The organism is Burkholderia sp. SR8 (assembly GCF_052851275.1).
The window spans coordinates 169,549-225,024 of the sequence record NZ_JAULUC010000010.1; the positions used below are offsets into that span (position 1 = coordinate 169,549).

Annotated in this window: 48 protein-coding genes and 3 pseudogenes (1 of these 51 only partly in view); 21 read left to right on the plus strand and 30 right to left on the minus strand. The window is 67.7% G+C overall.

All coding sequences use genetic code 11. From position 1 onward, the window contains the following. The 8 genes from sctJ to Q3A80_RS15685 all read right to left on the minus strand — a co-directional run. Positions 1 to 582, minus strand: the 5' portion of a protein-coding gene (gene sctJ / locus Q3A80_RS15650) for a type III secretion system inner membrane ring lipoprotein SctJ (protein ID WP_446329866.1). The gene continues 309 nt to the left of window position 1, outside the view; only the first 582 of its 891 coding nucleotides appear in the window; its start codon is at positions 580 to 582; its stop codon lies off the left edge, out of view. A gap of 53 nt (positions 583 to 635) precedes the next feature. After that, the gene (locus tag Q3A80_RS15655; RefSeq protein ID WP_446329867.1) at positions 636 to 1,124 is read right to left on the minus strand and encodes a hypothetical protein; all 489 of its coding nucleotides are present in this window, start codon (positions 1,122 to 1,124) and stop codon (positions 636 to 638) included. A 125-nt stretch (positions 1,125 to 1,249) separates the two neighbouring features. Beyond that, complete coding sequence (locus Q3A80_RS15660) at positions 1,250 to 1,462, minus strand: hypothetical protein (protein WP_006480857.1); 213 nt, start codon at positions 1,460 to 1,462, stop codon at positions 1,250 to 1,252. Positions 1,463 to 1,604: 142 nt separating this feature from the next. Further along, the gene (gene sctD / locus Q3A80_RS15665; RefSeq protein ID WP_446329868.1) at positions 1,605 to 2,963 is read right to left on the minus strand and encodes a type III secretion system inner membrane ring subunit SctD; all 1,359 of its coding nucleotides are present in this window, start codon (positions 2,961 to 2,963) and stop codon (positions 1,605 to 1,607) included. Then, positions 2,944 to 4,983, minus strand: coding sequence for a type III secretion system outer membrane ring subunit SctC (gene sctC / locus Q3A80_RS15670; protein ID WP_446329869.1), 2,040 nt, complete (start codon positions 4,981 to 4,983; stop codon positions 2,944 to 2,946). The genes sctD and sctC overlap by 20 nt, the downstream gene beginning before the upstream one ends. Beyond that, positions 4,983 to 5,186, minus strand: a complete 204-nt coding sequence (locus Q3A80_RS15675; RefSeq protein WP_446329870.1) for a flagellar biosynthetic protein FliQ — start codon at positions 5,184 to 5,186, stop codon at positions 4,983 to 4,985. Before Q3A80_RS15675 ends, sctC begins: the two co-directional genes overlap by 1 nt. Continuing rightward, on the minus strand, positions 5,183 to 7,396 hold the full coding sequence (gene sctV / locus Q3A80_RS15680; RefSeq protein WP_446329871.1) for a type III secretion system export apparatus subunit SctV: 2,214 nt from the start codon (positions 7,394 to 7,396) through the stop codon (positions 5,183 to 5,185). Before sctV ends, Q3A80_RS15675 begins: the two co-directional genes overlap by 4 nt. A gap of 238 nt (positions 7,397 to 7,634) precedes the next feature. Next, on the minus strand, positions 7,635 to 8,468 hold the full coding sequence (locus Q3A80_RS15685; RefSeq protein ID WP_446329872.1) for a helix-turn-helix transcriptional regulator: 834 nt from the start codon (positions 8,466 to 8,468) through the stop codon (positions 7,635 to 7,637). A gap of 277 nt (positions 8,469 to 8,745) precedes the next feature. On the opposite strand from Q3A80_RS15685, the gene Q3A80_RS15690 reads away from it, so the two are divergent. After that, positions 8,746 to 9,654, plus strand: coding sequence for a helix-turn-helix transcriptional regulator (locus Q3A80_RS15690; protein WP_446329921.1), 909 nt, complete (start codon positions 8,746 to 8,748; stop codon positions 9,652 to 9,654). 81 nt (positions 9,655 to 9,735) lie between these two features. Here Q3A80_RS15690 and Q3A80_RS15695 read toward each other — a convergent pair whose 3' ends face one another. The 3 genes from Q3A80_RS15695 to treA form a co-directional block, all read right to left on the minus strand. Further along, a complete protein-coding gene (locus Q3A80_RS15695; RefSeq protein ID WP_446329873.1) occupies positions 9,736 to 11,382 on the minus strand; it encodes an NRAMP family divalent metal transporter in 1,647 nt (548 codons plus the stop codon). Positions 11,383 to 11,488: 106 nt separating this feature from the next. Continuing rightward, positions 11,489 to 11,626, minus strand: a complete 138-nt coding sequence (locus Q3A80_RS15700) for a hypothetical protein (RefSeq protein WP_446329874.1) — start codon at positions 11,624 to 11,626, stop codon at positions 11,489 to 11,491. Positions 11,627 to 12,454: 828 nt separating this feature from the next. Next, positions 12,455 to 14,170 (minus strand): alpha,alpha-trehalase TreA, encoded by a 1,716-nt coding sequence (gene treA / locus Q3A80_RS15705; protein ID WP_446329875.1) that lies wholly within the window; start codon positions 14,168 to 14,170, stop codon positions 12,455 to 12,457. Positions 14,171 to 14,500: 330 nt separating this feature from the next. Here treA and Q3A80_RS15710 point away from each other — a divergent pair, with 330 nt between their 5' ends. Both Q3A80_RS15710 and Q3A80_RS15715 read left to right on the plus strand, forming a co-directional pair. Then, positions 14,501 to 15,889, plus strand: coding sequence for an MFS transporter (locus Q3A80_RS15710; RefSeq protein ID WP_446329876.1), 1,389 nt, complete (start codon positions 14,501 to 14,503; stop codon positions 15,887 to 15,889). 340 nt (positions 15,890 to 16,229) lie between these two features. Next, positions 16,230 to 17,441, plus strand: a complete 1,212-nt coding sequence (locus Q3A80_RS15715; RefSeq protein WP_446329877.1) for a winged helix-turn-helix domain-containing protein — start codon at positions 16,230 to 16,232, stop codon at positions 17,439 to 17,441. A 74-nt stretch (positions 17,442 to 17,515) separates the two neighbouring features. Here Q3A80_RS15715 and Q3A80_RS15720 read toward each other — a convergent pair whose 3' ends face one another. Then, positions 17,516 to 17,734, minus strand: a complete 219-nt coding sequence (locus Q3A80_RS15720; protein ID WP_006751720.1) for a DUF1653 domain-containing protein — start codon at positions 17,732 to 17,734, stop codon at positions 17,516 to 17,518. 56 nt (positions 17,735 to 17,790) lie between these two features. Continuing rightward, complete coding sequence (locus Q3A80_RS15725) at positions 17,791 to 18,234, minus strand: GNAT family N-acetyltransferase (RefSeq protein WP_446329878.1); 444 nt, start codon at positions 18,232 to 18,234, stop codon at positions 17,791 to 17,793. A 128-nt stretch (positions 18,235 to 18,362) separates the two neighbouring features. Between Q3A80_RS15725 and Q3A80_RS15730 the strand changes: the two are divergent. From Q3A80_RS15730 to Q3A80_RS15745, 4 genes and pseudogenes are all read left to right on the plus strand, one after another. Then, a pseudogene (locus Q3A80_RS15730) lies at positions 18,363 to 18,620 on the plus strand (type II toxin-antitoxin system Phd/YefM family antitoxin); the annotation flags it as partial. A gap of 14 nt (positions 18,621 to 18,634) precedes the next feature. Further along, on the plus strand, positions 18,635 to 18,886 hold the full coding sequence (locus tag Q3A80_RS15735) for a Txe/YoeB family addiction module toxin (protein WP_446329879.1): 252 nt from the start codon (positions 18,635 to 18,637) through the stop codon (positions 18,884 to 18,886). 28 nt (positions 18,887 to 18,914) lie between these two features. Continuing rightward, on the plus strand, positions 18,915 to 19,538 hold the full coding sequence (locus Q3A80_RS15740) for an HAD hydrolase-like protein (RefSeq protein ID WP_446329880.1): 624 nt from the start codon (positions 18,915 to 18,917) through the stop codon (positions 19,536 to 19,538). A gap of 411 nt (positions 19,539 to 19,949) precedes the next feature. Then, on the plus strand, positions 19,950 to 20,522 hold the full coding sequence (locus tag Q3A80_RS15745; RefSeq protein WP_446329881.1) for a DUF4142 domain-containing protein: 573 nt from the start codon (positions 19,950 to 19,952) through the stop codon (positions 20,520 to 20,522). Positions 20,523 to 20,634: 112 nt separating this feature from the next. Here Q3A80_RS15745 and Q3A80_RS15750 read toward each other — a convergent pair whose 3' ends face one another. Both Q3A80_RS15750 and Q3A80_RS15755 read right to left on the minus strand, forming a co-directional pair. Next, positions 20,635 to 21,234 (minus strand): GNAT family N-acetyltransferase, encoded by a 600-nt coding sequence (locus Q3A80_RS15750; RefSeq protein ID WP_446329882.1) that lies wholly within the window; start codon positions 21,232 to 21,234, stop codon positions 20,635 to 20,637. Between the two features lie 56 nt (positions 21,235 to 21,290). Next, on the minus strand, positions 21,291 to 22,205 hold the full coding sequence (locus Q3A80_RS15755) for a LysR family transcriptional regulator (RefSeq protein WP_446329883.1): 915 nt from the start codon (positions 22,203 to 22,205) through the stop codon (positions 21,291 to 21,293). 112 nt (positions 22,206 to 22,317) lie between these two features. On the opposite strand from Q3A80_RS15755, the gene lysA reads away from it, so the two are divergent. The 6 genes from lysA to Q3A80_RS15785 all read left to right on the plus strand — a co-directional run bounded on the left by lysA (position 22,318) and on the right by Q3A80_RS15785 (position 28,124). Then, positions 22,318 to 23,556, plus strand: coding sequence for a diaminopimelate decarboxylase (lysA, locus tag Q3A80_RS15760; RefSeq protein ID WP_446329884.1), 1,239 nt, complete (start codon positions 22,318 to 22,320; stop codon positions 23,554 to 23,556). A 587-nt stretch (positions 23,557 to 24,143) separates the two neighbouring features. Next, entirely contained in the window at positions 24,144 to 24,944 is an 801-nt protein-coding gene (locus Q3A80_RS15765; RefSeq protein WP_446329885.1) for a transporter substrate-binding domain-containing protein, read from the plus strand. 93 nt (positions 24,945 to 25,037) lie between these two features. Then, entirely contained in the window at positions 25,038 to 25,697 is a 660-nt protein-coding gene (locus tag Q3A80_RS15770; RefSeq protein ID WP_446329886.1) for an amino acid ABC transporter permease, read from the plus strand. A gap of 44 nt (positions 25,698 to 25,741) precedes the next feature. Beyond that, a complete protein-coding gene (locus tag Q3A80_RS15775; protein WP_446329887.1) occupies positions 25,742 to 26,467 on the plus strand; it encodes an amino acid ABC transporter ATP-binding protein in 726 nt (241 codons plus the stop codon). Positions 26,468 to 26,514: 47 nt separating this feature from the next. Then, positions 26,515 to 27,702, plus strand: a complete 1,188-nt coding sequence (gene metC, locus Q3A80_RS15780) for a cystathionine beta-lyase (protein ID WP_446329888.1) — start codon at positions 26,515 to 26,517, stop codon at positions 27,700 to 27,702. A gap of 77 nt (positions 27,703 to 27,779) precedes the next feature. After that, a complete protein-coding gene (locus Q3A80_RS15785) occupies positions 27,780 to 28,124 on the plus strand; it encodes a DUF3088 domain-containing protein (protein ID WP_446329889.1) in 345 nt (114 codons plus the stop codon). Positions 28,125 to 28,213: 89 nt separating this feature from the next. Here the strand turns inward: Q3A80_RS15785 and Q3A80_RS15790 are convergent, their stop codons facing one another. Next, a complete protein-coding gene (locus Q3A80_RS15790; protein WP_446329890.1) occupies positions 28,214 to 29,101 on the minus strand; it encodes a DMT family transporter in 888 nt (295 codons plus the stop codon). A gap of 125 nt (positions 29,102 to 29,226) precedes the next feature. On the opposite strand from Q3A80_RS15790, the gene Q3A80_RS15795 reads away from it, so the two are divergent. Further along, the gene (locus tag Q3A80_RS15795; RefSeq protein ID WP_446329891.1) at positions 29,227 to 30,684 is read left to right on the plus strand and encodes an aminotransferase-like domain-containing protein; all 1,458 of its coding nucleotides are present in this window, start codon (positions 29,227 to 29,229) and stop codon (positions 30,682 to 30,684) included. Between the two features lie 43 nt (positions 30,685 to 30,727). Here Q3A80_RS15795 and Q3A80_RS15800 read toward each other — a convergent pair whose 3' ends face one another. Continuing rightward, on the minus strand, positions 30,728 to 32,161 hold the full coding sequence (locus tag Q3A80_RS15800; RefSeq protein ID WP_446329892.1) for a nicotinate phosphoribosyltransferase: 1,434 nt from the start codon (positions 32,159 to 32,161) through the stop codon (positions 30,728 to 30,730). 74 nt (positions 32,162 to 32,235) lie between these two features. Then, positions 32,236 to 33,276 carry a bifunctional nicotinamide-nucleotide adenylyltransferase/Nudix hydroxylase gene (locus tag Q3A80_RS15805; RefSeq protein WP_446329893.1) on the minus strand — a complete coding sequence of 347 codons (1,041 nt, stop codon included), beginning with the start codon at positions 33,274 to 33,276 and terminating at the stop codon, positions 32,236 to 32,238. A 186-nt stretch (positions 33,277 to 33,462) separates the two neighbouring features. Here Q3A80_RS15805 and Q3A80_RS15810 point away from each other — a divergent pair, with 186 nt between their 5' ends. Next, positions 33,463 to 33,915 (plus strand): SRPBCC family protein, encoded by a 453-nt coding sequence (locus Q3A80_RS15810; RefSeq protein ID WP_446329894.1) that lies wholly within the window; start codon positions 33,463 to 33,465, stop codon positions 33,913 to 33,915. 7 nt (positions 33,916 to 33,922) lie between these two features. On the opposite strand, the pseudogene Q3A80_RS15815 reads toward Q3A80_RS15810, so the two are convergent. After that, positions 33,923 to 34,051, minus strand: a pseudogene (locus Q3A80_RS15815) (adenosylmethionine decarboxylase); the annotation flags it as partial. 114 nt (positions 34,052 to 34,165) lie between these two features. Here Q3A80_RS15815 and Q3A80_RS15820 point away from each other — a divergent pair. Continuing rightward, entirely contained in the window at positions 34,166 to 34,927 is a 762-nt protein-coding gene (locus Q3A80_RS15820) for an N-acetylmuramoyl-L-alanine amidase family protein (RefSeq protein ID WP_446329895.1), read from the plus strand. Positions 34,928 to 34,977: 50 nt separating this feature from the next. Continuing rightward, positions 34,978 to 35,367, plus strand: a complete 390-nt coding sequence (locus Q3A80_RS15825; RefSeq protein WP_446329896.1) for a lysozyme inhibitor LprI family protein — start codon at positions 34,978 to 34,980, stop codon at positions 35,365 to 35,367. A 56-nt stretch (positions 35,368 to 35,423) separates the two neighbouring features. Here the strand turns inward: Q3A80_RS15825 and Q3A80_RS15830 are convergent, their stop codons facing one another. From Q3A80_RS15830 to Q3A80_RS15860, 7 genes and pseudogenes are all read right to left on the minus strand, one after another. Next, the gene (locus tag Q3A80_RS15830) at positions 35,424 to 36,770 is read right to left on the minus strand and encodes a glutamine synthetase family protein (RefSeq protein ID WP_446329897.1); all 1,347 of its coding nucleotides are present in this window, start codon (positions 36,768 to 36,770) and stop codon (positions 35,424 to 35,426) included. 148 nt (positions 36,771 to 36,918) lie between these two features. Continuing rightward, a complete protein-coding gene (locus Q3A80_RS15835; RefSeq protein ID WP_446329898.1) occupies positions 36,919 to 37,476 on the minus strand; it encodes a helix-turn-helix domain-containing protein in 558 nt (185 codons plus the stop codon). Positions 37,477 to 37,492: 16 nt separating this feature from the next. Then, positions 37,493 to 38,782 (minus strand): NAD(P)/FAD-dependent oxidoreductase, encoded by a 1,290-nt coding sequence (locus Q3A80_RS15840; RefSeq protein WP_446329899.1) that lies wholly within the window; start codon positions 38,780 to 38,782, stop codon positions 37,493 to 37,495. Positions 38,783 to 38,918: 136 nt separating this feature from the next. Continuing rightward, positions 38,919 to 39,218 (minus strand): annotated as a pseudogene (locus Q3A80_RS15845) (transposase domain-containing protein); the annotation flags it as partial. 74 nt (positions 39,219 to 39,292) lie between these two features. Continuing rightward, positions 39,293 to 40,759: an efflux transporter outer membrane subunit gene (locus Q3A80_RS15850; protein WP_446329900.1), complete on the minus strand. Its 1,467-nt coding sequence runs from the start codon at positions 40,757 to 40,759 to the stop codon at positions 39,293 to 39,295. Beyond that, positions 40,756 to 43,965 (minus strand): efflux RND transporter permease subunit, encoded by a 3,210-nt coding sequence (locus Q3A80_RS15855; RefSeq protein WP_446329901.1) that lies wholly within the window; start codon positions 43,963 to 43,965, stop codon positions 40,756 to 40,758. The genes Q3A80_RS15850 and Q3A80_RS15855 overlap by 4 nt, the downstream gene beginning before the upstream one ends. A gap of 9 nt (positions 43,966 to 43,974) precedes the next feature. Beyond that, positions 43,975 to 45,114 carry an efflux RND transporter periplasmic adaptor subunit gene (locus tag Q3A80_RS15860; RefSeq protein ID WP_446329902.1) on the minus strand — a complete coding sequence of 380 codons (1,140 nt, stop codon included), beginning with the start codon at positions 45,112 to 45,114 and terminating at the stop codon, positions 43,975 to 43,977. A gap of 279 nt (positions 45,115 to 45,393) precedes the next feature. Here Q3A80_RS15860 and Q3A80_RS15865 point away from each other — a divergent pair, with 279 nt between their 5' ends. From Q3A80_RS15865 to Q3A80_RS15880, 4 genes are all read left to right on the plus strand, one after another. Then, positions 45,394 to 46,113 carry a response regulator gene (locus tag Q3A80_RS15865; protein WP_446329903.1) on the plus strand — a complete coding sequence of 240 codons (720 nt, stop codon included), beginning with the start codon at positions 45,394 to 45,396 and terminating at the stop codon, positions 46,111 to 46,113. Next, a complete protein-coding gene (locus Q3A80_RS15870; protein WP_446329904.1) occupies positions 46,113 to 47,420 on the plus strand; it encodes an ATP-binding protein in 1,308 nt (435 codons plus the stop codon). The genes Q3A80_RS15865 and Q3A80_RS15870 overlap by 1 nt, the downstream gene beginning before the upstream one ends. Positions 47,421 to 47,761: 341 nt before the next feature. Beyond that, entirely contained in the window at positions 47,762 to 47,989 is a 228-nt protein-coding gene (locus tag Q3A80_RS15875) for a DUF2945 domain-containing protein (protein WP_446329905.1), read from the plus strand. Next, positions 47,986 to 48,546, plus strand: a complete 561-nt coding sequence (locus Q3A80_RS15880) for a DUF488 domain-containing protein (RefSeq protein ID WP_446329906.1) — start codon at positions 47,986 to 47,988, stop codon at positions 48,544 to 48,546. Before Q3A80_RS15875 ends, Q3A80_RS15880 begins: the two co-directional genes overlap by 4 nt. 24 nt (positions 48,547 to 48,570) lie before the next feature. Here Q3A80_RS15880 and Q3A80_RS15885 read toward each other — a convergent pair whose 3' ends face one another. The 4 genes from Q3A80_RS15885 to Q3A80_RS15900 all read right to left on the minus strand — a co-directional run. Further along, on the minus strand, positions 48,571 to 49,743 hold the full coding sequence (locus Q3A80_RS15885) for an HlyD family efflux transporter periplasmic adaptor subunit (protein WP_446329907.1): 1,173 nt from the start codon (positions 49,741 to 49,743) through the stop codon (positions 48,571 to 48,573). Next, entirely contained in the window at positions 49,740 to 51,959 is a 2,220-nt protein-coding gene (locus tag Q3A80_RS15890) for a type I secretion system permease/ATPase (RefSeq protein ID WP_446329908.1), read from the minus strand. The genes Q3A80_RS15885 and Q3A80_RS15890 overlap by 4 nt, the downstream gene beginning before the upstream one ends. Beyond that, positions 51,952 to 53,676 carry a TolC family protein gene (locus Q3A80_RS15895; RefSeq protein ID WP_446329909.1) on the minus strand — a complete coding sequence of 575 codons (1,725 nt, stop codon included), beginning with the start codon at positions 53,674 to 53,676 and terminating at the stop codon, positions 51,952 to 51,954. The genes Q3A80_RS15890 and Q3A80_RS15895 overlap by 8 nt, the downstream gene beginning before the upstream one ends. A gap of 224 nt (positions 53,677 to 53,900) precedes the next feature. Beyond that, positions 53,901 to 55,476 (minus strand): Ig-like domain-containing protein (locus tag Q3A80_RS15900; RefSeq protein ID WP_446329910.1); only part of this gene is annotated, 1,576 nt, incomplete at its 5' end.

Sequence of the window (55,476 nt, forward strand, 5' to 3'; positions counted from 1 at the left end):
CCCTTCGATGCTGTGCGCGACGAGATCCTTGACCATCGGCGCCATCGCGCGCAGGTCCACGCCGGGCCGGTAGCGGATGTACACGGCCGCCGACGACGGCTTGATCTTGTCCGCGAGCGGATCGTTCTCCGGAATCACGACCTGCACGCGCGCGACCACCACGCCTTCGATGTCCTGCAGCGTGCGCGACAGGTCCTGCGACACGCCGTACAGGTAGCGCACGCGCTCCTCGGCCGGCGTCGACACGAGCCCCTGCTTCTGGAACAGCTCGCCGAGGCTCGCATAGCTCGGCTTCGGCAGCCCGTTCGCCTGCAGCACGGTCAGCGCCGACTGCATGTCGCCGTCCGCGACGCTGACCTGCCACGCGTTGCGATCCGACGTGTCGCGCGCATCGTTGTCCTTCGACGCGCTGATGCCCGCATCGCCGAGCACGGCGACCATCTGGTTCGCGTCGCGCTCCGACAGGCCCGAGTAAAGCTCCTTCTGGCAGCCGGCCAGCAGCGCGAGCAGCCCCGCGAGCAGCGCACGCGCCGCCCGGCTGCGCCACGCATGCATGCGCGGCGTCGAATCGATCGTCGTCATCGTTTGTCCGCTTCAGGGCGCGCGGCCGTTTCGGGCACACGCACCGCCTTTCGTCACTCCTGCGTCTTCAGCACGGTGTGCGTGAAGCCGTTCGCCGCCTGCGCGACCGACAGGCTCAACTGGTATTCGGAAATCGTGGTGGTCGCCGTCCACTGGAAATCCATCGCCTGCACCATCGTCATCAGCGGATCGCTGCGGCTGTCCGCCATCGACGTCAGCATCTCGGTGCGATGCTTGTCGATGTTCGCGTACCGCGTGTCGAGATCGTTGCCGTACGTGCGCAACCGCTCGACGAGCGACGACTGGTTGGCCTGCGCGGGTGTCGCGGGCGTCATCTGCACCGCCGGCGCCGCATCGGCCGGCGCGCGCGACATCGCGACGCCGGATGCCGACGGCGACGTCGCGGCCGGTGACGCACCCGGCTGCATCAGCGCATCGAACTGGCGCACCTGCGCCGGATCGGACGCCGTGCCCGCCTGCTGCGCGGCGCCCGCGAGCGCGGCTGCGCCCGGCGGCGCCGCGCCTACGCCTGTTACCGACATGATCGTGTCCTCCTTGACCGGCTAAGCCGGGAACGAGCCGGCCGTCACGCGCGCACGCCCGGCCGGGCGCCCGTCGGGCGCAGCCCCCGGCATCCGGCGTCGCGCGGCGCGGCCGGCGACCGGCGTCATGCGCGGCCGGCGGAACTCAGGTGTTGCGCAACCTGGGCATTCGCCGTCCCCTCCTGCGCGGTCACTGCGTTGCTGGTTTCGAACGTCGCGGTCGACTGCTGGACCTGGAAGTTGATCTTCGTCAGTTCGAGCTGCGTCTTGGTCAGGTCGTCCGCCTGCTTCTGCACGTCGCCCGTGTTCGTCACACCACCTGCTGCCGAGGTACCCATGCTTCGCTCCTTTACGTGAACAACACTCCATATTCCGGCGGCGGCCCCATGCCCCGCCGGCGACGTGACGCGCCGCATGCGCGCGGCGTGTCGCGTAATGCGCGCACCGCGCGATCCGCGATGCGCAGGTCCTGTCGCGGCGCTAGTGCGCCGTGCCCTTCGATGCGGCGGCCGCCGCGACGGCCGGCGTCGCCGGCGCGTCGGGTACCAGCGTCGGCCCCGGCACCGGCTGCGCGACGCCTGCCGCCGCGCCGCTCGCGAGCGGCGCCACGGGCGGCGCCGGCGCCTGCTCCGGTGCGTGCGCGGACGGGCCGCCGAGCGGCATCGTGATGCGCTGGCCGTTGCGTTCGAACACGACTTCGTCCGGCCCGATCGACACGACGGTCGGCCCTTCCTTCAGCCGCGCGCCTTCGAAATAGCGGCTGCCGTCGACCGTCTCGATGTAGCGCTGGTCGCCGTCGCCGGCGAAGACGGTCGTGATCTCCGGAATTCCCGCGACACCGCCGAGCGTCGTCGTGGTCCGCGGCGCGGCCGCATCGGCGTCGCGCACGTGATCGACCACTTCGAGCGCGGGACGCGCGTCCTTCATGTAGTTGCGGATGCGCGGCTCGATCTGCGCGCGCGCGGCCGCGCCGGTCAGCTCGATCCGGCCGCGGCCGAGATAGGTGACCGTCAGCGCCGTGTCGCTGAAATACGTCTGCGCGGTCGCGACGAGATCGCTGACCACGTAGATGTTGCCGAGCGCCGCGTTGTCGACGCCCGCGACGATCTGCGCGACGCGTTCGCGCGCGGCCGGATCGCTCACGTAGCCCGACACGATCACGCCGTCGTCGCGCGGCGCGACCGCGAGTTCCGGATACGCATGCAGCAGCTGCTGCAGCCGGTGCGTGCGCGCGAGCACCGATTCGTGCTGCCACGGCAGCCGTCCCGACCACGCGACGAAGCCGTACCCGAGCGCGCCGAGCAGCACGCCGATCCACAGCGCGACCAGCGCGATCACGAGCCGCCGGCTGCCGAGCCGGCGCAGGCCGCCGGTGAGCCAGCCGAGCCACGCGGCCTCGCGCGCGGCGTCCGGCGCATCGGCTTCGTCGGGCACCGCGACGCTCGCCTGCGCATGCCGCGCGATGCCGAGCTTGATCGAGCCGACCGTCACGACGTCCTGCGGCGTCATCGAGCGGCGGCCCGCGCCGAGCGGCTCGTCGTTGAACAGCACCGGCGCACCGCCGTCGCCGCCGTGGTTCTGTACCGTCACCGCGAGCGCGCCGACCTGCAGACACACCTGTTTCGCGCCGATCTCGCGATCGGGCAGGATTACTTCACAATCGGCCGCGGTGCCGACCCAGTTCGCGCCGCGCGCGAGCGACATCGTGCGGCCGTACATCGGGCCGCTGAGGAAACACAGGTTCCACGGCGACGCGAGCGCGGCCGAGCCGGCCCCCGCGCCCGCCGCGCCGCCGGGCAGTGCGCCGTCGCCGTGCGGCTCAATGATGCTCGTCGACATGGGTTGGCGCTCCTGCGGTCGTCGCCACCGGCTGCGATGCCGCATTCGGCGGCGGCGGCAGCGCGGGCGGGCCGAACTTCGTGCCGGGCAGCGGCTTCGGCGTCAGCGGTACCGCGATGTCGTTGTCCGGCGGCCGATACATCGACATCGCGTTCGGATCGGCCGGCGCGTCCGCGCCCGGATTCACGGGCGAGCCGTCCGGCGCGTACATCGACGCGGTCGTCACCACGCGCGGCGTCAGCAGGTAGAACCGCTCCATGTGGTTGCCCGACTTGTCGGTGTACTTGAACAGGTTGCCGATCAGCGGAATGTCGGACAGCCACGGCACGCCGCTCTTGTTCAGCCGCACCTCGTCGTCGTTGAAGCCGGCGATCAGCAGGCTCTTGCCTTCGTCGATCATCGTCTTCGTGACGATGTTGCGCTGCTGGATCACCGGCACGTTCGACACGGCCTGCCCCGGCACGATGTTGCCGTCCTGGATGTCGATCGACATCATCACGCTCTGCGAATTGCCCGACACCGCCGCCGCGTTGCGGATCGCCTCGTCGACGATCATCGGCGTCACCTTGATGCTGGTGCCCGTCGTCACGCTGTACAGCGACGAATCCTGGTAGCCCTGCACCTGCACGTAGAACTGCGTGAGGTTCTCGAGGATCGCCTCGGTATTGTCGAGCGCGAGCACCTTCGGCTTCGAGCGCAGCTGCGCCTGCCCTTTCTGCGCCAGCGCGTTCACGCGCGTGAGCAGATAGTTGCGCAGCGAACCGCCGATCGACGCAGTCAGCGCGATGCCGGTCGGCATGAAGCTGCCGGTCTGACCGGTTTCCGACGTGCCGATGCCGAACGTGAGCGGCGGATTGCCGGCGCCGTTGTACTGCGTGTTGCCGTTCAGCGGATTCTGGCCGTTGCCGATCTGCACGTCGCCGTGCGTCGTGTGCAGGCGCCAGTCGATCCCGAGGCTGTCGAGCGAATCCTCGTTGATGTCGATGATCGTCACGTTGATCTCGACGATGCGCGGCCGCTCGTCGAGCTGGTTGATCAGCGACTGGTAGCGGTACATGTTCTCCGGCAGGTCGCGCACGATCACCGCGTTGATCGCAGGATCGGCGACGATCTGCGGCAGCGCGTCGCCGCCGGCTGCGTTCGAGAACGGCGAGAAGCCGCCGGCCGCGCTGTCCGCGCCGCCATAGCCGCCCTGCCGCGGGCCGCCGGAAATGTCCGGGAAATCGAGCCGCGGCACCGCGATCGTCAGGCCCGAGCCGAGCTTCACCTGGCGCGCGGCCTGGCCGAGCGGCGTGCTCGACGGCAACGCGCTGGTGCCGCCGCCCTTGCCGAACAGCCGGCGCAGGATCGACGCGACGCCCGGCACCGTCACTTCCTTGCCCGAGCGATTGATCGTGAAGTCGGACGCCCAGCCGTACCTGAGCCGGAACGCGCGGATGTCCGCATGCGCGCCGTTCGCCGACGGATCGCCGACCGAGCCGACCGCCTGCCGCACGAGTTCGACGTAGCGGCGCGGGCCGGCGACGTACACGCTGTTCGCGCGATCGTTGATCACGAGCGTGTAGCGCTTGTCGGGAATCTGCATCGCCTGCAGCGCGCGGCCGATCTCGCCGGCCGCGTTCGGCGGGATCGGGATCATCTGCGTCTGCGACTGGTCGGCCGGATCGACGTACAGGAACGAGCCGTCGTAGTACCACGTGAGCCCGTAGGTCGAGCAGATCGTGTCGAGCGTCTGCTGCGGCGTGCCGGAGAAGCGGCCGCTGATCACGCCGTCGACCTTCGGGTCGACCACGGCCGTCACGCCTTGCGACGACGCGAGCTCGCGAATGAAGTCGCCGATCTTCTTGCCGTTCGCGACGATCGTGAACGGCTTGTTGCGCCAGCGCAGGTCCGCCGCGCGGGCCGGCTGCGCGGCCGTCATGCACAGCGACGCCGTGAGCAGCGCGGTCGCGCACATGGCGAGCGCGACCCGTTGCAGGCGGCGCGGTTGAAACCGGATCGGGGCGACGCGTCGACGCATCAAAAGACTCCTGTGGAAGAAACGAACATGCGTTCCAGCGCCTGCTGCGCGAACCGCAGCACCTCGCTGCCGAGCCAGCCGGACAGCAGCACGAGCGCGACGACGAGGCCGGTGACGGTCGCGATCAGCACGATCGGCAGCGACAGCAGCAGCACCAGCATCAGCGCCTGACGCGTCAGGTCGAGGATCGTCGAGCTCGTCATTGCACGACTCCCGGCGTGCGCACGCCGGCGCCCGCGCCGAGCGTGCCGTCGTCGGGCGGGTTCTTCACCCAGCCGATCGTATGCAGCTGCACGTCCTCCTCGACTTCCTGGTACGACAGCACCGCGAGATCGGGCAGCACCGGCTGCAGGATCGTCTTCACGTAGCGGCGCGCGCCGAGCGCGACCATCACCGCGAGCCGCGGCGTGCCTGGCGGATTGCCGTGGCCGCCGGCGCCGGCTGCGTGCGCGGCCGTCGCGGCCTGCACGATCGCGCGCACCTGCTCGCCGATGTCCTGCTTGATCGCGCTCGACAGCGCGAGGAAATTGCCCTGCTTCGTGCGCATCACCGCGTTCTCGATCCGCTCCTGCAGGTTCTGCTCGAACAGCACGACGCGCAGTTGCCGCGTCGCGCCCGCATGGCGATCGGTGATCATCCGCCGCAGGTCGACGCGCACCAGCTCGACCAGCGCGATCACGTCGTCCGGCTCGTTCGGCGCCCACGTGATCAGGCTTTCGAAGATCACGCGCAGGTTGCGGATCGGCACCTGTTCGGCGAGCAGCCGGCGCAGCACCTCGGTCACGCGCTGCAGCGGCACGAGCCGCGTCAGCTCGCCGACGAGTTCGGGATGCTCGCGGCGCACCAGGTGCACGAGCGCCTGCGTTTCCTGGATGCCGAGCAGCTCGTCCGCGTGCTGGCGCACGATCTGCTCGACGTGCGCGGCGAGCGCGCCTTCGCTCGTCAGCCACTTGCCGTCCGGCGCCGCGCCGTCGGGCTTGATCCACAGCGCGGTCGCGAACGGGCCGAACGCTTCGGCCGGCTGGCGCTCCGCGCGCTCCGGCAGCGGCGCGACGCCGTCCCACAGCAGCCAGCCCGGCTTCAGCGCGCCGTGCGCGGCGAGCACGTCCTGCAGATAGATCCGGTAGGTGCCGGCCGGCGCGCCTTCGTCGTCGTTCAGCGTGATGCGCGGAAACACCGTGCCGATGTCCGCATCGACGCGCGCCTTCGCGCTCGACAGCGCGCTCTGCAGCTGCGCGAGGTTCAGCGTCGTGCGCAGGTCGTCCGACAGCGACACCGCGATCAGCGACGTGACGCCCGCCGCATGCGACACCTTCGCGGGCTGGCCGTCGTCGGTCGCGCCGATGCGGCCGGCGATATGAATCAGGTTGAAGCTCGGCGCGGCCGTCTTGCGCTTGAGCTGCGTGAACGCGAACGCGCCGAGGCCGAGCGCGATCAGCGCGAACGACCACTTCGGAAAGCCGGGCACGACGAGGAAGCCGGCCAGCACCAGCGCCGCGATCAGCAGCGCGCGCGGATGCGCGCCGAGCTGCTCGCCCAGTTGTTCGCCGAGCTGGCGCTGCCGCGTGTCGCGCGTCGCGACACGCGTCGTCACGATGCCGGCCGCGATCGATACCAGCAGCGACGGAATCTGCGACGCCATCCCGTCGCCGACGGTCAGGATCGCGTAGCGCTGCAGCGCGTCGCCGATGTCCATCCCGTGCATCAGCGTGCCGACCGCGATGCCCGCGACGATGTTGATGAATGCGATCACGAGCCCCGCGATCGCGTCGCCCTTCACGAACTTCATCGCGCCGTCCATCGCGCCGTGCATCTGCGATTCCTGCTCGAGCTTCTCGCGGCGCTCGCGCGCTTCGTCGGCGCTGATGATGCCGGCGCGCAGGTCTGCATCGATGCTCATCTGCTTGCCCGGCATCGCGTCGAGCGAGAAACGCGCGCCGACTTCGGCGACCCGCTCCGACCCTTTCGCGATCACGATGAACTGCACGACGGCGATCACGAGGAACACCACGCCGCCCACCACGACGTTGTTGCCGACCACGAGCCGGCCGAACGCGTCGATCACGTGGCCTGCGTTCGCGTGCAGCAGGATCAGCTTGCACGACGCGATGTTCAGTGCGAGCCGGAACAGCGTGGTGAACAGCAGCAGCGCCGGAAACGACGAGAAGCTGACCGCCGACGGCACGTACGTCGACACCGTCAGCAACACGACGCTCGCCGCGAGGTTCAGCGAAATCATCCCGTCGAGCGCGGCCTGCGGCAGCGGCAGGATGAACAGCGCGACCACCGACACGATGAACGCGGCGAGAAACAGATCCGCGCGCGGCGACGCCCCGAGACGCCGCCCGGACACGCTGCGGCCGGCGGAAAAGATCCGCTGCCAGTCGCGAGGGAGCGCCTTCGGTTCAGCCATCGTGCCGTCGTCCTGTCGTTGTCGCCGGCGGGCGCGGGCGATCCTGCCCCGCGTCGCGCGGACCGTTGAATGGGACGAGTGTAGCGACGCGAAACCGCGCAAGAACGGGCGCGCCTCGTAGCGCCGCGGCGGTTTTCGTATGACGATCGGATTGGACTACGAAACCCGGCGGCGCCTGCGCGCGCCCTTCGCCGGAACCGCTTCCATCGCGCGGCGGCCGCCGCGCGGGCGGCCGGAATCAGGACTCCAGACGGCGTGCGGCGAGATACGCGAGCTGCGCGCGGTTCCGTACGTTGAAGAGTTTTTCGAGCGAGCGGATATGGTGGCCGACCTTGTGCAGCGACGTGCGCAGCGCGCTCGCGATCTCCTGGTCGGACAACCCGTGCACCAGACGATCGAGCACCTGCTGCTGCTCGTCGCCGAGCGCGAAGCCGCGCATGCGCGCGATGCGCGCTTCGAGAAACGGCAGCGCGACGCGATGCACGGCGAGGCTCACCGACAGCGCGCCGCCGATCACGCGATCGTCGATCCATTCGGTGCCGTGGGCTTCCGACGTCACGTTCACCGCGACGCGCAGGTCGAGCCGCGGCGCCGACAGGCTGAAGATCACGCCGCTGTTCATTGCGTGCGCACGCAAGTGGCCGGCCAGCGCGAGCACCTTGCGATCGCCGCTGCCGTGCCCGACGCCCTCGATCTCGTCCAGCCGCCACGCGACCGGGAAGCCGCTCTGCCGCACCTGCGCGAAGCGCGGGTCGTTCTCGTAGAGCATCCCCTCGATATACGGCTGCATGAACGTCGCGGGCGCGAGGTCGCGCAGCAGATGCGCGCACAGGATGCGCCGCCCGATCATCTCGTATGCGCCATAACCGAGCGTGCTGAAACCGATTTGCCGCAATCGCGCGTGGCATTGCGCGAAATCGACGGGAGCGAGGTCGGATTTACCGGGCGCGATTTGAATGCCGGTAAAAACGTCACGCTCGATCGCGTGTATTTCTTTCGAATAAGCGGCATTGGCCGCGATATCCGCTTGCGAGAACCACTCGACGCGTGGCGCGTCGTCAGCATATGTCATGAGCAGCCCACCTTTCCCAATATGTGAACTTGCCCCGTCACGACCTGGTCTTTTCTTTATGATTTTCTGGTTGTCTCTATTCGACCGCGAGCATGAACCTTTCGCCGCGATTAGTATTACGGCATATTACGCGCACACCGGCATTTTTGTACAATGCCCCCGCGTTTCGTCAGGATGACGATCGGCGCATATCATAAAGATGCTCGATCGCACCGTTGCGGGCACCGTGCACGACACGGCCGCCGCCGCGCTGCGCGTCGATTCCGAGGGATGGCTCATGTCCGACATTGCATTGCATGAAGAAGCGGTCGCCCCAACCATGTTGTCCCGTCCGTCGCAGCGGACAGCCGGCTGCACCGACGCGTCGAGAGCGCGGCCGGTCCAGGTCGTCTGGTGCGACGACGTCAAGCGCGGCGACATCGCGCAGCCGCACGCGCCGAAGCTCGGCGTCGCCGATACGCTCGCAAACGCGCAGAGCACCGCCGAGCGCAACCGGATCGTCGCGAGCCTGCTGCATCTGACGGGCTTCTCGACGTTCGCGTACTTCGCGCTCGAATTCTCGCGCGAGCGCGTCGAGAGTCTCTACCTGCACGAGGCGTTCACGCCCGCCACCTACCGCGGCGACTACGTGCGCCACCACCATCACGACATCGATCCGCGCACGCTCGGCGCGCGCGTGTGCAACATGCCGATCGTGTGGGATCTGCAGCAGCTGCGCCGCGAACACCGCGAGCGCGACGATGCGCCGTACGTGACGCCGGCCGCGCTCGACGGCTTCCTGCAGACGATGCAGGACGACGGCATGTGCAGCGGCATCATGTATTCGATGGCCGTGCCCGGCACGCGGCTGCATGCGTTCATGAGCTTCACCGCGCCGCGCCGCACGCGCGAGTGGATCACGCCGGCGACGATCGAGCAGGCGCTGTCGATCGGGCTGTCGGTGCACAAGTTCGCATCGCCGCAGTTGATCGCGACGTCGCGCGAACGTGCGGTCAACGGGCTCACGCCGTTCGAGCAGGAACTGCTGCTGGGCATCGCCGAAGGCGCGTCGGACAAGGAGATCGGCCGCCGCCTCGATACCAGCGCGCACAACGTCGACTATCACCTGCGCAAGCTGCGCAAGCGCTTCGGCGTCGCGAACCGGATCCAGCTCACGTACCTGACGTCGAAGCTCGAGCTGATCTGACGCGCGCGTCGGCGGCCCGCGTAAATGCAGATGCCGGCCTCGCGGGCCGGCATCTGCGCACGTCCGACGAAGACGGCGGCGTTACTTCAGCAGCGTCATCTGCACGACCTTGACGATCACGAGCCCGACCGCGACCACCAGATAGCCGCGCAGCACGGCCATCCACACGCGCGTCGCGACCGTCATCTTCTGCGGTGCGAGCGTGTCGAGCGGCGGCATGCGCCACGTGTCGCGCAGCGAGCGATCGATGCCCGGCTCGACGACGCGCTTGTTGCGGCGGATCAGCACCGTCGCGAGATAGCCGGCGATCGCGAGCACCGTGCCGCCGACCAGCACGTCGATGATCGCTTCGCCGCTGATGTCCGGATACATCACCGATGCCGTCAGGATGATCGACAGCAGCACGAGTACCCACACCACCGCGCCGGTGAACACGTTGAGCTTCGTCGAATTGACCCACGGACCGAGCACCTGGCGATCGTTGCAGAGCACGAGCAGGAACACCGTCGCGCTCGGCAGCAGCACGCCGGCGAGCGTCTGCACCGCTTCAGTCAGCAGCCCGAGCGGGCTGCCGGGAATCAGCACGAGCGCGGCGGCGGCCGCGACGATCCCGAAGTAGACGAGATAGAAGCCCTTCGCATCGGACACGCCGCGATGCAGCGAATGGCGGATCTTGAACACGTCGCCGATCGCGTACGCGGTCGACAGCGACACGGCCGCCGCGCCGATGATGCACGCATCGAGCAGCGCGACCGCGAACAGCGTCGCGCTCGTGCGGCCCGCGTACTTCTCGAGCCCTGCGATCACGCCCCCCGCGTCGGTGAAGTTGCCGGCTTCCGGATGGCCGCCGAACAGTGCGGCGCTGAAGCCGATCATCGCGACCGAGCCCAGCAGCACGAACGCGATGCCGATCCACAGGTCGACCTTCTCGTACTTCATGAAGCGCGGCGTGATGCGCTTGTCGATCACGTAGCTCTGCTGGAAGAACAGCTGCCACGGCGCGACCGTCGTGCCGACGATGCCGATCACGAGCAGCATCACGTCGGACAGCTTTGCATGGGCCGGCCAGTTCGGCACGAAGAAGTCGCGCGACATCTGCGACACCGGCGGGTGGATCGACACGAGCACCGGCACGAGCAGCAGGCTCAGCACGCACAGCACGATCGCGAACCGCTCGAAACGCCTGAAGTCGCCGGTACTCACCGCCGCCATCGTCAGCGCGGCCGCGACGCACACGCCCGCGACCTTCGGGAGCCCGAAGAAAGCGAGCACGAACGTGATGCCGATGAACTCGGTGACGATCGTCAACGCGTTGAGCAGGAACAGGTCGATCACGCTGAACGCGCCCCAGAACTTGCCGAAGCGCTCGAAGATCAACCGTGCATGGCCGACGCCGGTGACCGCGCCGAGGCGCAGCACCATTTCCTGGTTCACGTACAGCACCGGCACGAGCAGCAGCAGCGTCCACAGCAGCGTCGTGCCGTAGTTCTGGCCGGCCTGCGTGTAGGTACCGAACGCGCCGGCATCGTTGTCGCCGACCATCACGATGAGGCCGGGGCCGATGATCGCGAGCAGCGTACGCAGGCGCGCCCACCACGTGCCGCGCGCGGCGGTGTCGTGATGCGAGATCGTGCCGAGCGCGCCGCGGATGTCGCCCAGGTGGGCTTCGTCGAGCACGGCGCTGCGTTCGACGACGATCGGGGAAGAGACGTTGGATGGCGTGGACATGATGAATTCCGTACGGCTGGTTCTTTTATCCGGCGAGCGTGTGGCCTTGGCATGCGCGCGCGGCAGCTCCGCGTGCGCATGCCGAGACGCGCTCGGCGTGTCGAGTTCAGGAAAGCAGCGATTTCAACCGCGTGAACAGACGGGAGAACACCCGCGGACGGGCGTCGAGCATCAGCATCGCGTCGTAGTGCGGGCGCGATTCCGTGACGTGCGGAAGGTTCGACAGCAGAAGGCCGAAGTTCATGGTCTGGCTCCTGGCGGCGGGCATGCGTGCCGGCCGCGTGGTGGGCGCGGGGCCAGTCCGGGGCCTGAACGGCGTGTCAGGCTAGTCGGCCGGAATGTCCCTGCGACCCGGGTTCATGAGGGTCTGTTGATGCAACGGGCATAAGGGACAACTGTCACTGTCGTTCATGGCGGCTCCTGTGCGGTGTTCCGGGGAACACGGTTGGCCGTCGCCCGACACGCGGGCCGCCGTCCGGATGCATGCGGGACGCATGCGCGAACGCGGCCGCGCGTCGAGCGGCGGCGAAACCGGATTGCGCATGCGCTGACGCATCACGCTAACCGGCGCGAATCAGGGTGCACGTAGGGAGATACTGCGGAATACTGCTGCGCGCACCGTTTGCCTGGGGACAAACGGCGGCTTCGATGAGGCGCGGACGTCGGTCGCTCAGGCGGAAATTTCGTTCGAAGATCGACTACTGCAGGCGTCCAAGGCGGCGGCCCCAAGAGTGAAGATGCCGGATTCTATGGACCGGCCGAAACGGAAGTCAACCCTTTGACCGGCGTTCCGTGGAATATTTTTCCCGCGTCCACGCGCTGAAAGATTCGCGCCCGAAATGACGCGCCGCAACCTTTCAACGCGTCAGGGTCGCACCGCCGCGCGGCGATGCGTTTCAGCAACAGTGGCCGCGGCCAGCCGGGCGGCGCCGTAACGTCCCCCGAACCGACGCGCGCTCATGCAAGGCGGGCCGCACCGCCGCTCGAGCGGCGATCCGGCCCGGTCCGTCGGCGTGCGCGCGGGACTTACGCCCCCGTCACATGCGTGCGGCGCGCACGTCAGCGTCGTCCATCACTCGCCATACAGCCCGAGCAATTTCAGCGTGACGCCGTTGGTCCAGCCGAAGCCGTCCTGCAGCGGATACTCGCCGCCCCCGCCGCCGCCCTCGCCCGCGCCTTCGACCACGTACTTCTCGACGAGCTTGCCTTCGGTCGCATACACATGCTTCACGTCGGCCAGAAAGCGCGTGCCGATGTCCTTCGCGAGCGCCGGTTCGCCATAGCGGCGCAGCCCTTCGATCGCGATCCACTGCAACGGCGCCCAGCCGTTCGGCGCATCCCACTGCTGGCCCGTGTTCACCGTCGTCGTCGCGAGGCCGCCCGGCTGCAGCAGCGTCTTGCGCACCTCGCGCGCGGTCGCCTTCGCGCGCTCGGGCCAGGCGACGCCCGCGAACAGCGGATACAGCGCGGCCGCCGTCACCGCGTCGCGCGGCTTGCGCAACTGCCAGTCGTAGTCGCCGTAATAGCCGCGACGGTTCCACAGGTAGTGATTGATCGCCGCCGCACGGCGTGCCGCGCGTCCGGAGAAGTCCGCCACGCATGACACGTCGCGCGCGATCGCGCAGCCCTTCACGATCGTCGTCTCCAGATGGAACATCAGGCTGTTCAGGTCGACCGGCACGATCGACGTCGTGCGGATCGTCGCGAGCGTCCTGCCGTCGCCGAACCAGCGCGAGCTGTAGTCCCAGCCGCTCTCGGCGCCCGCGCGCAGGTCGCGGTACACCTCGTTCGCCGGACGGCTCGGCACGGCCTTTGCGGTCGTCACGTCCTCGAGATACGACTCGTCGCGCGGCGTGTCGCTCGCGTCCCAGTAACGGTTCAGCACCGCGCCGTCCGGCATCGCGACCACGTGGCGCGCGGCCTGCCCGCGCGGCGTCGTGGTCTCGCCCTGCATCCAGTACGCATACTCCTTGCGCAGCGCGGGCAGGTATTTCTGGTAGACCTTGTCGCCTTCGGCCTGCGCGGCGAGCGTGACCATGTACGCGAAGAACGGCGGCTGCGAGCGGGTCGCATAGTACGTGCGATTGCCGTTCGGGATGTGGCCGACCGTGTCGATCAGATGCGCGAAGTTGTCGAGCATGTCGTCGACGAGATCCTCGCGACCCGACACCTGCAGCCCGAGCATCGTGAAATAGGTGTCCCAGTAGTAGCCTTCGCGGAAGCGCCCACCGGGCACCACGTACGGTTTCGGCATCGGGATCAGCGAACTGTACGGCGGCACCGTCGTGCTCGTGCGCGTCAGTTGCGGCCACAACCAGTCGATGTGCTGGCGCAGCGTCTGGTTCGGCGGCGGCGTGACCCCGCCTTCCGGCGGCGGCGTGAAGTGCTGGTCGACGAACGCCTTCAGCGAAAAGCCCGTCTGCGACTTCTGTTGCTGATACAACTGCACGATCGTCGCCGGATCGGTATCGGGTGTCGCGTCGACGAAGGTTTTCTGGTCGGGATACAGCTGCGCGGTCTGCACGGCGACGAACAGGTCGCCGTAGAGCTGGCTCGGCGGCGGCAGCAGCGTGCTCGCGTTCTGGTTCGTGAGTGCGGCCGACGCCGGCACGGCGGCCTGGCCGGCCGCCTGCGCGACTGCGTGGTTCGCGCTGTCGGCCTGCGCGGCGCAGCCGGCGACGGCCAGGTACGCGACGGCCATGACGGCGGCCCAGCGCAGACGCGGCGCGGGCGGCGACGGATACGGCGCGGAATGCGATGCGGTCGATGCGGCACGACGTGACGTCATGGCGTGTCCCCTCCTTTCGATGGTGAATGGATCGGCAGGGGTCTCGTTCGCGCGTGCGCTCGTCTCGATGGCCGTCGATCGATGCGCTTCGTTGTATTCCACAGACGAGTTTGGACTGTCGCACGAAACGCGCATCGCGCGCAAGTTGCAGCTCCTCGCCTGCTCGCCGGTGTCGTGTGGCTCGTCACTCGATGCGTCGCCGCCGCAGTCGTCTCTTTTTGCGCGCGCCCAGGCAGGAACGACTGTTGCAACATGCGGAACAAGCGTTGTCTCGCGTGACGCAACGACCACATTGTGGGCATAATGGCGTCTTTACCGCGCGCCCTGCCCATGTCGCCCGTCTTTCTAGCACCGCTCATCGTTGCCTGTGCGTTGTTCATGGAAAGCGTCGACGCGAACATCATCGTCACAGCCCTCCCCGCGATGGCGAGGGACTTCGGGCACAATCCCGTCACACTGAACATCGCGATCACGGCCTACGTGGTCGGCCTCGGCGTCTTCATCCCGATCTGCGGATGGCTCGCCGACCGCTTCAGCGCGCGCGCCGTGTTCCGTACCGCAATCGGCATCTTCGTCGCCGGCTCGCTGATGTGCGCGGCGTCCAACTCGCTCGGCGTGCTCACGTTCGCGCGCTTCGTGCAGGGCGTCGGCGGCGCGATGATGGTGCCGGTCGGCCGGATCATCATCTTCCGCGCGGTGCCGCGCTCCGATCTCGTGCGCGCGATGAACTACCTCGCGATACCCGCGCTGTTCGGGCCCACGGTCGGGCCGCTCGTCGGCGGCTTCATCACGACCTACCTGCACTGGCGGATGATCTTCTTCATCAACGTGCCGATCGGCATCTACGGGATCTACCTCGCGAGCAAGCACATCGCGAACACGCACGAGCCCGATCCCGGCCCGCTCGACTGGTTCGGCTTCCTGCTGTCGGCGAGCGGCGCCGCGCTGCTGCTGATGGGGCTCACGCTGATCGACGGCTCGCTGACGTCGCGCAGCAACGCGATCATGATGTGCGCGGTCGGCCTCGCGATGCTCGCGCTGTACGTGCCGTACGCGCGCCGCAAGGAGCGGCCGGTGCTCGACCTCAGCTTCCTGAAGATTCCGACGTACCACGCGAGCGTGGTCGGCGGGTCGCTGTTCCGCATCGGCCTCGGCGCGGTGCCGTTCCTGCTGCCGCTGGCATTGCAGGAAGGCCTCGGGATGAGCGCGTTCCACTCGGGGCTGATCACCTGCGCGTCCGCGCTCGGCGGCGCGGTGAGCCGCTCGACGGCCACCCATACGTTGCGCCGCTTCGGCTTTCGCACGGTGCTGATCTACAACGCCGCGTTCGCGGGCCTCGCGATCGCCGCGTACGGCGTGTTCCATCCGGGCATGCCGACGTGGGCGATCTGGACGATCGTGCTGGTCGGCGGCATCTTCCCCGCACTGCAGTTCACGAGCCTGAATTCGATGATCTACGCGGATATTTCGCAGGCCGATGCGGGCCGCGCGACGAGCCTCGGCAGTGTCGTGCAGCAGATGTCGCTCGGCCTCGGCGTGACGGTCGCCGGCCTCGTGCTGCACGTGTCGCACTGGGCGCAGGGGCATCAGACGATGGTGTGGTCGGATTTCTGGCCCGCGTTCGTCGTGGTCGGGCTGTGCTCGTTCGCATCGATTCCGATCACGCGGCGGCTGCCGCCCGGCGCCGGCGACGAAGTCGCGCGCGGCAAGCGGCAATAGACGGCGAACGTGCGGGAAGCGGCAGGAAGACCGGAAAAACAAAAAAAATCAGCGGACATCCACACGGGGCCGGTGCACAGCCGCATGGATGTCCGCTCAGGGCTCCGGGTCTCTCGTTGGGGGTTGAGAATCCCGGATCTGCTTCCTGCGTGCCATGGACATATGTGCGTCGGAAGCCGAATCGTTGCGCGCACATTTCGTCGCGCCATGTCCGAACTATAGGGAAACTCGCGCCGCGCATCTGTCAAGCATTGTCAGACGCGCGCCCGGCACGCGCCGCACGCGTGCGCCGCTTTCGCGCTACAGTGGTGCCCGACCGTCACCCTCAGCCTCCGTTCCGATGCTTACGCTCTCGCCCGCCGCCGCCCGCGCGCTGCATCTCGCCGCGCAGGGGCTGCTGACCCCGCCCCGCCGCAAGGCCACCAAGGCCGACGTGCTCGACACGATCCGCCGGATGGCGCAGTTGCAGATCGATACCATCCACGTCGTCGCGCGCAGCCCGTATCTGGTGCTGTTCAGCCGGCTCGGCGAGTTCGCGCCGCAGTGGCTCGACGAACATCTCGCCGAGGCGCGCCTGTTCGAATACTGGTCGCACGAGGCGTGTTTCCTGCCCGTCGAGCAATTCGGGCTGATGCGCTACAAGATGCTCGATCCTTCAGGAATGGGCTGGAAATACGCGGCCGACTGGCACGCGCAGAACCGTGCGGAGATCGATCGGCTGCTGGCCCGGATTCGCGCGGAAGGACCGGTGCGGTCGGCCGACTTCATCCGCGAGGACGGCGCGAAAGGCAACGGATGGTGGGACCGCAAGCCCGAGAAGAAGCACCTGGAAGTGCTGTTCACGCTCGGCGAGCTGATGGTGTCCGAGCGCCGCAATTTCCAGCGCATCTACGACGTGCGCGAGCGCGTGCTGCCGGACTGGGACGATGCGCGCGACCTGCCGCCGCGCGATGCGGTGCTGCCCGCGCTGCTCGATTACACGTGCCGCGCGCTCGGCGTCGTGCGCGCGGACTGGGTCGCGGACTATTACCGGCTGCCGCGCCGTTCGTACCGCGCGGAACTCGAGCAGCTGGCCGACGCCGGCGAGCTGATTCCGGTGGCGATCGCCGACTGGAAGGAGCCGGCCTACGTGCATCGTTCGCTCGACGCGCTGCTGCCTGCGGCGGCCGACGACACGCTGCGCTCGACGGTCACGACCTTGCTGTCGCCGTTCGATCCGGTGGTGTGGGACCGCCGCCGCGCGTCGACGCTGTTCGGATTCGATTACACGATCGAGTGCTATACGCCCGCGCACAAGCGGCGCTACGGCTATTTCTGCCTGCCGGTGCTGCATCGCGGCCGGCTGGTCGCGCGCGTCGACGCGAAAGCGCATCGCGCGCTCGGCACGTTCGAATTGAAGGCCGTGCATGTGGAGCCCGGCGTGCGATTCGGCGCGGGGCTCGCGGCCGACGTCGCGAAAGCCGTGAAGCGGCTGGCGGCGTGGCATGGCACGCCGGAAGTAACGGTCGTGCACGGGCCGGCCGAGTTGACGAACGCGCTGGCGGGCGCGTAAGGCCGGCGCGGCCGGATGGGCGGCGACGTGGGTGCCGCTTCCTGTACCAACGCGCCCGCCGAGTGTCGATGCGCTCAGTCGCGCAGCTTGCGAAAGCGCGGCGTACCGTCCGGCAGGTTCTCGTTGAACATCGCTTCCGGCCGCACCCACAGGCCGCGCGCGTGCGGCCACAGATGCTCGTACACGACCACCGACTCCTCGGTTTCGGAATGACGGGCGACACCGATGTAGCGATACAGCCCGCCCTTGTAGTGACGATGCGTGGCGAGCTGTTCGGCTTCCTGTTCGGTCATGATGGGCTTCCCCTTCGGCAAAAACGAAAGCGCGTATTGTATGCGTTCGCCGCGCGTCAGCGTTTCGCGTAGATGTCGGACCGGCGGATCTCCATCAGCAGCTCGGGCTTCGCCGGCGGCGCGAAACCGACCGGGCGATACAACGCGTGCGCGTCGGACGTCGACAGCATGATGCACCGCAGGCCCTGCAGCATCGGCTGCGCGAATATGTGGTCGACCAGCGCGCGGCCGTAGCCGTTGCCGCGTTCGGCCGGCAACACGAATACGTCGCACAGGTAGGCAAACGTCGCGTGGTCGGTCACGAGCCGCGCGAACCCGACGAGCCGGTTGCCGACATACGCGCCGAAGCACAGCGATCCGTCGATCGCCCGCTCGACCACGTCGCGCGGAATGCCGCGCGACCAGTACGCGTCGCGATGCAGGAACTCGAAGATGGTGTCGATGTCGAGCTCGCGCTTGTCGGTGGAAAATCTCAGCGCGGCGGATGGGGTTGCGGGCACGTCGGCTCTCCGGAGGATCGGGGTGAAGCAGCAACGATAGCTCGGTGTGGGGTGCCGAACAAGCGAGGCCCGATGCAACATGTACAGCAACCGGTACAATGCATCGACCCATGCCATACTTGCAAGTCATGCGCACGATTCACTTTTCCGATGGCCGCAGCAGTTTGAAGACCGTCATCGATCGGGTCGTCGACGATGCAGACGTGACGCTCGTCACGCGCCGCGACGCGCCGAACGCCGTCATCCTGTCGCAGGAATACCCTGACAGCCTGAGGAAGACCGTTCAGCTGCTCCGCTCGCCGGCCGACGTCGCCCGTCTGGAATGCTCGATCGCGCAATTGCGCAACGGCAAGCTCAAGGAGCACAAGCTCACGGGGGACGATGAACGAGCGCTCGCCGCGTGCTCATTACTTCCGACGCGCGGGACGATCACGTTTCCTCGCAGGGGCAAGACCGCAAAACGCGCAAGCGCATCAACCCGCTCATTCGCGCAGCCCGACGGACGCCGTTCGAAGGTATCGGCAAACCTGAACCGCTGAAGGCCAATCTGTCCGGATTCCGGTCGCGCCGCATCGACGACACGAACGGTCTCGTCTACGAGGCGGACGATCTCCAGATCAGCATCGTGTCTTGCCGCTACCACTACGAATAACAACAACCCGCTCCCGCCCCACCACTCCATGCCTTATCGACTCGTCGCGTTCGACTTCGACGGCACCCTCGCCGATTCGCTCGACTGCTTTCTGTCGGCGTTGACCGATGCGTCGCGCCTGCACGGTTTCCGCGACGCCACGCCCGAGCTGCGGCCGATGCTGCGCGGCATGTCGGCACGCGACATCATCCGCGCGCTCGAAGTGCCGATGTGGAAAGTGCCGCGCGTAACGCTCGACATGCGGCGGCTGATGCGGCCGCGCATCGCACACGTGAAGCTGTTCCCGGGCGTCGACGCGACGTTCGACGCGCTCGCCGCGCGCGGCATCCGCATCGCGATCGCCACGTCGAACAGCGAGGACGTCGTGCGCGACCGGCTCGGCCCGCATGCGAGCCGCTGCGTCGACACGTTCGCGTGCGGCATTCCGCTGTTCGGCAAGGCGCGCCGGCTGCGCGCGCTCGTGCGTGAAAGCGGCATGCAGCCCGACGACGTGCTGTACGTCGGCGATGAAATCCGCGATGCCGAAGCGGCGCGCCGCGCGCGCATCGCATTCCAGGGCGTCGCATGGGGCTACACGGCGCCCGACGCGTTGCAGGCGCATTGCGCGACGCCGCTGCTGCCGCATCTCGACGCGCTGCTCGATCGCGTATGACGATGGCGCGCGAATCGCGCGTTCACTTCGACGCGCCGTGACGCGCAGTGACTCGTCGCGACACGCGCGCTCTACCCGCACGACGATGAAACGCCGATGACAACCGCGCACATCGCATTCGTCGCATACGCATCGCGCACGCAAAAATTGCCGCCACGCCAGACGCGACAGGTACGCACTACCTGTCCGCACGCGCACGCCTCGATTCGTCTTACCAACCGTTACACAAACCACAGCGCGGTTGCACCTGCTACCCGGGCGCTCTCCTAGAATCAGTCGGGCCGGCACACACGCCGAACGCCACCGCGGCAGAGCGGCGCTCGGATCCGGCCCGGGCGCGCCCGGTCTCTCGCACAGCCGCGGATCACGCGATCCGCCCGTTAATCAGAGCCCCGATCGAAAGGAGGTCCCATGAACCGCTTTCCCCACATCTCGCGCCTTGCACTGTCTGCCGCTGGCCTGCTTCTCGTCGCCGTGACGGCGAACGCGCAAACCGCGCAACCGGCTGCATCCGCACCGGCCGCCGCCACGCAAACGCGCATCCACGAAGCCGACCAGACCTTCATCACGGACGGCACGAAAACCGTCTCGACCCAGCACGATGCCGCGCGCATCGCCGATTCGCGCACGTCGGACAGCCAGGTGAAGGCATTCGCGCAACGCGTGTCGACCGACGACGAGAAGATCATCCAGGCGATGCGCGCAGCGAGCCCGCGCGGCGTCGACGTGCCGGCCAACGATCCGGACAAGACCGTGCTGGACAGCATCAAGAGCCTGCGCGGTGCGGAATTCGACAAGGCGTACATCGAGCAGGTCGCGCTGGCCGGCCAGCAGAAGACGATCTCGGCATTCCAGGCCGAAATCGCGTCGGGCCGCGACACGAAGCTGAAGGAAGTCGCACGCCAGGCGCTGCCGATCCTGCAGGCGCACTACGCGGACGCGCAGAAGCTCGCGCAGCGTCATCACCTCGCATCGGCGCAGTAACGCGATGCCCCGCCGCGCGTCGTGCGCGGCGGCACGCCGTTTCCCCGCCCGTCGCGTCGCCGCCTCCCCCCGGCGGCGCGACGCACGTCACCTGGGGGCGACGCGGCACGCGTCACGTCGCGAGCTTCGCTTTCAACCGGTCGCGGATTGCCGGCCACTCGTCGTCGATGATGCTGAAACGCACCGAGTTGCGCTTGCGCCCGTCGGGCATGATCCGCTCATGACGCACGATCCCTTCCTGCTTCGCACCGAGCCGCAGTATCGCGGCGCGTGACTTCTCGTTCAGCTCGTCGGTCGTGAACTGCACGCGCACGCACTCCAGCGTATCGAACGCGTAGGTGAGCAACAGCCATTTCGCTTCGGTATTCGCGCGCGTGCGCTGCGCCGATTCGCTCAGCCACGTATGACCGATCTCGAGCTTGCGATGCTTGCGGTCGATCTTCCAGAAACGCGTGCTACCGAGCGCGCGGCCCGATGCCCGGTCGACGATCACGAACGGCATCACGGTGCCGGCCGCGCGGCCTTGCAGCGCGGTGTCGATATACGCGTCGATCGTGTGTTCGTCCGGCACGACCGTGACCTTCAGGTTCCACAACTCGCCGTCCGCCGCCGCAGCGAGCAGCGCCTGCCGGTCGGACGCCGCGAGCGGCCGCAATGCGATGCGCTCGCCGGTGAGCGTCGGCTGTTCGGGCAAGGACGAAGTGTCGGTCATGACGGATTCCATCGAAGTGAGGATGCACGCAGCGAAACGTCATCATACGGCCGGCGCTAGCCGGGCAATGCGGCAAGCCGGCGGCGGATCGCCTTTGCCTCGCCGCGCAGCGCATCGGTGAATGCATCGACCAGCAGGTTCTTCGGCCGGTGCTCGGGCACGATCACGCTGACGCGATACGGGAACGAGCGCATGAGCGGCCGCACATGCAAATCGCGCCCGACGAAATCGAGCGCGGTCAGCGGATTGACGATCGCCGCGCCGAGCCCCTGCCGCACGAACGCGCACACCGACACGGCCGACGGCGTCTCGACCACCGAACGCGGCGCGACGCCGAGCTGCGCGAACGCCTCGTCGATCAGGATCCGGTACGGATCGTTCAGCGACAGGCTCACGAACGGGCGATCGGCGAGATCCGCGAGATCGATCGCCTGCTTGCCGAGCAGCGGATGACCGTCGGGCAGCACGCACACTTCGTCGACCTCGAGCAGCGGCGTGAGCACGGTGCCGGCCGGCGCGACGTCGTGTTCGGTCAGCCCGAGATCGTAGCGCTGCGCGGTCAGCCACTCCTCGAGCACCGGCGACTCCTGCGTCGCGATCGATACGCTGACGCCCGCATGCGCGTCGTGAAAGCGCCGGCACGCGCCGGGCAGGATCGCATGCGAAAACGCGGGCAGCGCGATCACCGACAGCTGCCCGTCGCGGAATTCGCGCAGCCGCGCGGCCGTCGCGGCGACACGCTCGAGCCCCACATACGCGAGCCGCACGTCGTCGAACAGCGTGAGCGCCGCCATCGTCGGCCGCAGCCGCCCGTGCGAGCGCTCGAACAACGCGAAGCCGACCACCTGCTCCATCCTCGCCAGCTCGCGGCTGATCGTCGGCTGCGACGTGTAGAGCATCTCGGCCGCGCGCGTCGTGCTGCCGGTCACCATCAGCGCGCGGAAGACTTCGATGTGCCGGTGTGTAAGCATGGCCGCCCGTCTATATCAGAAATGAATCGAATACCGATAAACAGGCATTTTACTGTATAGCCGTTCTGGCGCATGATTCACGCTATCCGTTCATTCGACCGATCCATCCGCCATGTCCCTCGATTCCCGCCAGCTCGCGGCGCTCGCGCAGCAATACGGCACCCCGCTGTGGGTGTACGACGCCGACGTCATTCGCGACCGCATCGCCCAACTGCGCCAGTTCGACGTGATCCGCTATGCGCAGAAGGCGAACTCGAACCTGCATATCCTGAAGCTGATGCGCGAAGAAGGCGCATGCGTCGACGCCGTGTCGCTCGGCGAGATCGAGCGCAGCCTCGCTGCCGGGTTCAGTCCCGCAGGCGAGCCGGAAGGCGTCGTGTTCACGGCCGATCTCATCGATCGCCCGACGCTCGCAGCCGTGCTGAAGCATGGCGTGACCGTGAACGCGGGCTCGCTCGACATGCTTGCACGCGTCGGCGAGCATGCGCCCGGCCATCGCGTGTGGCTGCGCGTGAATCCCGGCTTCGGCCACGGCCACAGCAACAAGACCAACACCGGCGGCCCGCAGAGCAAGCACGGCATCTGGATCGACGACGTGCCGCGCGCGATCGAGATCGTGCGCCAGTACGGGCTGAAGCTGGTCGGCATCCACATGCATATCGGCTCGGGCGTCGACTACGGCCACCTGTCGCAGGTGTGCGACGCGATGGTCGACCTCGTCACGTCGCTCGGCCACGACATCGATGCGATCTCCGCCGGCGGCGGCCTGTCGATTCCGTATCGCGACGGCGAACCGCGCGTCGACGTCGGTCACTACTTCAGCCAGTGGGATGCCGCGCGCAAGCGGATCGAACGCCACCTCGGCCATGCGGTGCGCATCGAGATCGAACCGGGCCGCTTCCTCGTCGCCGAAGCCGGCACGCTCGTCACCGAAGTGCAGGCCGTGAACCATCGGCCGAAGCACGACTTCGTGCTGATCGACGCGGGCTTCAACGATCTGATGCGGCCGTCGATGTACGGCAGCTACCACGCGGTGTCCGTGCACGCGCAGGACGGCGCGCTGCCGGCCGGCCGGCCGCTCGTCGACATCGCGATCGCCGGGCCGCTGTGCGAATCCGGCGACGTGTTCACGCAGGATGCAGGCGGCGTGGTCACGCACCGCAAGCTCGCGCAGCCGCAGATCGGCGATCTGCTGTTCCTGCACGATGCGGGCGCGTACGGTGCGTCGATGTCCTCGAACTACAACAGCCGGCCGCTCGCGCCGGAAGTGCTCGTCGATCGCGGCACGCCGCGGCTGATCCGCCGCCGGCAGACGATCGGCGAACTGCTCGCGCTCGAGACGTTCGAGTAACGCGCACCCGCGCAGTCCACCCGCACGTACGCGCCGCGTTCGACGAGTCGGACGCCGACGGCCACGCTTGCCTCGACCGGCATGCGTGGCCGTTTCGCTTTTCGGCGGTTGTCCTCGGGGCAACCGCCCGGCCCCGCCGTAGCACCCGATGCTGCGCGCCCCGTGCAACCGCAGCAGATCGCTTGCATCGCGCCCGACGCGCAGAGAAAAACTTTCCACGCCACGTGAAAAGTCCGCGCGTTTTTGGAAGCACTTTCCTTTTTGACAAAACTAAGATTGCCGTCAGTCGTTCAGCATTTGCGTCACCGGACATGCATCGACGATGCAGCCGGTCTACTTCACTCGCAAGCCGCACGGGCACTCATGAACACGACGCTTGAACTCTTCGCCGCGCACCGTTACGCCACCGTGCGCGAACGCATGCCGTAACGCATCGCGGCACACGGCTCGCGCCGTCTCCCGCCGCACTTTCCTCGCCGCATCCACCGCGGCCCGCTTCCCGCCCACGGCGACGCTGCCCGTCGCCGCGGACGCGCTCACTCCGAATTTTCGACATCGACGTTTCGACAACAACCCAGGAGACAACCATGAAGCCCTTCGCCCCGACGCTCAAGCAAGGCCTCGCCGCCGTCCTTCTTTGCGTGGCAGCCACCGTCTCGCACGCGGCCGACCTGCTCGACACGGTCAAGCAGGCCGGCGTGCTGAAGATCGCGCTCGAAGGCACGTACCCGCCGTTCGACTATCGCAATGCCGAAGGCCAGCTCGAAGGATTCGACGTCGACGTCGCGAAGGCGGTTGCCGCGAAGCTCGGCGTGAAGCCGCAGTTCGTGACGACCGAATGGAGCGGGATCCTCGCCGGGCTGCAAGCCGGCAAGTTCGACGTGATCGTCAACCAGGTCGCGATCACGCCGTCGCGCCAGCAGGCGCTCGACTTCAGCACGCCGTACGTGTACTCGTCCGCGCAGCTGCTGCAACGCCAGAACGACACGCGCACGTTCAAGTCGCTCGACGAACTGAAGGGCAAGAAGGTCGGCGTGACGATGGGCAGCAACTACGTCGATCTCGTGAAGACGGTGCCCGCGATCGATCTGCAGGTCTATCCGGGCACGCCGGAGAACCTGCGCGATCTCGCGGCGGGCCGCATCGACGCGGCGGTCAACGATCGCCTGATGCTCGCGTACCTGATCAAGAACTCGCACCTGCCGCTGCGCCCCGGCTCCGTGCTCGCCGGCGGCGAGGACAAGATGGGCATTCCGTTCCGCAAGGGCAATCCGAAGTTCGCGAAGGCGATCGACGACGCGGTCGCGGCGTTGCAACAGGACGGCACGCTGAAGAAGATCTCGATGCAGTGGTTCGGCTCGGACACGACGCGGCCCGTCGCGCAATAACGACGCCGGCGCGCCCGCGCGTACGCACGCGCGGGCCGGCCTGCAACCAGCCGACACGCGAGCGGCACACGGCACATACTCAGGAGACACGCGATGGAAGCATTCGATCTCGTCATTCATACGCTGCCCGTCATGGTGAAGGGCGCGCTGTTCACGCTGAAGTTCGCGGTGGCGTCGATGGCGCTCGGCCTCGTCGTCGGGCTCGTGGCCGCGATCATGCGGATCGGCAGCAACCGGTTCGCATCCGGCCTCGCGCAGGGCTACGTGAGCCTGATGCGCGGCACGCCGCTGCTCGTGCAGATGTTCGTCGTCTACTACGGGCTGCCCGATCTCGGCATCACGCTCGATCCGACGACGGCCGGCATCTTCACGCTGACGCTCAACGCCGGCGCGTATCTGTCCGAAAGCATGCGCGGCGCGATCCTCGGCATCGGCCGCGGGCAATGGGCGGCCGCGCACAGCCTCGGCCTCACGCACGTGCAGACGCTGCGCTACATCGTGTGCCCGCAGGCGTTGCGCCTTGCGGTGCCGAGCCTCGGCAACACGCTGGTCAGCCTGATCAAGGACACGTCGCTCGTGTCCGTGATCACCGTCACCGAGCTGCTGCGCTCGACGCAGGAAGTGATCGCCGCGACGTTCCAGCCGCTGCCGCTGTACCTCGCGGCTGCCGCGATCTACTGGGTGCTGAGCACGCTGCTCACGCGCCTGCAGGGCCGTGTCGAGACGCGCCTGTCGCTGCCGTCCGCGCATTGAGCATGCTCGCGCCCGTCACTCCGAACCTCCATCAGGGACACACGATGATTACGCTCGACAACGTTTCCAAGTGGTATGGCAAGCATCAGGTCCTTTCCGCATGCAGCGCGGCGGTCTCGAAAGGCGAAGTGGTCGTCGTCTGCGGGCCGTCGGGCTCCGGCAAGTCGACGCTGATCAAGACGATCAACGGCCTCGAACCGTTCCAGAAAGGCAGCATCGTCGTCGACGGCATGCGGCTCGGCGATCCGGCCGCGAAGCTCGCGCAGCTGCGCGCACGCGTCGGCATGGTGTTCCAGCATTTCGAGCTGTTCCCGCACCTGTCGATCACCGACAACCTGACGCTCGCGCAGGTGAAGGTACTCGGCCGCCGCAAGGACGAAGCGACCGACAACGCGATGGCGCTGCTCGATCGCGTCGGCCTGAAGGCCCATGCGCACAAGTATCCGGCGCAGCTGTCCGGCGGCCAGCAGCAACGCGTCGCGATTGCACGCGCGCTGTCGATGAACCCGGTCGCGATGCTGTTCGACGAGCCGACGTCCGCGCTCGACCCCGAGATGATCAACGAAGTGCTCGACGTGATGGTCGAACTCGCGCGCGACGGGATGACGATGGTGTGCGTCACGCACGAAATGGGTTTCGCGAGGAAGGTCGCGCATCGCGTGATCTTCATGGACCAGGGCACGGTGGTCGAGGATGCGGCGAGCGACGCGTTCTTCGCCGCGCCGCGCTCCGAACGCGCGCGCGATTTCCTCGACAAGATCCTGCACTGACCGCAACGGCTTCGCTACGCTTCGACCGACTTTCCAAGGACGCCATCTTGAACCACCTGCATTCGACCGACACCCTGCTCGCTCACGAAGGCCGCTCGCACGGCCAGCCCGGCTCGCCGGTGAATCCGCCCGTCTATCGCCAGTCGACGCTGCTCTTTCACGACACCGACGCGCTCGACGCGGTGCGCGGTACGCCGCTCGCATACGGGCGTCACGGGAGCCCGACCACGCGCGCGCTCGAAAAGGCGCTCGCCCGCGTCGAGGGCGCGCACGCCGCGCTGCTGACGCCGAGCGGCCTCAGTGCGATCACGACTGCGCTGCTCGCGGTGCTGACCCCGGGCGATCACCTGCTGATGGCCGACTCGGTGTACGACCCGACCCGCTCGTTCTGCGACGAGACGCTCGCGCGCCTCGGCATCGAGACGACCTACTACGATCCGTCGCTCGGCGCCGGCATCGCGTCGCTGATGCGACCCAACACGCGCGCGGTCTTTACCGAATCGCCGGGCTCGCTGACCTTCGAAGTGCAGGACATTCCCGCGATCTGCCGCGTCGCGCACGAGCACGACGCGGTCGTGCTGCTCGACAACACGTGGGGCACGCCGCTGAATTTCCGCTCGTTCGCGCACGGCGTCGACGTGTCGATTCACGCGGCGACCAAATACATCGCCGGCCACTCCGACGTGCTGATGGGAGCGATCCTGACGAACGAAGCGCTCGCGCAGAAGGTCACGCGCTGCTATCGGCAGCTCGGCATGACCGTCAGCGGCGACGACGCGTATCTCGCCCTGCGCGGGCTGCGCACGCTGTCGGTGCGGCTCGAACGGCATCAGCGCAATGCGCACGTGCTGACCGACTGGCTCGCGCAGCAACCGGAAGTCGCGCAGATCCTGTACCCGGCGCGACCCGGCGATGCGGGTCACGCTTTGTGGCAGCGCGACTTCACCGGCGCGTGCGGCCTGTTCGGCCTCGTGCTGCATCCGCAGCCCGACGATGCGGTGCGCGCGCTGCTCGACGGCATGACGTGCTTCGGGATGGGCTACAGCTGGGGCGGCTTCGAAAGCCTGATCATCCCGTCCAACCCGTCGCGCCATCGGACCGCGACGCCATGGACCGCAGCCGGCCCGCTGCTGCGCATTCATGCCGGGCTCGAGCATCCGGACGACATGATCGCCGATCTCGCCGCGGGTTTCGCGAGAATGCGCGCTGTCGCGGCCGCGCTCGCGGAAGCCTGAGGCCGCGCAACGCGGCGCACGCCGCTCCACACCACGATTTTCCTCAACGTACGACCATTACCGATAGCGAGACCATCATGAAAGACACGCTGTTCATTCTGCGCCCCGGCTTCTTCAAGGACTCCGAAGGTCCGTTCTACTGCGGCGACTCGGTCGCCGTCGAAGGGCTGCTGAGCTTCTATCCGCAGTTGCGCGACGCGGTCGCGGTCGAGTACGTCGACGCGCCGCGGCCGCGCAAACCGATCGTCGCGCTGATCGGCGAGGACAACCAGTCGGCGCCGGTGCTCGTGCTCGCCGACGGCCACGCGCCGAACGACGACACGGTCGCGATCCGCGAACACAACGGCCGCCGCTTCATCGATTCGCCGGCCGATATCCGCCGCTATCTGTCGTCGCAGTACGGCGTCGCGCACGTCGCGTAAGGCCGCAGCGCCTTCGTTCGATCGGCGCAGCCGGACGGGGCGCGCGGCATGCGCGTGTCTCGCCCGCCGCGAACGCGTGCGAACGTGCATCAGCTCGCGCGCGTCGCGGGCGCCATCTTCGAGAAGTACTTCGCACCAGCCACGCAGCCGACCACGATCAACGTGACGACGAGCATCGACGGCGGCACCGCCTCGTGCAGCAGCCCGGCCGCGAGCAGGAAGCCGAAGAACGGCTGCAGCAGCTGCAGCTGCCCGACGCCCGCGATCCCGCCGAGCGCGAGGCCGCGATACCAGAACACGAAGCCGATCAGCATGCTGAACAGCGACACGTACGCGAGCCCCCACAGCGCGGCCGCGTCGACGCCGTCGAACGTCGCGGGCCACGTGAACCACGTGAGCGGCAGCATCACCGGCAGCGACAACACGAGCGCCCACGAGATCACCTGCCAGCCGCCGAGCTGGCGCGACAGGCGTGCGCCTTCCGCATAGCCGAGCCCGCACGCGACGATCGCGGCGAGCATCAGCGCATCGCCGACCACCGACGCGCTGCCACCGTTGCGCAGTGCAAATGCAGCCACCGCGCCGCTGCCGACCAGCGAGAAGATCCAGAACGGCAGCCGCGGCCGCTCGCCGCCGCGCCAGACGCCGAACAGCGCGGTCGCGAGCGGCAGCAGCCCGACGAACACGATCGCGTGCGCGGACGTCACGTGCTTCAGCGCGAGCGCCGTCAGCAGCGGAAAACCGACCACGACGCCGAGCGCGACGACGACAAGCGACACAGTCTCGGCGCGCGTCGGCCGCTTCTGCTTCAACGCGACGAGCAGCATCAGGCCGAGCACGCCGGCGATCGTCGCGCGCGCGAACGTGAGGAACAGCGGGTCGAGCCCCTGCACCGCGACGCGCGTCGCGGGCAGCGAGCCACTGAAGATGATCACGCCCAGCAGGCCGCTGAGCCATCCGTCGGTCGTCTTTTGCACGGGAGATCCTGGTCGAAAAAAGTGGATGACCGATGATGCGCCGCGCACGAAAGGCGCGTAAGCTACGGCCCAATACAATTCAGACAAACTGTACTGGACAACCGGCCGTACAGTTCCTTTCAGCCATGAGCCGTTCCGTGCAGGTTCCTGCCCCGCCCGCGCCGTCGCGCACGCGCGTGGAAACCGTGATGGACACGCTGCGCGCGCGGATCGCGAGCCGCGCGCTGATGCCCGGTGCGCGCGTGCCGTCGATCCGGATGATGGCCGACGCGCTGCACGTGTCGAAGTCGACCGTCGTCGACGCGTACGAACGGCTCGCGAGCGAGGGCGTGCTCGTCGCGCGGCGCGGCTCCGGCTTCTACGTGTCGGGCCATGCGCCGCCGCTCGCGCTCGCGGAGCTCGGCCCGCGTCTCGATCGCGCGCTCGATCCGCTGTGGCTGTCGCGCCAGGCGCTCGAAGCCGCGCCCGGCTCGGTGAAGCCCGGCTGCGGCTGGCTGCCGCCGTCGTGGCTGCCGGACGAGAGCCTGCGCCGCGCGCTGCGCGCGGTGTCGCGCGACGAACCCGATGCGCTGACCGACTACGCGACGCCGCTCGGGCTGCCCGCGCTGCGCCAGCAGCTCGCATGGCGCCTCGCGCAGCATGGCATCCACGCGGAGCCCGCGCAGATCATGCTGACCGACGGCGGCACGCACGCGCTCGATCTCGTGTGCCGGCTGCTGCTCGAGCCGGGCGACACCGTCGTGCTCGACGATCCGTGCTACTTCAACTTCCAGGCGTTGCTGCGTGCGCATCGCGCGCGGATCGTCAGCGTGCCGTACACGCCGAACGGTCCCGATCTTGCGCGCTTCGAGCAGGTACTCGCCGAACACCGGCCGCGGCTGTATATCACCAACGCAGCGCTGCACAACCCGACCGGCGCGACGCTCGCGCCGCCCGTTGCGCATCGGCTGCTGACGCTCGCAGCGGAGCACGGACTGCTGATCGTCGAGGACGACATCTTCGCCGATTTCGAGAGCACGCCCGCGCCGCGCCTCGCGGCGTTCGACGGGTTGTCGCGCGTGGTATCGATCGGCAGCTTTTCGAAGACGCTGTCGGCTGCGATCCGATGCGGCTATGTGGCCGCGCGACCGGAGTGGATCGACGCGCTCGTCGACCTGAAGCTCGCGACGTCGTTCGGCAATGCGCAAATCAGCGCGAACGTCGTGCACCGGCTGCTGGTCGACGGCACGTACCGGCGTCATCTCGACGGCTTGCGCGCGCAACTGGCCGACGCGATGGGCGAAACGATCCGGCGGCTCGTGCGGGCGGGGCTCGGGATCTGGACGGAGCCGCGCGGCGGGTTGTTCGTGTGGGCCGAACTGCCGGACGGACTCGATGCGGCGCGGGTCGCGCGCCTTGCACTCGACGACGACGTGGTGCTCGCGCCTGGCGATGTGTTCAGTGCATCGCGCAGCGCGACGTCGTTCATGCGCTTCAACGTGTCGCGCTGCAAGGGGCCGGCGGTGTTCGATGCGCTGGCGCGAGCGATGGAGGCGGCGCGAGCCGCGGAACGCCGCGGACCCACGCTGGCCGGCGAACGATGACGCTCGGAGGCGTCGGGGCGAATGGCCGCCCCGACGCCAGCCGTTACACCTCCGCCGCGTGCGCCCTCGCCCGCACCTCGGCGAACGTCGCATCGACGAGCATCCGCCCGGTATCGAACACCGTCTCGAGCGCATCTTCCCATTCGCCTTCGAGCGCGCGATCGTCCCATGCAACCGGCAGCGCCACCGTCCGATACTCGCCCGTGCGCCGATTGCGCAGCAACGTCAGCCGCCCCTTCTTCGAGCGCTTGCCCCGATCGGTGACCGGATCCTTGCTGACGTCGTGCCATACGTCGCCGCGCCGGATCGCCGAGCATTTCATTGCAAAGCGCTGCGTATCGCGATTGACCCGCTGCAGCAGCGCGCCGCCCATTCCGAACACGACGTTGCCGGCCGCATAACCCGCGTCGTCGAGTGCGACGAGAATCGCCTCGATCGAATGCTCGTCGACGCCGTCGCCCTGGATCACGCGCACGTGGTTCAGCACGCGCCGCCCCCTGCCGTTCACGGTCGAGCCGAACGACGCATCGAGCGCACGCACGGTCTGCAGCACGATCGTCACCGGGTCGCCCGAATCGGGACGCACGACGAGTGTCGCGCCGGAATCGATCACCGCCTGACGCAGCGGGCCGCCCCACATGTCGAGTGCGGCGAACAGGTCGTAGGAGTCCGACACGACCGACACGATTGCGCCGGGCAGACCGAAGCGGCCGATCATGTTCCGGTACGCATCGGCTTCGTGCTCACGCCCCCACGACGTGATCGTGCTGTGCTCGGCCGCCGGCACCGAGTACGCGGCCATCGGCTCGCGATAGAAGCGGTTCGCGGCGAGCACGCCGAGCACCGTATCCGAACCCATGAAGCTCACGAGGTGCGCCGCGCCGCCGATCGCGGCCGACTCGGCACTCGACACGCCGCGCGCGCCGAAGTCGTGCAGCTTGAACGGCAACTGCGCGAGATCGTCGTCGGTCTTCTCGAGGAAGCGGCGGATCGTCTGCCGCAGGTGCCAGCTGCGCGTCGCGACCGTCACCGGGTACCACACGCGCAGCAGCATCGTCTCCAGATACGACGCGAGCCAGAACACCTTCGGATCGTCGCATTCGACGGTCATCAGCACGTTGTGCACGGGCACGATCGACCCTTCCGGCACCGCGCGAATCTTCACGGGCAGGCAGCCGTCGTAGCGGTCGACGATATGGCGCCAGCCGTCCTCGTTGAACGGCTCGCCGTGCACCGCGAAGAAATCGCGCGCGTCGTCGATCATCGCGTGCGTGATGGGGCGGCACAGATACTCTTTCAGCAGCATCTGCAAGCCGAAGAACAGCGTGCGGTCGTAGCGGCCGCCACGCGATTCGACGTACGAGAACATTGCCTGCGCGTCGGGCGAATACTGAAGGAAGTGGGATGCCTTGTACGAATCCGTGTTGAGGATCGGATTGGCGAGAACCGCGGCAAAGCCGCCGGGATCGTTTTGCATGGCTAGAGCTCCTCTAGGCCGTTGAAGTGCCGCCGCGTCTGTCGCGGCGGACCTGAATCCGGGGAATCAGCGGATCACAGTTTCCCCAGGAAGTGGTACGCGATCTCGAAGTGATCCTCGAACATCACGTTGCGCATCTGCGCGAATTCGTTGAGCGGCACCCAGCGCGCCTTGTCGGCATCGTCGCTGCCCTTCACGCGCGGCAATTCGCCGGTCGGAAAGTTGAACAGGCACGCGTGCGTGATCGTGCGGCCGCGCAGCGAGCGGCTCGGGTGGTCGAACACCTGGCGATCCCTGATCGAGCCGCGCAGCACGGGCTCGGGCAACTTGAGGCCGGTTTCCTCGCGCAGTTCGCGGATGCACGCCGCGTCGAGCCGTTCGTCCTGGTTCACGAACCCGCCTGGCAGCGCCCATAACCCGCGGCCGGGCTCGCTGCGCCGGCGCACCAGCAGGATATGGCCCGAGTGCACGACCACCGCGTCGACCGTCACGAACGTGACCGGATACGGCGCGGCCGCCCATGCCTTGCGATAGCCGGCGATGAATTCGGCCTCGGCCTTCAGCTGCGCGAATTCCGGTTGCGTGCGGAAGCGCTCGAGCCAGCCGAACACGGGTTCCGGCACCGCCCACTGCACGAAGCTGTTCGTGCGTTCGGCGAAATACTGGTCGCGTATTTCGGTGGCGGAGATGTCTTCGGTTGCATCGACGTCGACGAGCTCCCATTGCGGAAACATCCGCAGGTAGTACGACGTCGCGTCCTTCTCGTGGCCGATCAGCCCGACCTTGCGCTGCGCGACGTCGCCGAGCGCGGCGGCCACCGCATCCTGCACCCAGCGCACCCAGTCGCCGTCGTTGTACGTCGAATCCTGCACGGGTGCGACCGTCACGCGTTCGCGCTCGGACGGATCGAGCAGCGAAGCCAGCATCTGGCGGCGCTCGTCGAACGAGAACGGATCCTTGATGGTGCGGGGCTTGTCGGTCGAGCCGATCAGCACGCACACGCGCTCGGCCCGGCTCAGTGCGGACTTCAGCACGTTCAGGTGACCACGATGCGGAGGCTGGAAACGACCGATGAAAACGAGCGCGTCGAAGCGCCGGTTCTGTTGCGTACTCATGAGGCTCCCTCAAGAGGTGGAAACGCTTCGGGTCTTTCCCGAAGGCATGGAATCGATCGTAGGGGAATTCCCGGAGAAGGTCAATCGAGCATGCATTCGACTTGACGAAGTCTGACGAAGCGCCCGGCTTTGGCGGGTTACACTGGATTTCATCCCACTCCGAGCCCGTTGCGCCCGCCATCCATCATGAGGATCTCAGTCAGCCGGATCGTCGGCGTCGATCGCAGACGCCTCTTCACGTGGTCGCAGGACTACGCGCGGCGGCTCGTGTGGGACAACTTCCTCACCGACGCCTATCTGCTCGACGGAATGACGGCCGACGTCGGCGTCGATGCGTTCTGTCGCAGCCAGTCGGGCGCGACGATGGTATCGCGCTACATCTCGTATCGCCCGCCGCAGGTCGCGGCCGTCGAGATGGTCGACGGGCCGAAGGTGCTCGAACGCTTCAGCGGCTGCTGGAATTTCACCGAACGCGCGCCGGGCACGACCGAAGTCAAGTTCACCTACCAGTTCCGCGCGCAGCCGGCATGGCTGCGCTGGCTGCTCGAGCCGCTGATCGGCGGGTTCTATCTCGTGCACACGCGCCGGCGTCTCGACTCGTTCAAGCGCTGGGCCGAAGCGGAAGCGCTGCCGCACTGAGCGCCGCTCACGCGACGCCGCGTGCGACCTGTTGCCGGCCCTGCGCGTGCGTGCCGCGCGCGGCGGCAATCGCGTCGACCGCATCGGCTGCGTGCGCGGTACCGCAGATGAACGCGTCCACTGCCGCGATACCGTGCGCTCATTGCCGCGCCGCCGGCAACGGCTATAATCGCGCGACATTCCGACTGCATTGAGCAGGCCGATGGCGCCGCGCCATGCGACGCGCCGTATGCCCTCCTCGACAACAACAATGACAAACCGAACCGCCCGACGCCTTCGCCCGTTCGCGCGCGCCGCCGTGCGCATACTCGCATGCGCGCCGTTGCTCGGCGCCGCGCCGGCGCTGCCCGCGGCCGATGCCGCAAGTCCCGATGCGCAATCGGCGTCGGGCCGCTACATCGTCGTCGACACCGGCCATACGCCGGCTCATCCCGGTGCAACCGGCGCAAGTGGCCGTGTCGAGTACCGGTACAACCTCGACCTGTCCACCGCCGTTGCCGACAAGCTCGTCGCGCACGGCGATCGCGTGCTGCGCACGTCCGCCGACGGCCGCGAGATCGCGCTCGACCAGCGTTCGACGCAGGCGCCCGATGCGAACCTGTTCGTGTCGATCCATCACGATTCGATGCAGCAGCAGTTCATCGACGCCGGCCGGCAACGCGAATTCCGCGGCTTCGCGGTGTTCGTGTCGGAACGCAATCCGCATTACGCGGCAAGCCTGCGCTGCGCGAAGTCGATCGCCGAGCGGCTGGTCGCGGCCGGCGAACGGCCGTCGCTGTATCACGCGCAGCCGATCAAGGGCGAGAACCGCCCGCTGATCGATCCGCAACTCGGCATCCACCGCTTCGACGATCTCGTCGTGCTGCGTACCGCGCCGATTCCGGCCGTGCTGGTCGAAGCGGGCGTGATCGTCAATCCCGACGAGGAAAGGCGTCTCGCACAACGCGACACGATCCAGCGCCTGGCCGCCGCGATCGCGGGCGGGATCGATGCGTGTACGGCGCCCCGGTAAAGACGGGGCCGTCCGGTTTCAACGGTTTTCACCCAGTGAGGAGCACCGCCATGAAGAAGAAGAATCTGCTTGCATCCTGTGCACTGCTCGCGCTTGTCGCGCCGTTCGCCGCGCAGGCGGCCGGTTGCGGGAAACCGCGCAGTGCGTTCGATCAGGTGTACTGCAGCAGCAATGAATTTTCGCAGATCGACCGCGAACTGAACGACGAATACGGCCGCGTGCGCAAGCAGCTGAGCGGCGACCAGCAGGCGAAACTGAAGACGGGCCAGCTCGCGTGGATGAAGCAGCGCGACGACCGCTGCAGCGAAACGCGCGACGACGGCTATCTCGTGAACCTGCAGTGCGCGATCGACCTCACGCAATCGCGTTTGTCGTTCCTGCGCGAACGCGAGCGCGAATGTGCGAGCACCGGCTGCGTGACGGCGAAGCTCGGCGAGTAAGCGCGCCCCGGGTGCCGTGCCGCGAATCGAATCCAGTCGCTTCGCGGCGCGGCACGTCACAGAAACCACCGATACTCCCGCGCCGCGATCTCGTTGCGGAAATCCAGCTCCTCCTGGCGCTTGTTCTCGCAATAGACCATCACGAACTCGCTGCCGAGCCCGTCGCGCACGGCCGCGTGATCCTGCATCGCCGCGACGGCCGACAGCATCTCCGTCGGGAAATCGATCCCGCTGCCGCGATCGTCGTTCAACGGTGCAGTCGGCTCGAGCCGCGCAGCGAGCCCGTGCTCCATCCCGGCGAGAATCGCCGCCAGCACCAGATACGGATTCGCGTCCGCGCTCGCGAGCCGATGTTCGATCCGCAGGTCGCGCGCATCCGACTCCGGAATCCGGATACACGCATCGCGGTCCTCGAAACCCCAGCTTGCGCGGCTCGCCGCGTTCACCATCGAGCCGTAGCGGCGGAACGCATTGTGATTCGGCGCGAATACCGGCATGCAGTGCGGCAGCAGCGCGAGGCAGCCGGCCACCGCATGCCGCAGCGGCCGCTGGCCGTCCGCCGCGAGCAGGTTGCGGCCCGCGTCGTCGTACAGGCTCACGTGCACGTGCATCCCGCTGCCCGGCGCGTGCAGATACGGCTTGCCCATGAAGCTCGCGCGGTAGCCGTGCTGCAACGCGACGCCGCGCGTGCTGCGGCAGAACAGCGCCGACCAGTCGGCTGCGCGCAACGCGTCGTCGGTATGGCCGAAGTTGATCTCGAACTGGCCGGGCCCGAGTTCGGCCGTGATCGCCGTCGCATCGACACCCTGCTCGCGTGCGGCGTCGACCATCTCGTGCAGCACGTCGGAAAACCGCGACAGGCGTTCGATATGCATGTTCGGCTGGTCGTCGCGGTCGTCGCTCAGGCGATCGCGCGGATATTGCGGCATCCCGTCCGCGAGCTGCGCGGCGAACAGGTAGAACTCCAGCTCGAACGCGACGACCGGCCGGACTCCGCGGGCCGCGAACCGCCGCAACACGCGTGCGAGCACCTCGCGCGGCTCGAACTCGATCGGCGCCGCCGTGCCGTCGGAACTGACCAGCATCTGCGCGAGCGGCTGCCGCTCCCAGCGCACCGGCTTCAGCGTGCCCGGGACCAGACGACGCGGCACATCCGGATCACCGTCGTTGAAGCAGTAGTCGCCGATCCTGTAGAGACCGCCCTGCGTGCCGAGCAGCACGCAGTTCTGCGGCAGCTTCAGCAGCGAACCCGACGCGACCTTCTCGAGCGCGTCGATCGGATAGCGCTTGCCGTAGAAGTGGCCGGGCAGATCGAGACAGATGAGGTCGACATAACGGATCTCGGGATGCGCGTGCCGGAATGCGCGCACTTCGTCGACCAGCACGGAAACGACGTCAGCCATGTGTGATCCTCTCCATATGTTGCAGGGCGGTGCCGCACCGCGGCGAACCGGATTCATCGGCATGCGGCAGGTCGTGCATGTTCGATTTCGATCAGTACTGCGAATCCATGACCACGAAAGACGACCCGATTGGTCGCCCTGTAACGAATCAGGTGAACACCCAGATCACGCGCGTCGGCACATCGCCGAGATTCGCGTAGCGAAACCGCTTGTGCGCGGGCAACTGGAACGCGTCGTTCGGGCCGAGCGTGACGGGCGTGTCGTCGCCGTCGAGCCAGATCGTCAGCTCGCCTTCGAGCACGAAGCCGCCCTGCTCGTCGCTGTCGTCGACGGAGCGCTCGCCGCTGCTCGCGCCCGGCGCGAGATGGCTTTCGAGGATCGAGAAGCGCGAACGCATGTTCGGCGACACGAGAATATCGGTGATGCCGGCCGCGTAATACACGGTGCGCCGCTCGTCGGGCCGCGTGACCCACGGCACGCTGCGCGGCTTGCTGAGGCTGTAGAAATACGTGGTCGGCACGCCGAGCGCCTCGCCGATCGCGGTGAGATCGGCGACCGTCGGCCGCGACAGCCCGCGCTCGACCTGCGACAGAAAACCGACCGAACGGCCGATCCGTTCCGCTAGATCGTTGAGCGTGACCTTGCGATGCTTGCGCAGGTCGCGGATCAGGATCGCCAGGCTTTCTATCTCTTCCTGTTCGTTCATATTGAGTTCCGGTGCGTCAGACGGTATCGCGCAAACGGTACCAGGCCTTGCCGAGCGCTTCCAGCGGCGCGGCGAGGCAAGCGCCGCCGGGGAAGCGCGGGTTGCGGATGCGCTGGTACTGCGCGAGCAGGCGATCGTCGCCGAGCACGGCATCGGCGACCGCGCGCGCACCCGCGAGCGTCGGCAGCACGCCGTGCCCCGAGAAACCCTGCAGCCAGAAACGCTGGCCGCGGCGGCCGATGTCCGGCGTGCGCCGCATGCTGATGTCGATGTGGCCGCCCCACGCGTGGTCGAGCGGCACGCCTCGCAGTTGCGGAAACACGCGTTCGAGATACGGGCGCGTCGCCGCGGCGATGTCGGCCGGAATCCCGCCGAGATACGTGCAGCCGCCGCCGAACAGCAGGCGGTTGTCGGGGCTCAGCCGGAAATAGTCGGGCACGAACTGGTTGTCGATCACGCAGCTGTTCCGCGGCAACAGCGAACGCGCGACGTCCGGCGCAAGCGGCGCGGTCGCGACCTGATACGTGCCGACCGGCAGCAGCCGGCGCGACAGCTCGGGATCGAGCCGGTCGACATACGCGTTGCATGCGAGCACCAGCACGTCCGCACGTACTTCGCCGCGCGCAGTGCGCGCGACGTGGCCGCCGGCCGTCTCGCGACAGTCGAGCACACGGCTTTGCTCGAAGATGCGCCCGCCGGCCCGTTCGATCGTCTGCGCGAGCCCGAGCGCGAGCTTCAGCGGATTCAGGTGACCGGCCTCGGGATCGTGGAGCGCGGCGAGATAGCGCGCGCTGCCGATCCATTCGGGCATTTCGTCCTGCCCGATCACGCGCAACCGGTCGTAGCCCCACCGCTGCTCTGCCTCGTCGCGTGCCTGCGCGAGCATCGCGACGCGGCGCGGCCGCACCGCAGCCCACAGGCTGCCAGGCCGGTAGTCGATATCGAAGCCGTGCCGTGCGGGCAGCTCGCGCACTTCGGCCGCGGCCCAGCGCATGCTGTCCCATAGCATGCGGGCGCCGTCGCGGCCGAGCGAATCCTCGAGCGGCTGCATGTCGCACGACCAGCCGAGCAGCGCCTGACCGCCGTTGCGGCCCGACGCGGCCCACGCGACGCGGCTCGCTTCGAGCACGACGACACGCTTGCCGGCAAGCGCGAGCCGCAGCGCAGTATGCAGGCCGCTGAAGCCGGCGCCAACGATCAGCACGTCGGCGTCGATGCGTTCGTCCAGCTCCGGCCGATGCGGGATCGGCGCCGGGTACGTAGCCGCGTAGTAGCTCGCGACGTGACGGTCGGACTGCACGAACATGCGGACTCCCGTGAAATTTTTGCCGATTAATTTCATGAAAAATTAGCACGGCAATTTCACGGCGGCAAGCGGAAGTATGAGATCCGGTATTGTCGGGAGTGATCCGCTTGGACCCGGTGTTCGCTCGGATGTACGACAGCGGCGGCGTCACCTTCCACGGTAGCGGTTCGTCCACGCGGTTGACCGGATGGTCGGCGATGCGCTCGAGTACGTAGGCGAGATACGCGTCGGAATCGAGGCCGTTCAGGCGTGCCATGCCGATCCGGCTGTACACCGCGGCGTCACGTTCGCCGCCGGAGTCGGCGCCGGTCGAACCACTGCTTTATGTCGCCGTGCACCGGCACCGCTCGTGCCTGCGCATGCGGTGCCGCTCATCAGGTGGCTTGCCACGGATCCGCGCCTCGATCTCGTAGAGCGTGCCAATCGGACGTAGCGCCGCCAGCATCGCCGAACTGCCGATCAACTGCCGGCACGAGGACCTGTTCTGATGACCACCGTGGCCGGCTGGCCCTACCCTGTTTCGGACCAGCCGCCGCCGAGCGTCTTGTAGAGCGTGACGAGGTTCGACAGCTTCGCGAGCTGATCCGTGACCAGCTGCTGCTGCGCCGTGTACAGCGTGCGCTGCGCGGTCAGCAGCGTCAGGAAGCTGTCGCTGCCGGTGCGGTAGCGGGCCAGCGCGAGATCGTAGTAACTCTGCGCGGCGCTCACGTAGTCCCGATCGGCCGCCAGCTGCGCCACGTAGGTTTCGCGGCCGGCCAGCGCGTTCGCCACTTCCTTGAACGCGGTCTGGATCGCCTTTTCGTAGTCGGCCACGTCGATGTCCTTCTCGATCTTCGCGACGTCGAGCGACGCTCGGTTGCTGCCGTAATCGAAAATCGGCACGGAGATCGACGGCGCGAACGTCCACGCGCCGGTGCCGGCCTTGAATAGCGTCGAGAGGCCGCTGCTGGCGGTGCCGGCGTTGGCGGTCAGCTCGATCTTCGGGAAGAACGCCGCACGTGCCGCGCCGATGTTCGCATTGGCCGCCTTCAGCGTGTGCTCGGCCTGCACGATGTCCGGCCGGCGCTCGAGCAGATCCGACGGCAGGCCCGGGCCGACGTCGGCCAGCATCGCATCGCTGTCGAGCAGGCCGGGACCGCTGTCGAGGTCGGCCGGCAGCGGGCAGCCGATTTCGGCCGCGAGGTTGTTGCGATCCTGCGCCACGGCGCGCGTGTAAGACGCCGCGCTGGCGCGCGCGCTGGCCAGTGAGATTTGCGCCTCGCGCACGTCCTGCAGCGACGCGCTGCCGATCTTCATCATGCTGACGGCCAGCTCGTAGGTCTGCCGGTCGGCCTCGGCCGTTTCCGTCGCGATCTTCAGCATCGCCTGGTCGGACAGCAGTTGCAGGAAATCGGTGGCCACCGTCGCCACCAGCGAAAGCTGCGTGCTGGTGCGCGACGCGTCGGTCGCCAGGTAGGTTTCCAGCGCCTGTCGCTTGAGACTGCGCAGGCGGCCGAAAAAATCGATCTCCCACGAGGTGGTGCCCACCGACACGCTGCTCGAGCGGCTGACCGCGCCCGAGCTGCGTGCGTTCGTCAACGAGCCGCCGGCGTCGATCGTCGGCGCCAGCGCGGCGCGCGTGATCCGGTACTGTGCTTCGTATTGCGCCACCTGCAGGGCGGCCACGCGCAGGTCGCGGTTGTGGTCGAGCGCGAGGCCGATCAGCGTTTGCAGGCGCGCGTCGCGGAAGAACGTGCGCCAGCCGACGTCGGCGGCGAGCGGTGCGGAAGTCGTGGCGCTGACGGCGGCTGAGGCAGACGATGCCGTCGATGCTGTGGAAGCCGCCGAGGCAGGCGACGTAGCCGAAGCCCCCGTCGAATAAGCGGCCCCCGTGGGCCAGGTACCGGCCATCGGCGCGGTCGGCCGCTGATAGGCCGGGTCAAGCGAACAGGCGCCGAGCGCCAGCGCGCACAGCAACGAGACGAGTTTCAGTTTCATACTTGATCCCTGGCGGAGCCGGCGGCGTCGCCTTCGCGGTCGCGGCGCGATGCGCCGAACAGCTTGCGCACCACGACGAAAAACACCGGCACGAAGAAAATGGCGAGCACGGTGGCCGCGATCATGCCGCCGGCCACGCCGGTGCCGATCGCGCGGCGCGCCGCCGAGCCCGCGCCGGTGCTGATCACGAGCGGGAGCACGCCGAACACGAACGCCAGCGAGGTCATCAGGATCGGCCGCAGCCGCAGATGCGCGGCTTCGAGCACCGCCTCCGCGACGCTCTTGCCCTGCGCCTGCAGATCCTTCGCGAATTCGACGATCAGAATCGCATTCTTGGTCGATAGCCCGATCGTGGTCAGCAGCCCCACCTTGAAGTAGACGTCGTTCGACAGCCCGCGCAGATGCGCGCCCAGCAGCGCGCCGAGCACGCCGATCGGCACCACCAGGATCACGGCGAGCGGCACCGTCCAGCTTTCGTACAGTCCGGCCAGGCACAGGAATACGACGATCAGCGAGATCGCGTACAGGTAGGTGGCCTGCGAGCCGGCCAGCACTTCCTGATACGACTGGCCTGTCCATTCGATGCCGAAGCCGCTTGGCAACTGCTGCGCGATCTTCTCGACCGCCTGCATCGCCTGGCCGGTACTGACGCCGGGCGCTGTCTGTGCGCTCATCTCCATCGCCAGCTCGCGGTTGTAGCGCTCGATCTGCGGTGGGCCGAAAGTCCAGCGCGTGCTGGAGAACACCGAGAACGGCACCATCCGCCCGTCGTAGGACGTCGTCGAGGACGACGACGTGCTCGACGACGAGCCGGAGGACGAAGAGGAAGATGAAGACGATGAATCCGCGCGCACATACCACTGCCCGATGTCCGACGGCATCATCCGGTAAGGCGCATCGGCCTGCACGTAGACCTTCTGGATCCGGCCGGTATCGATGTAGTTGTTCACGTACGACGAGCCGAACGCGGTCGACAGCGTCGTGTCGATATCCGAGATCGACAGCCCGAGCGCACTGGCCTTCTCGCGGTCGATGTCGACATAGAGCTGCGGCGTGTCCTCGAGGCCTCCCGGGCGCGTCATCGCGAGCGACGGTTCCTTCGCGGCCAGCGCCATGAAGCGGTTGCGCGCGCTCAACAGCTTGTCGTGCCCCTGGCCCGAACGGTCCTCGATCTCGAAGTCGAGGCCGCTTTGCGTGCCGAGCCCCTGGATCGCGGGCGGGTTCATCACGAAGATCTGCGCATCGCGACGCTTCGCGAACGCGGCGTTCGCGCGATTGATCACCGCCTGCGCACTGTCGTTCGCGCCGCGCTGGCCCCAGTCCTTGAGCTGCACGAAGGCGAACGCGTTGTTCTGCCCCTGGCCGTTGAAGCTGAAGCCGTTGACCGTCATGATGTGCGCGACGGCCGGCTGCTTCAGGAAGTACTGTTCGACGGCCTGGACCGTCTTCAGCGTGCTCGATGCCGGCGTGCCGACCGGCGCGGAAACGGACACCATGATCGAGCCCTGGTCCTCTTCCGGCAGATACGACGACGGCAGCGTCACGAACAGCAGCGCGACGATGCCGGCGATCAGCGCATAGGCGATCATCCAGCGCGCGGGCTTCGCGACGACGCGCGCGAGCGTCGCACTGTATCGCGCGTTGCTTTTCTCGAACATCCGGTTGAACGCGCCGAGGAACCCGCGGCGCGCGTGCTGCTCGGCCGACGCGGGCGTGAGCAGCGTCGCGCACAGCGCGGGCGTCAACGTCAGCGCGAGCAGCACGGACAACACCATCGCGGACACGATCGTCACCGAGAACTGCCGGTAGATCGCGCCCGTCGATCCCGAGAAGAACGCCATCGGGATGAACACGGCGGTCAGCACGGTCGTCACGCCGACCAGCGCGCCGGTGATCTGCCCCATCGCCTTCTTCGTCGCGGCCTTCGGCCCGAGCTTCTCATCGGCCATGATCCGCTCGACGCATTCGACGACGACGATCGCATCGTCGACCAGCAGCCCGATCGCGAGCACCATCGCGAACATCGACAGCACGTTGATCGAGAACCCGATCGCCGACATCGCGCCCAGCGTGCCCAGCAGCGCGACCGGCACGACGATGGTCGGGATCAGCGTCGCGCGCAGGTTCTGCAGGAACAGGTACATCACGAGAAACACCAGGATCACGGCCTCGACGAGCGTCTTCACGACTTCCTCGATCGAGATCTTCACGAACGGCGTCGAATCGTACGGATAGCTGATCGCGACGTCCTTCGGCAACTGCGGTTGCAGCTCGGCGAGCTTCGCGCGTACCTTCTTCGCCGTCGACATCGCGTTCGCGCCGGTCGACAGCTTGACCGCGAGCGCGGCGGCCGGCTTGCCGTCGCTTCGCGACGAGGTGCCGTACGAATCGCCGCCGACCTCGATGCGCGCGACGTCCTTGAGCAGTACCTTCGAGCCGTCGGCATTGACGCGCAGCAGGATGTTGCCGAACTGCCCGGGCGTCGTCAGCAGGCTCGACGACGCGATGGTCGCGTTGATCGCCTGCGCATCCGTCGCGGGCGCTCCGCCCAATTCGCCGACCGACAACTGCACGTTCTGGTTGGTGATGGCGGTCGTCACGTCCGACGCGGTGAGCCCGACGCTCTTCAGCCTGACCGGGTTCAGCCAGATCCGCATCGCGTGCTCGGCGCCGAACAGCGTGACGTCGCCGACGCCGGTCAGCTGCGTGAGTGAATCCTCGATCTGCGTCGCGATCACGTTGCCGAGCTCGATCGAGTTCAGCGTGCCGCCGGGCGACGACAGCGCGACGATCATCAGGAAGTTGCTGGACGCCTTCGCGACCTGCACCCCCTGTTCCTGCACGGTTTCGGGCAGCGACGCCGACGCCTGCGTCACCTTGTTCTGCACCTGCACCTGCGCGATGTCGGCGTTGGTGCCGGGTTCGAACGTCAGGTTGATCGTCGCCTGCCCCGCGTTGCTGCTCGTCGACGACATGTACATCAGGTTGTCGATGCCGGACAGCTTCTGCTCGATCACCTGCGTGACGGTCTTGGCCACCGTGTCGGCGGATGCGCCCGGATAGGTCGCGCTCACGCGCACCGACGGCGGCGCGATGGTCGGATACTGTTCGACCGGCAGCGTCGTGCTCGCGGCGCCACCGATCAGCATGATCACGATCGCGATCACCCATGCGAGGACCGGGCGCTGTATGAAAAATCCTGCCATGCGCGCTCCTTACGACTTCGCGGCCGACGCATCGGCCGTCACATGCACCGCCGCGCCGGCCTGCACCTTCTGCAAGCCGTCGACGATCACGCGATCGCCCGCCTTCAATCCGCTCGACACGATCCACCGGTCGCCATAGGCGGTGTCGGCGCGCACGGCCACCTGCTTCGCGTGGCCGGTCGCATCGACGACCCACACGCTCGCGCTGCCGTCCGACGCACGCGTGACGGCGAGCTGCGGCACCAGCAGCGCATTCGCATCGACACCCTCGTCGAGTTCCGCACGCACGAACATCCCCGGCAGCAGTTCGCCGTCGGGGTTCGGGAAAATGATCCGCAGGGTGACGGATCCGGTCGTCTGGTCGACGGTGATGCCGGAGAACTGCAGCATGCCGTCATGCGGATACGGCGTGCCGTCTTCCATCGTGAGCCGCACGACGGCGCCGTCGCCGGCGCGCTGCAGGCGGCCCGATGTATACGCCTTGCGCAACCGCAGCCATTCGGCGCTCGAGCGGGTGACGTCGAGATACATCCGGTCGTATGCCTGGATGGTCGCGAGCGCGGTGGTCTGGTCGGCCGTCAGCAGCGCTCCTTCGGTCACCGACGACGCGCCGATGCGCCCGGCGATCGGCGCGGTGATCCGCGTGTAGCCGAGATTGACGCGCGCGGATTCGAGCGACGCGCGATCGGCCAGCACGTCGGCCTCGTCTTCGCGCACGGCCGCGGCCGCGTCGTCGTTGTCCTGCGCGCTGACCGCGCCGATCTTCGCGAGCTGCGCGTAGCGCGCGGCCTTCGTCTTCGCCGACGCGAGCGTCGCTTCGGCCTTCGCCAGCGTGCCGCGCGCCTGGTCGTAGGTGGCCTGGTATGCGGCCGGATCGATCTGGTACAGCACCTGTCCGGCCTTGACGTCGGCACCTTCGGTAAAGAGCCGCTTGCGCACGATCCCGCCGATCTGCGGCCGCACGTCGGACACCTGCAGTGCCGACAGGCGGCCCGACAGCACCGTGCGCTCGTCGATCCGCTGCGGCGCCAGGGTCTGGACGCCGACCTCGACGGCCGCCGCGGCCGCGCCCGGGGCGGGGGCGGGGCCGGGGGCTGCGCCATGATCGCCGCAGCCCGCGAGCGCGAGCGACGCGAACAACGCCAGCATGACCGGCCAGCGCGTCGGGCGCGTCGGCGATGCAGGCCCGGACAACGCCGGCAAACGCAACCGGCAACACTCCAACTGCTTGTTCATGTGTACGACCACCATCCTTCCAAGATGCGGTGCACGATACGTTAAACCACTCCTAAGTTGTTGATTCTTATGTGCATTTATATAATGTGTCGTGATTGACACAGACCGATCGTGCGCACCGGAGTACATTTGTCGGCGAACGCACCGCGGCCGCGCGCCGCATACGACACGCACGTAACGACGGGGACTCCATTGACCGGCAACTCCATCCTGATCGTCGAAGACGACGCAGACATCAGCGTCCCGCTCGCCGCCTTTCTGTCCGGCAAGGGCTACGTCACGCACGTCGCGGACAGCGTCGAAGCCGCCGACGCGCTGCTCGCGACGGACGACGTCGACCTGGTCCTGCTCGACGTGATGCTGCCGGGCAAGGACGGGCTCGATCTCTGTCGTCGCCTGCATGCGAAGGGCGGGCCGCGCATCATCATGCTGACGGCACTCGACGATCCGACGGACAAGGTGGTCGGTCTTGAGCTCGGTGCTGACGACTACGTACCCAAGCCGTTCGATCCGCGCGAGTTGCTGGCGCGCATCCGCGCCGTGTTGCGCCGCCCCGTCGCCGCCGAGGGCGACGAACGCAAACCGATCACCGAACTGGTCCTGCAGTTTTCCGGCTTCACGTTCTATCCGTACCGGCGCTTCGTACGCTCGCCGGCAGGCCTGCGCGTGCCGCTGACGGGCGCGGAAACCGACCTGCTGCTCGTGCTCTGCCAGCACGTCCGCAAGGTGCTCTCGCGCGAAGAGCTCATCAATCTCACGCGCGGAACCAACTTCCCGATCTCGGGGCGCTCGATCGATTTGCTCGTGAGCCGGTTGCGGCGCAAGCTCGCCGGCAACGATCCGCTCGAGGAAACGATCCGTACGGTACGCACCGACGGCTACGTGTTTCAGCCCGACGTGGTCTTCGTCTGATGCGCCGGATCATTTCCACCACGCTCGGGCAGATCCTGCTGATTCTGACGTGCTCGTCGAGCGCGACGGCCGTGCTCTTCATCGTTCTGCTGTCGCACCACACCGCGCCCGCTCCACCGTGGCCATGGCAGAGCGCCTATCGCATCGCCAGCGCGGTCGAGAGTCTGCGCGCGATGCCCGACGCCGGGCGCAGCGCCGTGGTCGCGACGATGCGGCAGCCGGGGCTGTCGTTCCGGCTGTCGCAGGCTGCGTCGGCCTGCTCCGCAGAAACTCCGGACACGCGAAACCTCGAGTCCGTGCTGAAATCGGAGCTGACGGGCGCGGCGGCCCTGTCCGTACGCGCTTGCGCGGGCGAACATGCCGGCGATGCGCCGATCCGGGTGCGAGTGCCGCTCGGCAACCAGACGCTCGAGGTTCAGACCGTCCGCAATGCGGTCGACCCGCCACGCTATTCCTTTCCGTTCTACGGCGCGTTGATCTTCATGTGCGTGGGCGTGGCCGCGATGTCGGCGTGGGCCATCTCGCGCGTAATCCGTCCGTTGCGGCGGTTGTCCGAACACGCCGACGCGTTCGGCCAGCAGATGTCGGTGTCGCCGATCGCGGAAGAAGGCCCGCTCGAAATTCGATCGGCGGCACATGCATTCAACCTGATGCAGGAACGCATCGCGCTGTCGGTCCAGAACCGTACGCGCATGCTCGCTGCGATCAGCCACGACTTGCGTACGCCGCTGACGCGTATGCGGCTGCAACTGGAAATGGAACAGAGCGAATACGTGCGCGACAAGCTGATACGGAACATCGAGCTGATGCAGTCGATGGTCACGTCCGCGCTGGCCTTCCTCAGCACCGGCGTGGACCGCGAAGAGAAGGAATGGCTCGACCTCGGCGCACTGATCTCCACGCTGTGCGACGAATACGAGGAGGCCGGCACGGCGGTGCGGTATGTCGGCCCGGAGCAGATCCGCTTCTTTTGCCGCCCGGATGCGATGCGCAGGGTGCTGACGAACCTCATCGAGAATGCGCTGCACTTCGGCAGCGGCGTCGCGGTAGCCGCATCGGTCCACGGGCAGAGCGTGCATATCGATGTGGTCGACGACGGGCCAGGCATTCCCGAGGATCGACTGCGAGACGTGATCGAGCCGTTCGTGCGTCTCGATCCAGCTCGCAGCGATCGCCCGGGGAGCGTCGGGCTCGGTTTGTCGATCGTTCGAGAAATCGTTCATGCTCACGGCGGCACGTTCGCGCTCGTGAACCGAAAACCGACCGGGCTCATCGCGCGAATCGTGCTTCCGTGGCCGCGAGGCTAGGCGCATTGGCGACAGGGGAGATTGCGCGTATGCCGATTCCGGTCGGTTACCGCACAATCTCGGCCCCCGCTTTTCCCCGAAAGCCATGCGCACCTCGCCGAGCAATACTTCAGCGGAGCGTTGCCATATCGTGAAGTAACGTCAAGAGCGGGTGAATCTCGACACGGAAGTAATGAGATCCAGTATTGTCAGGAGAATGAAAACGCGTCGGACGCCGGCATGACGCTTGCGCCGCCAGCACAGCGCTGCGCCGCCGTCTGTATCTTTTTCCATCCACGGCCGGCGCCGATAATGCGCACGGCAACGGAGACGAAGCCGCATCGATGCAAGGAGGCTCCCGCATGACGACGCCGTTCAAGCTGGGCGACCACGTCCGCTGGAATTCCGAAGCCGGTTACGTGACCGGCAGGATCGTCGCAATCCACACGCAGGATTTCGACTACAAGGGCCATCGCCACCGTGCGTCGCCCGACGATCCGCAATACGAGATCAAGAGCGACCGTACCGACCACATCGCCGCGCATCGCGGCCGCGTGCTCGAACGCATCGCCGGCAAGGACGACGCGTGACGCTGCCGTTCTACACCATCGGCCACTCGAACCGCACGCTCGACGAGTTCGTCGAGATGCTCGATGCGGTCGACGTCGCGCTGCTCGCCGATATCCGCAAGATGACGCGCTCGCGCACGAACCCGCAGTTCAACGAAGCGACGCTGCCCGATGCGCTGGCCGCGGCCGGCATCCGGTACGAGCACATCGCGGAACTCGGCGGCCTGCGCGGCAAGTCGCGCGACGTGCCGATCGAAGTCAACGACTTCTGGATCAACCGCAGCTTCCATCGCTATGCCGACTACGCGCTGTCGCCCGAGTTCCGGACGGGTCTCGACGAGCTGATCGCGCACGGCCATCGGCAGCGCTGCGCGATCATGTGCTCGGAAGCCGTGTGGTGGCGCTGTCATCGGCGCATCGTGTCCGACTACCTGATCGCACGCGGCGAAACGGTGCTGCACATCATGGGCAAGAACCGCGCGGAGCCCGCGCGGCTCACGGCCGGTGCGGTGATCCGGGATGACGGCACGATCGTCTACCCGGATGCCGACGACCGCGATCCGGCGCCGCGCGCGTGACCGGCCGCGCGCGGCGCGTCAGCGTCAGCGCTCGCGCAACGCCTCGGCCGCGCGATTCAACGGCTTCACGAGGTAGTCGAACACGGTGCGGCGCCCGGTGCGGATCTCCGCGGTGGCGACCATGCCCGGCAGGATCGGGTGTCGCTTGCCGTCGCGGGTTTCCAGATACGCGTGCTGCGTGAGCACGTAGACGCGGTAGTAGTACACGCGCCGGTCGACCTGGTCCTCGATCGTGTCGGGTGAGATTCGCTCGACCTTCGCCGGCAGCGATCCGTAGATCGACGGTTCGAACGCCGTGATCTTCACGGTCGCTTCCTGCCCCGGATGAATGAACGCGATGTCGCGAGGGCTGAGACGCGCCTCGATCAGCAACTGGTCGTCGAGCGGCACGATTTCCATCAGCATGCCGCCCGGCGCGATCACGCCGCCAACCGTGGACACGCGGATGTCCTTCACGATGCCGCGCGCCGGCGCGCGAATCACGGTTCGCCGCAATTGGTCGGCACGCCCTTCTCGAACCTTCAGCAGCGGTTCGAGATCGGCCATCGTCTTCGAATAGTCGGCTTTCAGCGCGACGTAGTATTCGCTCTGCGCGGACGCCAGCTTCGTCGAAAATTCGGCGGCCTTCTGACGCAGCCGGAGCACCTCGACCTCGTTGGTCGCGCCGGTTTTCAGCAGCGGCAGCGCAATCCGCAGTTCGTCCTCGGCAAGACGCAGCTGTTCGCGCAGGTTCGCGACGTTTTCGCGAAACGCGCGACGGTTCGCGACGAACAACTGACGCTCACGTCCGGTCACGGCTTTCTCGTTCGCCAGTTCCGCCGGAAATTCGATGCCCGGCAGGTCGTTCATCTCCGCGTACAGCCGCGCGGCGCGCCCCTGCAACGCGGTGATCCGCTCGAGCGTTTCCTCCATCGACGAGCGTGCGAGCACCGGATCGAGCGTCGCAAGCCGCTGGCCCGCATCGACGACATCGCCTTCGCGCACCGCCAGCTCGGACAGGATGCCGCCTTCGAGACTCTGGATGACCTGCCCTTTGGAGGCCGGCGTGACCTTGCCCTCGCCGACCGCGACTTCGTCGAGGTTCGCGAATACCGACCACACCAGAAAGGCCGCCAGCGCAGCGACGATCAGCCACAGGATCCGCCGCGCAGGCGCCGCTTCGCGCGCACGGTTTGCCGACCACGGGAAATCGCTCATCGTGCCTCCCCCGCCATCTGCGCCGGCAACGGATTCGAGCCGCCGGCCGGCGCGCGCGCCGCGGCCGCCCGCTCCGGCGTGCCGGAACCGCGCAGCGCGGCCAGCACCTCGTCCTTCGGACCGTCACGCACCACGCGTCCGCCATCGAGCACGATGATGCGGTCGACGATCGACAGCACCGGATAACGATGCGTCGCCACGATCAACGTGCGATTGCCGAGCCACTGCTGCAGGCGTTCGACAATCGCGCGCTCGGTGGCCTCGTCGAGCGACGCGGTCGGCTCGTCGAGCAGCAACACGTTCGGCGAGCGCAGGATCACGCGCGCCAGCATCAGCGCCTGCTTCTGGCCGCCGGACAACCCCAGGCCGCTCTCGCGCAGCTTCAGGTCGAGGCCGTGCGGCTGCCGCAGCAGCAACTGGTCCGCGCACGCGACCTTCATCGCGGCGAGCATCGCGTCGTCGGTCGCGAGCGGATTCGCGATCAGCAGGTTCTCCCGCAGCGTGCCGTAGAAGAGACTCGATTCCTGCAACAGCATCCCGACGTCGCGACGCACATCGGCGACATCGATCAGCGGCATCGGCGTGTCGTTGAACAGGATGCGCCCCTGCACCGGCGTCGCGAGCCCGCCGAACAACCGCAGCAGCGTCGATTTTCCCGCGCCGACCCGGCCGAGGATCGCCACCCGCTCGCCCGGCTCGATCGACAGGTTCGGAATACTGAGCACCGGCTTTTCCTGCGGATCGAAGCTGTATCCGACCTGTTCGAAGCGATAGCGGCCGACGAGCGCCGGCTTGTGATACGCATCGACCGACGGATCGTGATCGAGCGGCAGCGCGAGCAGGTTGTCGAGCCCTTTCTTGCCCGCGCGTACGTTCTGGATGCGCGACAGTACCGCGGGAATCTGGCCGAGCGGCGCGATCGTGCGGCTCGTCAGGATCGAACAGGCGAGCACGGCGCCAAACGACAGGCTGGAGTCCAGGATGCCGTACACGCCGGCGACCAGCACGCCGGCGTACGCGAGCTGCTGCACCGTCTGCGCGAGATTCACGAGCAGGCCGGCCAGCCGGCGTTGCTGCAGCCCGATGTCGGCATTCACGCTGTTCGTATGTGCCCACAGCTGCCTGAAGCGCGGCTCCGCCTGCAGCGCCTTGATGTCCTCCGCGCGATAGATCGACTCCATCAGGATCGCGTTGCGCAGCGCCGATTCCGCAAGCCCCTGGTTCGACAGCTTCGCCAGCGGGATTTGCGCAAGCACGCCCGGCAGGATCAGCAGCGGAATCGCCGCGAGCGGCACGAACGCGAGCGGGCCGCCGAGCAGCCAGATGATGAGCAGGAACGCGATGACGAATGGAATGTCGATCAGCACGCCCATCGTGCTCGACGTCAGCAGTTCGCGCAGTTGTTCGAGGTCGCGCAGCTGTGCGACCAGCGTGCCCGGCGAGCGCGGCCGCGCGTCGTTTCGGATGTCGAGCACGCGTGCGAAGAACATTGCGGACAGCCTGAGGTCCGCCTGCTTGCCGAAATGATCGGCGATCGACACGCGCGCGGTACGCAGCAGCAGTTCCAGCGCGAGCGCGAGCACGACGCCGGACGCCAGCACCCACAGCGTATGCGTCGCCCGCGCCGGCACCACGCGATCCCACACCTGCATCGCGAACAGCGACGTCGCGATCGCGAGCAGATTGCCGAACAGCGAGCCGGCACCGAGATCGAGCAACACCTTCCATTGCGCCGAGAACAAATCGTGCAGCCAGGTGTCGGGTTTGGCGGACAGATAGCCGTCGACGCGCTCGTCACGCCGCGCAACCCGCTCGTGGACGAGCAGCACGCGGGCCGGCCACGTGGGTGCCGGCGCGTCCAGATCGAGCGCGCGTTCGACCGGCTTGCCGTCGAAGACGAACTGGACGATTGCGCGCCCCGCCGCGACCGACACGATCACGCCGACATGCGCGTCGTCGAACACGGCGAGCGCCGGCAGCATCGCCGGCGTGAGCCGCGCCGGCGGCAATGCGGCGAATTGCGCGGCGAGTCCCGCGGACGCGGCGACTTCGATGACGGCCGCGTCCGGGTCCGCGAGGCTGGCCCACGCTGCCGCGCCGCGCACCTGCTCGGGCGAAACGGCCAGACCGAGATGGCGTGCAGCGAAAATCAGCGGGTCGGCCCAGCGCGCGATGTCGGCGCCGGCATCGCGCCCGGCGCGAAACGCATCATTCATGACGACTCCCTTCGTGTTCGCGCAGCAATTCGACGAACTTGCCGACCGCCACGTAAGCCTTGATGCGCGCGATCGCGCCGTCGGCCAGTGCGTTGATTGCCTCGACTTCCGATTCGAAGATGTCGCGCTCCGGATTCACGACGTCGGTCAGCGTGCGCTTGTTCAGGATGTATTCCTGCCAGTACAGGTCGCGCGACGCCCGCGACAGCGCGGTCACCTTCTCGTAGCTGTTCAGCCGCGCGGCCGCGCCGGACGCTTCGATCTCCGCCGACTTGAGCGCGCTGCGCGTCACGAGCCGCCGGTTCTCGAGGCTTTCACGGTTCGCGCGCAATTCGGCTTCGGCGGCCGCGATCTGGTGTTTCGCCAGACCGCCGAGCGAGTAGTTGCCGCTCACGGCGAAACCGATCCAGGTGTCGTTGGTGGCGTTCGGACGGCCGCTCGACACCGAACGGCTCGCACCGATGCCGATCGACGGGAAGCGTTCTGCCTGCGCGACGCGCACGCGCGCATCGGCCGCATCGACGGCGGCCGCCGCGGCAAGCACCGACGGCGTCCGTTCGATATCGCCCCCGACGTACCCGAGAGCGCCGACGAAATCCACCGTGCCGCCGAGATTCGCCACGCGCCGCGGACGCGCGCCGATCAATTCCGTGAGCTTCGCGGCTGCGACGTCGAAGCGCGTGTGTGCCTTCAGCACTTCCGCCTGCGCATGCAGGATCGCCAGTTCGACGAGATTGCGATCCGACGAAACCGATAATCCGGCCCGCACGCGATCGAGGATCTTCGTGCGCGTGTCGCTCAGCGCGGCGACCTGACGCCGCGCGGCGGCGACGACGTCCTGGCTGGCGGCCAGTTCGACGAACGTCGACGCCGTCTGGTACGCAACCGTCTCGATCGTGTCGGCCAGCTGATACTGCTTCTGGCTCAGCGTCGAGTCCGCCGCGGAAATCCGTCCCGACGTGCGGCCGAAGTCGTACAGCAACTGCGACACGCCGATCGACGCGCGCGTGCCGGTGCGATTGCCGTTGCTGCCGAAGCTGCCGCCGTAGCCGGGACGCACGCCGTAGTCGATCTTCGGATACCACGCTGCCTTCGCGACCTCGACCTCCGACGTGCTTTGCGCGACTTCCGCATGGGCGCGGCCGATGTCGGGATGGCGCGCGATCGCGACGCCCACCGCGTCGCGCAGCGTCAGCTGGTCGAGCGCGATGCGCAGCGTTTCGCCCGCTGCGCCGTCGGCGACCTCGGCGTCCGCGGGATCCGCTGCGCGCGCGACAGCGGGCGTGTCGAATGCGTCCGGCATGTCCGGCAGATCCGGCGTGATCGTCGTCACCCCGTCACGCGGCGCCGTCACTGGCGATGGCGCGTCGCCCGGCGCCATCGCGCGAGACAGGTTCGCGAGCACGATGCGCCGCGCCGGGTCAGCGGGCGGCAACGGCGGCGCCACGTGCCGGCCCGGTGCGGCAGCGGGCAGACCGGCCGGCAGCGGCACGAACGACGCCGTCGTCGTCGCGGTGCGCATCGCCGGAGCGGCCGCCCGGGGCGCCGCAGGCGGCGACGAACGCGCGGGCGACGCCGCAGCAGCCTGGACCGCAGGCGCAGGCGCCGGCACGCGCGCCGCGGTCGCGAACGAATCGGTCAGTCGGCCGCTCGGTAGCGGCGACGACGACGCGAACGCCGCCGGTGCGGTGTCGAGCAGCGCGATCGCGAACAACATATGGCCTGGATGGAAAACGGCACGCGCCGCGCGCACGGCGCGACACAGGGTGTATCTGGAACGGGCGGTTGTCTTGAGCATCATCGGGATGCCGGCGGCGAACCGTCCGGCAAAGCATGCCCTCGCTTGCCGCGAGGACGGATATGCGTCGGGCAAGCCCGCGTCGCGATGCGAACGGGCTCGCCGTGTCGGGGAGGCAGGCCGGCCTCCCCGTGGCGCTGCGGTCAGACGATGATCTGCTGGTTCGCGAGCAGGGTCTCCAGGTTGGTCGTCACGTTGTTCAGCGTGACGAGGGTTTCGGAACTGAACGCCGTCCCCGCGCCGTCGCGGTCGATGCTGATCACCGTATCGGCGCCGACGTTCGTCACCGACAGGAACTGCCCGATCGTGTCGCCCGCATCGATGGTGGGCACGCCGTCCACGTAATGCGCGGGGCCGTCCGCGTCCGCCGTGTAGCCGACCAGCAGCTTCGACAGATCGATCTTGTCGCCGCTCGTATCGCCGGGGCCGCTTGCGAGCTGGAAGTCGGTGATGACGTCCTGGCCGTTGCCGCCGGTGTTGTCCGCGCCGCCGGCTTCCCACAGGAACACGTCGGTGCCGGCGCCGCCCGTCAGCGTGTCGTTGCCGGCGCCGCCGATCAGGATGTCGTTGCCGTTGCCGCCGTTGAGCGTGTCGTTGCCGGCACCGCCGCGCAGCAGGTCGTTGCCGTCGCCCGCGTTCAGCACGTCGTCGCCGTTGTAGCCGTACAGGCGGTCGTTGCCGGACGTGCCGGTGACGGTGTCGTTGCCCGACGTCCCTTCGATGATCGACGCCGATTGCGTGGAGCCGAGCAGGCTCGCGTTCAGCAACTGGCCAGCCGTGGCCGATGCGGACAGGCCGGTCTTGTCGGTCGCGGAGATCGTCACGCTGTCGAGCGCGCTGACGCTGATCAGCCCGCCGTTCAGCGTGATCGAGCCGAGAAACTCGTTGAGCTTCAGGTTGTCGATCGTGCCGCCGTCGGCCGCGGTGATCGTCAGGTCGGACGACGGCCCGATCACGCCGAGGATCCCGTTGTTGTTGACGACGTTGAAGTGGAGCCCCAGTTCGTTCGCCAGCGCCTGGTTCGCGTTGAATTGCAGCGCGCCCAGGCCGATCAACCCGCCGTAGTGCAGCGTCACGTGATCGAGGTTGTTGTTGTAGTCCGATCCGGAGAACGCCTGCTGCGTGCTGAAATCGATCAGGTTGAGCAGGTTCGCGCCGACGATGCCGAGCAGGTTCCCCGACGACTGCGCCGATACGACCGGTGCGACGTTCGGATCGATCGTGAAGAGCTGCGACGTCGTCGGGCCGACGTTGCCCGCCGCATCGACGACACGCACCGTCGCCGTGTAGTCGGCCGCGGACAACACGCCCGGTGCATACCAGGTCCAGTTCGTGCCGTCGACGGTCGCGTTGGTCCAGTGTGCGCCGCCGTCGAGGCTGACCTGGACGACCTCGCCCGCGCCGAGCGCCGCGTTCAGCGTGCCGCCGAGGGTAGGCGTCGTGTCGCCGGTGATCCAGTCGTTGGGCGCGCCGGTGTTGTCGGTCAGGGTCGTCAGCGTGGCCGCCGCGGTCGGGGCGGTCGTATCGACGGTGATCGCGAACGATGCGCTCGGGAGGCTGACGTTGCCTGCGGTGTCGGTTGCCGTGACCGTCAGGCTGTGTGCGCCTTCGCCCAACGCGGTAGTCGGCGTGAAGGTCCAGTTGCCGGTCGGGTCGGCCGTCGTCGTGCCGAGCAGGGTCGTGCCGTCGTAGATGCTGACCGTGCTGCCCGCTTCTGCT

Coding starts and splice junctions, on each gene's coding strand:
- Q3A80_RS15655 (WP_446329867.1), bottom strand. CDS start 1,124: ATGTCGGTAACAGGCGTAGGCGCGGCGCCGCCGGGCGCAGCCGCGCTC.
- Q3A80_RS15660 (WP_006480857.1), bottom strand. CDS start 1,462: ATGGGTACCTCGGCAGCAGGTGGTGTGACGAACACGGGCGACGTGCAG.
- sctD (WP_446329868.1), bottom strand. CDS start 2,963: ATGTCGACGAGCATCATTGAGCCGCACGGCGACGGCGCACTGCCCGGC.
- sctC (WP_446329869.1), bottom strand. CDS start 4,983: ATGCGTCGACGCGTCGCCCCGATCCGGTTTCAACCGCGCCGCCTGCAA.
- Q3A80_RS15675 (WP_446329870.1), bottom strand. CDS start 5,186: ATGACGAGCTCGACGATCCTCGACCTGACGCGTCAGGCGCTGATGCTG.
- sctV (WP_446329871.1), bottom strand. CDS start 7,396: ATGGCTGAACCGAAGGCGCTCCCTCGCGACTGGCAGCGGATCTTTTCC.
- Q3A80_RS15685 (WP_446329872.1), bottom strand. CDS start 8,468: ATGACATATGCTGACGACGCGCCACGCGTCGAGTGGTTCTCGCAAGCG.
- Q3A80_RS15690 (WP_446329921.1), top strand. CDS start 8,746: ATGTCCGACATTGCATTGCATGAAGAAGCGGTCGCCCCAACCATGTTG.
- Q3A80_RS15695 (WP_446329873.1), bottom strand. CDS start 11,382: ATGTCCACGCCATCCAACGTCTCTTCCCCGATCGTCGTCGAACGCAGC.
- Q3A80_RS15700 (WP_446329874.1), bottom strand. CDS start 11,626: ATGAACTTCGGCCTTCTGCTGTCGAACCTTCCGCACGTCACGGAATCG.
- treA (WP_446329875.1), bottom strand. CDS start 14,170: ATGACGTCACGTCGTGCCGCATCGACCGCATCGCATTCCGCGCCGTAT.
- Q3A80_RS15710 (WP_446329876.1), top strand. CDS start 14,501: ATGTCGCCCGTCTTTCTAGCACCGCTCATCGTTGCCTGTGCGTTGTTC.
- Q3A80_RS15715 (WP_446329877.1), top strand. CDS start 16,230: ATGCTTACGCTCTCGCCCGCCGCCGCCCGCGCGCTGCATCTCGCCGCG.
- Q3A80_RS15720 (WP_006751720.1), bottom strand. CDS start 17,734: ATGACCGAACAGGAAGCCGAACAGCTCGCCACGCATCGTCACTACAAG.
- Q3A80_RS15740 (WP_446329880.1), top strand. CDS start 18,915: ATGCCTTATCGACTCGTCGCGTTCGACTTCGACGGCACCCTCGCCGAT.
- Q3A80_RS15745 (WP_446329881.1), top strand. CDS start 19,950: ATGAACCGCTTTCCCCACATCTCGCGCCTTGCACTGTCTGCCGCTGGC.
- Q3A80_RS15750 (WP_446329882.1), bottom strand. CDS start 21,234: ATGACCGACACTTCGTCCTTGCCCGAACAGCCGACGCTCACCGGCGAG.
- Q3A80_RS15755 (WP_446329883.1), bottom strand. CDS start 22,205: ATGCTTACACACCGGCACATCGAAGTCTTCCGCGCGCTGATGGTGACC.
- lysA (WP_446329884.1), top strand. CDS start 22,318: ATGTCCCTCGATTCCCGCCAGCTCGCGGCGCTCGCGCAGCAATACGGC.
- Q3A80_RS15765 (WP_446329885.1), top strand. CDS start 24,144: ATGAAGCCCTTCGCCCCGACGCTCAAGCAAGGCCTCGCCGCCGTCCTT.
- Q3A80_RS15770 (WP_446329886.1), top strand. CDS start 25,038: ATGGAAGCATTCGATCTCGTCATTCATACGCTGCCCGTCATGGTGAAG.
- Q3A80_RS15775 (WP_446329887.1), top strand. CDS start 25,742: ATGATTACGCTCGACAACGTTTCCAAGTGGTATGGCAAGCATCAGGTC.
- Q3A80_RS15785 (WP_446329889.1), top strand. CDS start 27,780: ATGAAAGACACGCTGTTCATTCTGCGCCCCGGCTTCTTCAAGGACTCC.
- Q3A80_RS15795 (WP_446329891.1), top strand. CDS start 29,227: ATGAGCCGTTCCGTGCAGGTTCCTGCCCCGCCCGCGCCGTCGCGCACG.
- Q3A80_RS15800 (WP_446329892.1), bottom strand. CDS start 32,161: ATGCAAAACGATCCCGGCGGCTTTGCCGCGGTTCTCGCCAATCCGATC.
- Q3A80_RS15805 (WP_446329893.1), bottom strand. CDS start 33,276: ATGAGTACGCAACAGAACCGGCGCTTCGACGCGCTCGTTTTCATCGGT.
- Q3A80_RS15810 (WP_446329894.1), top strand. CDS start 33,463: ATGAGGATCTCAGTCAGCCGGATCGTCGGCGTCGATCGCAGACGCCTC.
- Q3A80_RS15820 (WP_446329895.1), top strand. CDS start 34,166: ATGACAAACCGAACCGCCCGACGCCTTCGCCCGTTCGCGCGCGCCGCC.
- Q3A80_RS15825 (WP_446329896.1), top strand. CDS start 34,978: ATGAAGAAGAAGAATCTGCTTGCATCCTGTGCACTGCTCGCGCTTGTC.
- Q3A80_RS15830 (WP_446329897.1), bottom strand. CDS start 36,770: ATGGCTGACGTCGTTTCCGTGCTGGTCGACGAAGTGCGCGCATTCCGG.
- Q3A80_RS15835 (WP_446329898.1), bottom strand. CDS start 37,476: ATGAACGAACAGGAAGAGATAGAAAGCCTGGCGATCCTGATCCGCGAC.
- Q3A80_RS15840 (WP_446329899.1), bottom strand. CDS start 38,782: ATGTTCGTGCAGTCCGACCGTCACGTCGCGAGCTACTACGCGGCTACG.
- Q3A80_RS15850 (WP_446329900.1), bottom strand. CDS start 40,759: ATGAAACTGAAACTCGTCTCGTTGCTGTGCGCGCTGGCGCTCGGCGCC.
- Q3A80_RS15855 (WP_446329901.1), bottom strand. CDS start 43,965: ATGGCAGGATTTTTCATACAGCGCCCGGTCCTCGCATGGGTGATCGCG.
- Q3A80_RS15860 (WP_446329902.1), bottom strand. CDS start 45,114: ATGCTGGCGTTGTTCGCGTCGCTCGCGCTCGCGGGCTGCGGCGATCAT.
- Q3A80_RS15870 (WP_446329904.1), top strand. CDS start 46,113: ATGCGCCGGATCATTTCCACCACGCTCGGGCAGATCCTGCTGATTCTG.
- Q3A80_RS15875 (WP_446329905.1), top strand. CDS start 47,762: ATGACGACGCCGTTCAAGCTGGGCGACCACGTCCGCTGGAATTCCGAA.
- Q3A80_RS15885 (WP_446329907.1), bottom strand. CDS start 49,743: ATGAGCGATTTCCCGTGGTCGGCAAACCGTGCGCGCGAAGCGGCGCCT.
- Q3A80_RS15890 (WP_446329908.1), bottom strand. CDS start 51,959: ATGAATGATGCGTTTCGCGCCGGGCGCGATGCCGGCGCCGACATCGCG.
- Q3A80_RS15895 (WP_446329909.1), bottom strand. CDS start 53,676: ATGTTGTTCGCGATCGCGCTGCTCGACACCGCACCGGCGGCGTTCGCG.